This is a genomic window from Streptomyces sp. NPDC093097 (genome assembly GCF_044754325.1).
Lineage (GTDB): Bacteria > Actinomycetota > Actinomycetes > Streptomycetales > Streptomycetaceae > Streptomyces.
In genome coordinates, this window is record NZ_JBIVOW010000014.1 from 56761 (window position 1) to 112887 (window position 56127).

Here is a 56127-nt window from a genome sequence, read left to right on the forward strand (position 1 = left end):
CCAGCCGCGGGCGAGTTCGGCGGCGAGCCCGTCGGTCTCGGTCATCTCGGCCGTCTCGTAGACGGACGCCTTGACCGCCTCGACGGCGAGCGGGCCGCAGGCGTTGATCCGCTCGGCGATCTCCAGGGCCTTCTCCAGCGCGGTGCCGTCGGGGACGACATGGCCGATCAGGCCGATCCTGGCGGCCTCGGGCGCCGGGTAGGGGCGGCCGGTGAGCAGCATCTCCAGGGCGTGGGTGCGGGGGATCTGGCGGGGCAGGCGGACGGTGGAGCCGCCGATGGGGAACAGGCCGCGCCGCACCTCGTAGAGCCCGAAGGTGGCGCCCTCGCCGGCGACCCGGATGTCGGTGCCCTGGAGGATCTCCGTACCGCCGGCGACGCAGTGGCCCTCGACGGCGGCGATGACCGGTTTGCGCGGGCGGTGGTGGCGCAGCATCGCCTTCCAGTGCAGATCGGGGTCGGCGCGCAGCCGTGCGCGGTATCCGTCGCCGGCCAGCCCGTCCCCGGCCAGCGCCTTGAGGTCCATACCGGCGCAGAAGGTGCCGCCGGCGCCGGTCAGCACGATCGAGCGGATGCCGTCGTCGGCGTCGGCGGCGAGCCAGCCGTCGTACAGGCCGACCAGCATCGGCAGGGAGAGCGCGTTCCTGGCCGCCGGCCGATCGAGGGTGAGCACCAGTGTCGCGCCGGTGCGCTCCACGGTGAGGTGTTCGGTCGCCGCGTCCTCCGGCCGAGCCGGTGCGGTCGTGGGGTGTTCGGTCCCGCCCATTCGGTCCTCCCGTCTCCCGACGCAGAACAGGGTGCAGGAGCCGCACGGCGAGTTCAAGGCTTTTCTGACGGTCAGTCAGTTTTCTTGGTGCGGAGCCTTCCCTGCGCTCCGCGTCGGCGCTCTAATGACCGCCGAGCCGACGCCCGCCCGGTCTGGAGGAGCCATGGAGTACAACCTCGCCGACCTCTTCGAGTCGATCGTCGACGCCGTCCCCGACCGCGAGGCGCTGGTGTCCTACGACCATCCGGGCACCGGCGCCGAGCGGCGGCTGACCTACGCGGAACTGGACCGCGCCGCCAACCGGCTGGCCCACCACCTCGCCGACCACGGCATCGGCCCCGGCGACCACGTCGGACTGCACCTCTACAACGGCGTCGCCTACCTCCAGTCCGTCTACGCCTGCCTGAAACTGCGCGCCGTACCGGTGAACGTCAACTACCGATACGTCGAGGAGGAGTTGGTCTACCTCTTCCGTGACGCCGACCTGGTGGCGCTGGTCTTCGACGCGGAGTTCACCGACCGGGTCGCCGGGGCGCTGCCGCGGACGCCGGCGCTGCGCCACCTGGTGCGGGTCGGCACAGCGCCCGACGGGGCCGCCGCACCGCGGATCGCGCCGGTGCCGCTGGCGGAGGCCGAGGCGGCCGGCTCCCCCGCGCGGGACTTCGCACCGCGCTCCGCCGACGACCGGATCATCGTCTACACCGGCGGCACCACCGGCATGCCCAAGGGGGTGGTGTGGCGCCACGAGGACCTCTTCTTCTCCGGGATGGGCGGCGGCGCCCCGACCGGCGAACCGGTGGCCCGCCCGGAGGAGTTGGCGCAGCGGGTCGCGGCCGGCGGCGAGGGCCTGGTCTTCTTCCCGACGCCCCCGCTGATGCACGGCACCTCGATGCTCACCGCGTTCATCGCCTTCCACTTCGGCCAGAAGGTCGTCGTGCACCGCAAGTTCACGCCGGAGGAGACGCTGCGCACCCTTGAGCGGGAGCGGGTCACCTGCGTCTCCCTGGTGGGCGACGCGATGCTGCGGCCACTGGTGGACGCGCTCACCGGCCCGCTCAAGGGGACCGACTGCTCATCCCTGTTCAGCGTCAGCAGCTCCGGGGCGGTCCTCTCCGACACCGTCCGCGCCCAGTTCCGCGCCCTGGTGCCGAACGCGCTGCTGCTGAACAACTTCGGCTCCTCGGAGTCCGGCTTCAACGGCACCGCCACCGACGACTCAGGCCCCGACCAGGGCTTCCGGCTGAACGTCAACTCCCGTACCGCGGTGCTCGATCCGGCCACCCGCCGCCCGGTCGCGGCCGGCGAGGTGGGCCGCCTCGCGCTGCGCGGACATGTGCCGCTCGGCTACCACAACGACCCGGCGAAGACCGCCGAGACGTTCTTCGAGGCGGACGGGGACCGCTGGGTGCTGCTCGGCGACATGGCCACCGTCGGCCCGGACGGCGTCGTCACGGTGCTGGGCCGGGGCTCGCAGTGCATCAACTCCGGCGGCGAGAAGATCTATCCGGAGGAGGTGGAGCAGGCCCTGAAGGCGCATCCGGCCGTCTACGACGTGCTGGTCGCCGGCGTCCCGGACGACCGCTGGGGCAGCCGGGTCGCCGCCGTCGTCCAACTCCGCCCGGACGCCGATCCGTTGGACCTGACCGGAATCCAGTCCCACTGCCGGACCCGGCTGGCCGGCTACAAGATCCCCCGCCAGGTCGTCTTCACCGACCGCATCCAGCGGTCGCCCAGCGGCAAGGCGGACTACCGCTGGGCCAAGGCGGTGGCCTCGGGCGAAGCGGAGGCATGAGCGGACGGACGGACCGATCCGGCCACCCGCGGCCCCGCCGGCCCCGGCCGTCCGCCGGTTATCCCCCGCAGACCGACCGCAGCGACCGGGCCAGCCCCGCCGCGTGCAGCAGGTCCAGATGCCGCTCCCGGCCCACCCGCAGCGCGGAGACCACCAGTCGCGGCCCGCAGCCCGGCGCCGTGCGGGCCTGCGGGGACACGGCGATGGCCCGGACCAGCTCCGTGTTGAGGCGGTTGATCTCCTGGCGGACCCGGGCGAGGTCCGGGCGGGTGGTGGGGGCGTGCGCGGGGTCCGCGTCCCAGCGGCGGTGCAGCCCGCGCTGGACGAGCTTGTTCGCCTCGATCTGGTCCCGGAAGATCCGCCTGGTCGCCTCCGGGTCGGCGCCCCACTGGCGGGCCTGCTCGGCCACCGCGTCCAGCACCTCGCGCTCCCGCGCCGGGTCGTCGATCGGGCTGCCGGTCCCCCACTTCGCCGCCGCCACCAGATCGGCGGTGGCCAGCCGCTCGGCCGAGAGCGCGGCCAAGGGGCGCAGCCGCCCGGCCGACGCGGAGACGGGAACGACCGGCGCTGAGACGGGAACGACCGGTGCGGACGCGGCGCCGGCCGGTACCGCGGCCGGCCGTACGGGCGCGGCGGCCGGCGCCGCTGCGGCGCTCCCGGCCCCGGCGAACAGCACCGCGGCGGCGGTCCCGGCGAGCAGCGTGCGGCGCATCGAGGTGGTCACCTGCACATCGAGCCTTTCTCGGAGCCGTGCCCCGCGGCACGAAGAGCGTCAATCCCCGCCGATACCCGTTGCGTTGACGGTGCGTCAGCGGTGTGCCCGCACCCTATCCGCAGCCCGCCAGGAAGGACGTCACGGCCGCCAGATACTCCCCCGGGCGCTCCTCGTGCACGAGGTGGCCGGCACCCTCGACGGCGACCAGGCGGGCGCCGGGGATGGCACCGGCCAGCTCGGCGAGATGATGCTGGGGGATATGGCTGGTGGGGCCGCCGGCGATCACGAGCGTGGGGGCGGTGATCGCGGGCAGGGCCGCGCGCCAGTGCGGGGCCGGGGCGTTCCGTTCGGCGACGACGGCGACCTTGGCCTGCCAGTCGAAGGCCGCGGGGCCGGGCGGCGGGGCCGGGACCTGCTGCGGCGGATCGGCGGGAACGGGCGGGGCGGGTTCCTCGACGATCAGGCGGGAGACCAGGTCCGGGCGGTGGGCGGCCAGCAGCAGGGCGGCGGTGCCGCCCAGGGAGTGGCCGATGAGCGTGACCGGGCCGAGGCCGAGCGCCTGGACAAAGCCGATCGCGTCGTCACGCCAGGACTCCAGGCCGTACTCCCCCGGCCAGTCGCTGTGGCCGTGACCGCGCTGGTCGAGCGCGAAGACCCGGTGCGTGGTGGCCAGCCGGCCGACCACGCCGCGCCAGTCCTCACCGTCCTCGCCGAGGCAGTGCAGCAGGACCGCGGGGGGCGCGTCCGCCTCGCCCCACACGCGGTACGCCAGCCGGACATCACCGATCCGCACCTTCCGTACGTCACCCATGCGCTCGACGCTACCCGCGGGCCGTCCGCGGCACGCCCCTTGACGTGTTCGCCGCGCGCTGATTACTTGGTTCCGCACGTAGCTACCGAATGATCGGTAGGGAGAAGGGGCGGTGAGATCCATGCCGGATGCGGCGACGGACAGCGGGGCGATCGACGGGGCCTGCGGGGCCGACTGGTGCGACGACGCGGAGCGGCTCTCGACGGACGCCCTGCACGCACTCCAACTCTCCCGGCTGCGCCGCACCTTGCAGCGCACCTACGACCACGTCCCCTTCTACCGCGCGGCCTTCGACCGGGCGGGCGTACACCCCGAGGACTGCCGCTCGCTCGCCGACCTGGCCCGTTTCCCGTTCACGGTCAAGGACGACCTGCGGGCGCACTACCCGTTCGGCATGTTCGCCGTGCCGAAGGAGCGGGTGCGGCGGCTGCACGCCTCCAGCGGCACCACCGGCCTGCCCACGGTCGTGGGCTACACCGAGCGGGACCTGTCGAACTGGGCCGATGTGGTGGCCCGTTCGATCCGCGCGGCGGGCGGGCGCCCGGGCCACACCGTCCATATCTCCTACGGATACGGGCTGTTCACCGGCGGGCTCGGTGCGCACTACGGCGCGGAGCGGCTCGGCTGCACGGTCGTCCCGGCCTCCGGCGGGATGACCGGCCGCCAGGTGCGGCTCATCCAGGACTTCAAGCCCGAGATCATCATGGTGACGCCGTCCTACATGCTCACCCTGCTCGACGAGTTCGAGCGCCAGGGCGTCGATCCCCGCTCCACCTCGCTGAAGGTGGGCATCTTCGGCGCGGAGCCCTGGACGCAGGAGATGCGCCGGGAGATCGAGGAGCGGTTCGCCATCGACGCGGTGGACATCTACGGGCTGTCGGAGGTGATGGGCCCCGGTGTGGCGCAGGAGTGCGTGGAGACCAAGGACGGACTGCACATCTGGGAGGACCACTTCTATCCGGAGGTGGTCGACCCGATCACCGGCGAGGTGCTGCCGGACGGTGAGCAGGGCGAGTTGGTCCTCACCTCCCTGACCAAGGAGGCCATGCCGGTCATCCGCTACCGCACCCGGGACCTGACCCGACTGCTGCCCGGCACCGCCCGCCCGGCCTTCCGCCGGATGGCGAAGATCACCGGACGCAGCGACGACCTGATCATCCTGCGCGGGGTCAACCTCTTCCCGGCGCAGATCGAGGAGATCGTGCTGCGCACCCCGGGCGTCGCCCCCCACTTCCAGCTGCGGCTGACCCGCGAGGGCCGGCTGGACAGGCTGACCGTCCGCGCCGAGGCCCGGCCGGACGCCACGGCCGAGGACCGCGCGGCCGCCGCCGACCGGATCGCCCGCGGCGTCAAGGACGGCATCGGCGTCACCGTCGCCGTCGAGATCGTCGATCCGGAGACGCTGGAGCGCTCGGTGGGGAAGTTCAAGCGCATCGTGGACGCCCGCCGGGACGGGTGACGTCAGGGCATCGTCGGGTCCCCCTTGATCACCGCGAAGGGGGCGCCCGCCGGGTCCGCCAGCATCGCCAGCCGGCCGATGCCCGGGGCGTCCATCGGCGCGATCAGGGGCGAGGCGCCGTGCTGCACGGCGGAGCGGTAGGCCGCGTCGACGTCGGTGACGCCGAAGTACGGGTGCCACTCCGACGTCGAGCCGGCGTCCAGATGCATCTGCTGGAGCTGGAGGATGCCGCCGTGCGCGGTGTCCTCGTCCTGCCCGGCGCCGGGGGCCGAGGCGATGCTGTAGACCAGGCCGCCGCCCATCGGCATGTCCCGGTAGCTCCACGAGAAGACCGCGCGGTAGAACTCCCGGGCGGCGGCCGCGTCGGTGGTGTAGAGCTCCGTCCAGCACAGGGCGTTGGGCTCCATCACCACGTCCAGGCCCGGGACGTCGCCCGGCTGCCAGACCGCGAAGTCGGCGCCCGTCGGGTCGGTGAACAGGGCGAGCCGGCCGTGGGTGAAGACGTCCATCGGCGTGGCCCGGACCCGGCCGCCGGCCTGCTCCACCGCCTTGGTCGTGGCGTCCGCGTCCGCGGTGTGGAAGTACGGCGTCCAGGCCGATCTCGCGCCTTCCTCCGTCAGCGGACCGACCGCGCCGACCGTCTTGCCGTCCAGCTGGAAGAAGCCGTAGCCGCCGCTGTCCGGACCGGCCGACTGGAAGGTCCAGCCGAACACCTCGGAGTAGAACGCGGCGGCGGCGTCGACGTCGGGCGCGCCGATGTCGAGCCAGTTCGGCGCGCCCGGGACGAAGTGGGTCGTGAGCATGCGGGACTCCGATCTCGCGGTGGTCAGTGCCGATTTCCAGCATGGCAGCGGGCACTGACAGTCGCCCTCGGCGCGCCGCTCAGCGGGTGCCGAACTGCTCGCGCAGCGCCCGCTTGAGGACCTTGCCGCTGGCGTTGCGCGGCAGCGCGTCCACGAACACCACCCGCTTGGGCACCTTGAACGGCGCCAACCGGGCCCGCGCCGCGGCGATCAGCTCCGCCTCCCCCACGACGCCGTTCCCCTCCGCACCGTCCGCACTGCCCGCACCGTCGGTGCGCCGGACCACGACCGCGGTCACCGCCTCGATCCACCGCTCGTCCGGCAGCCCGATGACGGCCACCTCGGCGACCTGCGGGTGGTCGTACAGCGCGTCCTCCACCTGGCGCGAGGCGACCAGCACACCGCCGGAGTTGATGACGTCCTTGACCCGGTCGACGACCGTGAAGTAACCGTCCGCGTCCCGGACGGCCAGGTCCCCGGAGTGGAACCAGCCGCCCCGGAACGCCGCCGCGGTCTCCTCCGGCTTGTCCCAGTAACCGGCGCACAGCTGCGGCGAGCGGTAGACGACCTCGCCGCGGGTGCCGTCCGGCACCTCCCGGCCCTCCTCGTCCACCACCCGCGCCTCGACGAACAGCACCGGCCGCCCGCAGGAGTCCAACCGCCCCTCGTGCTCCTCCGGCCCGAGGACGGTGGCCAGCGGACCGATCTCGCTCTGGCCGAAGCAGTTGTAGAACCCCAGGTGCGGCAGCCGAGCCCGCAGCCGCGCGAGGACGGGCACCGGCATGATCGAGGCGCCGTAGTACGCCTTGCGCAGCCCGTCGAGGTCCCGGGTGGCGAAGCCGGGGTGGTTGGCGAGCGCGATCCAGACCGTGGGCGGCGCGAACAGGCTGTCCGCCCGGCCCGCCTCCACCAGCGCGAAGATCCGCTCCGGGTCGGGCCCGTCCAGGATGGTGTTCTCCGCGCCCACCGCCAGACCGGGCAGCAGGAAGACGTGCAGCTGCGCGGAGTGGTAGAGCGGCAGCGAGTGGACGGGGCGGTCGCTCTCCTTGAGGTCGAGGGCGACGATCGCGCTGGTGTACTCGTGCACCAGAGCCCGGTGGGTCATCATCGCGCCCTTGGGGAGGGCGGTGGTCCCCGAGGTGTACAGGAGCTGGACGAGGGTGTCGCCGGTCGCCTCCGGCAGCTCCTCGGCAGTGGCCGGATCGCCGTACTCCGCCAGCCGTTCCAACAGGCCGTCCGGCGCACCGTGCAACGGGAGGGCGCGCACCGACCCCGGCAGCCGGGACGCCAGCGCGACGTCGGTGAGCACCAGGGAACTGCCGGACTGCGCGAGGAGATAGCCCAACTCCTCGCCGGTGAGGGCGTGGTTGACCGGGACGTGCACCAGCCCGGCCCGGGCGCAGGCCAGGAAGCCGATCAGGTAGGCGTCGGAGTTGTGCCCGTAGGACGCGACCCGGTCGCCCGGCCGCAGCCCCTCGGCGCGCAGCAGCCGCGCGGCGGCGGTCACCGCGTCGTCCAGTTCCCGGTAGCTCCAGCTCCGCCCGGCGTACCGGACCGCCGTCCGCTCCGGCACCCGGCGCGCGCTGCGCCGCAGGACCCCGTCGACCGTGTTGCTCCGCGCGCCCGCGCCCACCGCATCCGTCATGCGGTGATCCTGGGGCGCGCCCGGGGGCGGGTCAAGACAGCGGACGCGGTCGGGTCGTACGCCGGCCCGTCAGAAGCCTCCAGCGGGCTCGGGCCGCCGCTCACACGCCCCGGTCCCGCCCCTCCCAGTACGGGGCGCGGAGCCGCCGCTTGTAGAGCTTGCCGTTGGGGTCGCGGGGCATCGCGGTGGTGAAGTCGACGGAGCGGGGGCGTTTGTAGCCGGCCAGGTGGCGGGTGCAGTGGTCGAGGAGTTCGGCGGCCAGTTCGGGGCCGGGCCGGTGCCCCTCGGCGGGCTCGACGACCGCCTTGACCTCCTCGCCCCAGTCGTCGTGCGGGATGCCGAAGGCGGCCGCGTCGGCGACGGCCGGGTGGGCCAGGAGCGCCGACTCGATCTCGGCGGGGTAGATGTTGACCCCGCCGGAGATGATCAGGTCGATCTTGCGGTCGCGGAGGAAGAGGTAGCCGTCCTCGTCGAGGTAGCCGAGGTCGCCGACGGTGAAGAAGTCGCCGATGCGGTTTAGGCGGGTCTTGTGCTCGTCCTTGTGGTAGGCGAAGCCGCCGGTGGTCATCTTCAGGTAGACGGTGCCGAGTCGGCCGGCCGGCAGCCGGTTGCCGTCGTCGTCGAAGATCGCGAGCTCGCTGATCGGCCAGGCGCGCCCGACCGTGCCGGGCTTCTTGAGCCAGTCCTCTGCGGTGGCGAAGGCGCCGCCGCCCTCGCTGGCCGCGTAGTACTCCTCGACGCAGCCTCCCCACCAGTCGATCATGGCGCGTTTGACGTGGTCCGGGCAGGGCGCGGCGCCATGGATGGCGTGCCGCAGGGACGAGACGTCGTAACCGCTCCTGGTCTCCTCCGGGAGCGCGAGCAGGCGGTGGAACTGGGTGGGCACCATGTGCGTGTGGGTGCACCGGTGGCGCTCGATCAGCCGCAGCATCTCCTGGGGCGTCCACTTGTCCATCAGGACGACGCGGTGGCCCAGGTGCAGCGAGGCGGCGGCGAACTGCAGGACCGCGGTGTGGTAGAGCGGCGAGCACACCAGGTGGACGTTGTCGTCGAACGGCCGGATGCCGAAGATGGCCAGGAAGCCCCCGAGGTGGGTCTCCTCGGGCGGCCTGCCGGGCAGCGGGCGGCGGATGCCGCGCGGGCGGCCGGTGGTGCCGGAGGTGTAGTTCATCACCCACCCCAGGGTCCGGTCCTCCGGCGCGGACTCGGGCTGCCCGTCGAGGAGTTGGCCGTACGGGCGGAATCCGGCCACCGCGCCGACCGCGTAGCGCCGTTCCGCGGTCAGCCCCGCCTCGTCGGCCGCCTGCCGCGCCGCGTCGCCGAACCGCTCGTGGGCGATCAGCACCTTGGCCCCGGAGTCGGCGACGATCCAGGCGATCTCCGGGCCGACGAGGTGGTGGTTGACCGGGACGAGGTAGTAACCGGCCTGGGACGCGGCGAGGTAGGCGGTGAAGAGCTCCACGCCGTTGGGGAGAACCGCGGCGAAGGCGTCGCCACGCTCCAGACCGGCCGCGCGCAGCCCGTGGACCAGCCGGTTGGCTGCGGCATGCAGCCGGCCGGCGGTCCACTCCGCGCCGTCCGGGGCGATCAGGACCGTCCGGCCGGGCTCGGCGGCGGCCTGCGCCCAGAAGCCGTTGGGGGTGTCGGACATGGTCGGGCCTCCTGTGGCGGTGGCGGACCGGCGGGTCAGGCGCGGCCCGCGATGCGGTTGATGCGGTCGAGGGCCCGCTCGAAGCCGCGGGTGAGGTCGTCGAAGACGGCCTGGACGCTGCGTTCGCTGGTCATCGCGCCGACGATCTGGCCGACCGGGGTGCCGAGCAGCGGTTCGACCTCGTGCCGCTGGATACGGGAGTTGGCCTCGGCGACCAGCAGGCCCTGGAGCGGCATGGGGAGGGTGCCGGGGCCGCCGGGGTCGTCCCAGGCGTCCGTCCAGGCGGTGCGCAGCTGGCGGGCGGGCTTGCCGGTCAGGGCGCGGGAGCGGACGGTGTCGCCGGGGCCGGCGGCGAGCAGTTTCGCGGTCAGCCGCCGGGAGTGCAGATCGGCCTCCTCGGTGGTGAGCCAGATCGAGCCGAGCCAGACGCCCTGGGCGCCCAGCGCGAGCCCGGCCGCGATCTGCTCGCCGGTGCCGATCCCGCCGGCGGCGAGCACCGGCAACGGGTCGACGGCGGCGACGACTTCGGGCGTGAGCACCATGGTGGCGATCTCCCCGGTGTGCCCGCCGGCCTCGTACCCCTGCGCCACCACGACGTCGATCCCGGCGGCCTTGTGGTGCCGGGCGTGGCGCGGACTGCCGGCCAGCGCGGCGACCCGTACGCCGTGCGCGTGGGCGCGCTCGACGACGTCCGCGGGCGGTGATCCCAGCGCGTTGGCGAGCAGCGCGATCGGGTAGTCGAAGGCCACGTCGAGCTGGGTGCGGGCCACCTGCTCCATCCATCCGGTGATCCGCCACCCGGAGGGCTCCCCCGGCGGCAGCGGCGGCACGTCGTACCGGGCCAGCACCTCCTCGGCGTAGCGGCGGTGCTCGGGCGGGATCATCGCCTCGACGTCCGCCTCGGTGACGCCCTCCACCTTCGTGGCGGGCATCACCACGTCGAGGCCGTAGGGCAGTCCGTCGGTGTGCTCCTGCATCCAGTCGAGATCGCGGGCCAGTTCGCCGGGCGCGGTGTACCGCACCGCGCCGAGCACCCCGAACCCGCCGGCCCGGGTGATCGCCGCGGCCACCGCGGGGAACGGCGTGAACCCGAAGACGGCGTGCTCGACGCCCAGCGCGGTGCTCAACTCCGTCTGCATGGGCGCAGGATGCCGCAGCCCGCCGCACGAGGGAAGAGATTTTCTGATGCTGCGTCAGAAACTGGGAGCGGAGCCCGGAACCCTGGGGCGGAGTCCCCGGGCGGGAAGCCCCGGGGCGGAGTCCCCGGGCAGGAAGCCCCGGCGCGGGAACCCCGGCTCCCGGTCAGCAGCGCCTCACCCCTCCTCCAGCACCGCCATCGCCGCGTTGTGCCCCGGAATGCCGCTCACGCCGCCGCCGCGGGGCGCGCCCGCGCCGCACAGCAGGATGGCGGGATGGTCGGTGGCCACGCCCCAGCGGGCCGCGGCGGTGGTCAGGGGCTCCTCGTCGTCGGCATAGGGGAAGGCCAGTTCGCGGTGGAAGATGTTGCCGCCGGGCAGGCCGAGTTCGCGGTCGAGGTCGAGGGGGGTGCGGGCCTCGATGCAGGGGCGGCCGTCGGCGTCGTGGGCCAGGCAGTCGGCGAGCGGTTCGGCCAGGTGGGCGTCCATCTGGGCGAGGGTGGCGGCCAGCAGCCGGTCGCGGGTGGCGTCGTGGTCGGTGGCGAACAGCCGGGCGGGGACGTGCAGTCCGAAGAGGGTGAGGGTGTGGTAGCCCTCGCGGACCAGGTCGGCGCCGAGGATGGAGGGGTCGGTCAGGGAGTGGCAGTAGATCTCCGAGGGCGGGGCGCTGGGCAGGCGGCCGGCCGCGGCCTCCTGATGGGCGGTCTCCAACTGGGCGTAGCCCTCGGCGACATGGAAGGTGCCGGAGAACGCCTCGCGGGGGTCGGCGCGGGTGTCGCGGAGCCGCGGCAGGCGGGTGAGCAGCATGTTGACCTTGAGCTGGGCACCATCGGCGGCCGGCGGCGCGGCCTCGCCGAGCAGCGCGGCCAGTTCGCGCGGCGCGGCGTTGACCAGGACGCGGCGGGCGCCGATCGGGCCGCCCTCGGCGGTGGTGACCTCCGCGGTGCGGCCGTCGGTGGCCAGCGCGGTGACCGGGCAGCCCGTGACGATCTCCGCGCCGGCCCGGCGGGCGGCGTCGGCGAGCGCGTCGGTGAGCGCGCCCATGCCGCCCAGCGGGACGTCCCAGTCGCCGGTGCCGCCGCCGATCACGTGGTAGAGGAAGCAGCGGTTCTGACGGAGCGTGGGGTCGTGGGCTCCCGCGAAGGTGCCGATCAGCCCGTCGGTGAGGACCACACCGCGCACCAGGTCGTCGTGGAAGGTGGCCTCGACCAGCTCGCCCAGGGGCCGCTCGAAGAGGGCGTGCCAGGTGGCGTCGTCGTCGATCCGGGCGCGCAGCGCGGAGCGGGTGGGCAGCGGTTCGGTGAGGGTGGGGAAGACCCGTTCGGCGAGCCGGCCGGTGGTGCCGTAGAAGTCCTGCCAGGCGGCGAACTCGCGGTCGGAACCGGTCAGTTCGGCGAACGAGGCGCGGATGCGGGCCTCCCCGCCGCCGACCAGCAGGCCGGTGGGGCGCCCCCCGCGCAGGGCCGGGGTGTAGGAGGAGACCGTGCGCTTGCGGACCGCGAAGCGCAGCCCGAGGTCCCGCACGATCTTCGACGGCAGCAGGCTGACGAGGTAGGAGTAGCGGGAGAGCCGGGCGTCTATCCCGCGGAACGCCCGGGTGGAGACGGCAGCGCCGCCGGTGTGGTCCAGACGCTCCAGGACCAGCACGCTCCGCCCGGCGCGGGCGAGGTAGGCGGCGGCCACCAGTCCGTTGTGTCCGCCGCCGACGATCACGACGTCGTAGGAAGTCCGTTCGGGCATGCCCCTTGGTAGCACGCCGGGTCGGCTGCCGCCAGGGAGCGGCCCGGGGGCAGCGGGATGAATCGTCGGTTCCGGTCGGTGCGCCATCTTGACCGACTCTCCGGGGGCTCCTAGCGTCCCGCCCTGCGCCGCCCTGGAACCGCCCCATCGGCCGCACGTCTCGGCCGCCCCACTCACCACGTGAGGTGACTTGTGTCCCATCCGTCGGTATCCCGCATCGGCCGCACCCTCACCACACTCACCGCCGTCGCCACCTGCTCGGCGGGACTGCTCTCGACCACCGCCACCGCCGACCCCGCCCGCGGCGCCCAGCCCCCGTCCACGTACCCCAACCTCGCCCCGACGCCCCCGATGGGCTGGAACAACTGGTCCTACTACCAGTGCGACGGACTCAACGAAAAGGTGGTCCTGGACAACGCCCGGGCACTGGTCCGCAGCGGGCTGGCCCACAAGGGCTACCGCACCGTCACCGTCGACGACTGCTGGATGACCAAGGAGCGCAGCGCCGACGGTGAACTGGTCATCGACCGCACCAAGTTCCCGCACGGCATGGCCTACATCGGGGAGCAACTCCACCAGATGGGGCTGAAGTTCGGCATCTACGAGGACGTCGGCAAGCTGACCTGCGGGAAGAACCCCGGCAGCTACGGGCACTTCGCACAGGACGCCAAGCTCTACGCGGCCTGGAAGGTGGACTACCTCAAGGCCGACGGCTGCAACGTGCCGGTCCCCCAGGGGCAGAGCAAGGAGCAGGTGTTCCACGACCTGTACACACAGCAGAGCCAGGCGCTGCGGGCCACCGGGCGGCGGATCGTCTTCTCCATCTCCGCGCCCGCCTACTTCCAGTTCTCCGGTGACGAGGTCTGGCACCGGGTCATCACCTGGTCCGGGCAGCTGGGGAACCTGTGGCGGGGCGGCGCCGACATCGCACTCCAGCAGAGCAGCGCCCCCGAGAAGTGGAAGTCGATCTCGGGCAACTTCCGCTACAACGCCAACCTCGCCGACCTCCAGCGCCCCGGACGCTGGAACGACCCCGACTTCCTCCTGGTCGGCGACTCCGGCCTGCCCCGGGACGAGATGCAGAGCCAGATGTCGCTGTGGGCGATGATGGCCGCGCCGCTGATCTCCAGCACCGACCTCGGCAAGCTCTCCCCGGAGGCGCTGAAGATCCTCGGCAACCGCGAGGTGATCGCGGTCGACCAGGACCCGCTGGGCGTCCAGGGCCGCATCGTGCAGCAGGACGGGGACGCGGCGGTGCTCGCCAAACCGCTGCACAACGGCGACCGGGCCCTCGCCCTGTTCAACGGGGGCAACACCGCCCGCACGCTGTCCGTCACGGCGGGCGCGGCCGACCTGCCCAAGGCGAAGTCCTACCGGCTGCACGACCTGGTGACCGGCCGCAGCACGCGCACCACCCGCACCATCGTCGCCCGGGACGTACCGCCGCACGCCACGGTGCTCTACCGGGTCAAGGCCGAACGCTAGGGCGTGTCTTCACACTGACGCCTGCCGTGCGGCACCTGGAACGCCGCAACCGGGCGGCCCGGCACACCCGGGCCGCCCGGCCGCCCGCTACCGCCGGTGTCCCACGCGCTCCCGGCGCAGTGCCGTGACCCGGCCGTAGAGGGCGACCGCCTCGTCCACGCGGCCCATCTGCTCCAGGCACTGGGCCTGTTCGCCGCGGCTGGCCAGCGCGTCGAGATGGGCCGCGCCCAGGGTCCGTTCGCGGGCGTCGGCGACCTGGCGGTAGACGTCCAGCGCCTCCGTCCAGCGGCCGAGCCGGCCCAGTGCCACGGCGATCTCGCGCCGGCTGGCGAGGGTGTCGGGGTGGTCCTCGCCCAGCACCCGGGCACGGGTCGCGGCCACCACGCGGGCCTCGGCGAGCGCCTCCGACCAGCGCGCCAGCCGGCCGTAGTTGACGCCCAGGCCGTGCCGGGCGCGCAGGGTCTCCGGATCGTCCGGGCCCTGCGCGCGGGTGCGGGCGGCGACCAGATCGCGGTAGTGGGCCAGTGCCTCCGCGCTGCGGCCCAGCCGGCCCAGGGCGACGCCGGTCTCGTAGCGGGCGGCGAGGGTGTCGGGGTGGTTCGGGCCGAGCGCGACGGCGCGCCCCGCGGCCACCCCCTGATACGCCGCCAACGCCTCCGGCCAACGTCCCAACCGCCCTGCCACGCAGGCGAGTTGCCAGCAGGTGGCGAGGGTGTCGGGGTGCTGGGCACCGAGCACCCGGGTGCGCGCCTCGACGACCTCGCGGGCGGTGGTCCGGCCCTCCTCCAGGCGGCCCAGCCGGCACAGGCCGACCGCGACGTGATGGCGGCAGCCGAGCGTGTCGGGGTGGTCGGGGCCGAGCAGCCGCTCCCGGCCGGCCAGCACCGCGCCGAGGTGCTCCTGGGCCTCGAAGTGCCGGCCGGCCCGGGCCAGCGCATGGGCGTGCTCCAACCGGCCGGTGAGCGCGGCGAGGAGGGCGGGATGGTCGCCGGACGGCGTCGGGCGGTCCGGGCCGAGGGCCGGCGAGGCCTCGCCGCGCAGCGGGTCGCGGGCGTCGGTCCAGGCGTCGGTGAGCACCGCGGCGGCGTCCGCCGCGGTGCGGCGCGGCGGCCGGGTGCCGACGGCCGGGACGCCCGCGGTGATCCCGCGGGTCCAGGAGGGCAGCCGCTGGGCGGGGATCGTCAGCACGTCCGGGCCCCGGCCGGGGCCGCGGTGGGGGCGCCGGTGGCCGGCGTCGGCGAGGCGCTTGGCCAGTTCGTCGGCGTCCGGGGGCCGGTCGTCCGGCTCCTTGGCGAGCAGGTCGAGGATGATCCGCTCGTACGCCTCGGGGAGGTCGGGCCGGGCCGCGCGCGGCGGGTCCGGCGCGGTGTCGCGGTGGCCGACCAGCACCGCCCAGGCGTCGCCCTGGGCGAACGGCGGGGCGCCGGTGGCGATCTCGTAGAGCACGCAGCCCAGGGAGTACAGGTCGCTGCGGTGGTCGACGGTGCCGCCGCCGATCTGCTCGGGCGACATGTAGTGCGGGCTGCCCATGGCGACGCCGGTGCCGGTCAGCCGGGCGGTGAAGCCGATGTCGTGGCCGAGGCGGGCGATGCCGAAGTCGCAGATCTTGACCGTGCCGTCGGTGAGCCGGACGATATTGGCCGGTTTCAGATCGCGGTGCACCACGGCCTGTTCATGGGTGTAGGCGAGCGCCGCGGCGATCTGCTCGGCGACCTCGATCACGTCCACGACGGGCAGCGGCTGGCGCCGGTTGTCGTCCAGCAGCTGGCTGAGGTTACGGCCGTTGAGCAGCTCCATGACGATGAAGAGGATGCCGTCGTCCTCACCGAAGTCGTGGACGACGGTGATCCCGCGGTGCTGGAGCGCCGCGGCCACCCGCGCCTCACGGCGGAAGCGCTCCCTGAGCACCCGGAGGAAGCCCGGTTCCTGCCGTTGCCCCATGGGCTTGAGGCACTTGACGGCGACCTGGCGGCCCAGCGCCTCGTCCCGGGCCCGCCACACCTCCCCCATGCCGCCGCGTCCGATGGTGTCGAGCAGTCGGTAACGTCCCTGAATCAGCCTGTGTTCCGCCATCCCTCTCGCCGCCCCCGCTCCCGCGTTCAGCCGCGCGGATCCCCCGGTGTCTCCTGCCCGTCCAGTATGGCGGCGGAGTCGCGGAGCTTGTAGGGCCCTGGCCGGGCACCGGGGCCGAGCCGCGCCACCGCCCGCAGGACGCGCCGCGGCGGCAACTGCCGACGCGGCGCGGGAGGTTCCGCCCGCAGCAGCCGGGCGGCGGTGCGCACCCTGCGGGTGACACCGGCGGGCCGACGATCCGCATCATCGGGTCGGCACGCAGCCGCCAGGTCACCGAACGGGTCCCGAAGAGCCCCCGATCGCCCGCCGCCACCGCGCCACCCGCCGGCCGGTCAACGCCGTACCCGCGGCATGCCGAGGCCGATCCAGGAGATGATCTCGCGCTGGATCTCGTTGTTGCCGCCGCCGAAGGTGAAGATGACGGCGGAGCGGTAGCCGCGCTCCAGTTCGCCGTGGAGCACCGCGCCCGCCGAGCCCTCCTTCAGCGGCCCGGCGGCGCCGGCCACCTCCATCAGCCAGGCGTAGGCGTCCCGCCGCGCCTCGGAGCCGTAGACCTTCACCGCCGAGGCGTCCTGCGGGGTGAGGGTGCCCCGCTGGAGGGCGTCCACCATGCGCCAGTTCAGCAGCTTCATCGCCTCCAGCCGGACGTGGGTGCGGGCCAGCCGGCCGCGCACCCAGCCCAGGTCGATGACCCGGCGGCCGTCGGCGAGTTCGGTGCCGGCGGCCCAGCGCTGGACGTCGTGGAAGGCGCGGACGGCCATGGTGCCGTGTGCGGCGAGGGTGACCCGCTCGTGGTTGAGCTGGTTGGTGATGATCCGCCAGCCCTTGTTCTCCTGGCCGACGCGGCGGGAGGCGGGGACGGTGATGTTCTCGTAGTAGCTGGCGGTGGTGTCGTGCGAGGCAAGGGTGTTGATCAGGGTGCAGGAGTAGCCGGGGTCGCTGGTGGGGACCAGGAGCAGGGTGATGCCCTTGTGGGGCGGGACCCCTTCCTCCACGGGGGCGGTGCGGACGGCCAGCCAGACCCAGTCCGCGGTGTCGCCGTTGGTGGTCCAGATCTTCTGGCCGTTGACGACGTAGTGCCCGGTCTCCTCGTCGCCCTCGCGCACCGCGCGGGTCCTCAGGGAGGCCAGGTCGGTGCCGGCGTCCGGTTCGCTGTAGCCGATCGCGAAGTCGATCTCACCGGAGAGGATCCGGGGCAGGAAGTACGCCTTCTGCTCGTCGGTGCCGAACTGCATGAGGGTGGGGCCGACGGTGTTCAGCGCCATGAGCGGCAGCGGCACCCCGGCCTGGGCGGCCTCGTCGAAGAAGAGGAACTGTTCCATGGGGGTCATCCCGCGCCCGCCGTACTCCGTGGGCCAGCCGACGCCCAGCCAGCCGTCGGCGCCGAGCCGGCGCACCGTCTCCCGGTAGAAGCGCTTCCGGGCGGCCGGATCGGCGAACCTGGCGTAGGCGTTGTCCGGCACCAACGTGCCGAAGTACGCGCGCAGTTCGGCGCGCAGCCGCTGCTGTTCCGGGGTGTATTCCAGGTGCACGGCCCCTCCACCAGTCATCCGGTCCGGTCCTCCGGTCGCCGGGTGCTGACGGCCCGTCGGATTCCGGGGTCGGGGGCACAGTAGAACTCGTTCCAGTATTTCGGAAGGGCGGCGACCGGCCGGCGGCCGGCACGCGAAGGACCCGGCGCGGCACCTCACGGGTTCCGTGCCGGGCCCGTCGCGGACCCTCCGGCGGGCGGCTCAGCGGCGCTTGGCGGTGCCGCCCGTCCGGACGCGGTTGCGCTGCCCGCCCGTCCGAACGTTGCTGCGCTGCCCGCCCTTCCGGACGCTGCTGCGTCCCCCGCTCTTCCGGACGTTGCTGCGCTCCCCGCCCGTCCGGACGCCGTCGCGCTCCCCGTCCTTGCAGTACCTGACGAAGCCCGTGTTGACCACGTGCTTGGCCGAGATCCAGGTGCGCCGGTTCCCCCGGATCAGGTACCAGACGTCGTTGCCGCGGATGTTCTGGGCGCGGACCTTGCAGACCAGGTAGACCCGGGCGCCGCCGCGGAGGTAGCCCTGCGACGCGGAGTCCGTGCTGGGGTACTCGCGCACGTTCATCCCGCGGGCGGCACTGACGGTGCCGTACACCGAGGACGGGCCGGTCCGCGGCTGGAGGCGGGACCGGGTGTCGGCCTGGGCCGGAGCCGCTACGAGCAGCGCCGCCCCCAGGGCGACGGCCGTGGTCAGCGCACCCGCACCGGCCGCAAGCTTCCTGCCTCGGGCCACGAGGACGTCGGTCGTGGACATAAGGGTCTCCTGTTCTTGACGCGCAATGCCTTGACGCGCCATGCCACCCATTGGCGCGTTGCGGACATTACGCACAAAAGCCCCAAGAAATGTGGTGAAACGACGACCGGGACGCCGATCGTGTGACGCCGAACGGGCCGCCGGGCGAGGGAAAACACCCCTCCCGCGGCGCGCCGCCGCGCGCGCTCAGCCCTCGATGCCCGCCTGGTGGATGCCGAAGACGGCGCCCTGCGGGTCCCGCACCATCGCGATCCGCGGCCCGTCCGGGACGTCCGTCGGCGCCATCAGCAGCATGCCCCCGGACTCGGCGGCCCGCGCCGCCGTCCCGTCCACGGACTCCACCGCGAAGTACGGCAGCCAGTGCGGCCGGACGTCCTCCCGGTCGCGCGCCTGCGCGGTGCTCATCCCGCCGAAGTCGGCGCCGCCGATCCCCCACTGCGCATACGTGCCGTGGGACCTGACCGTCCATCCGAAGATCCGGGTGTAGAAGGACACCGCGGCCTCGGCGTCGTCGGTGGCCAGCTCCACCCAGCCGAGCGAGCCGGGCGCGTTCAGCAGCTCGGCACCGGCGAACGAGCCGGCCTGCCAGAGGGCGAGGACCGCGCCCGCCGGATCGGCCAGCACCGCGAACCGCCCCAGGTCGTGGACGTCCCGCGGGGCCACCAGGACCTTGCCGCCGGCCTCGGTGACCGACGCGGCCAGCGCCGTCGCGTCGCGGGTGGCGAAGGTGACGGTCCAGGCGGTCTGCTGGCCCGGGGCATAGAGGGCGGTCGCCGCGGCGACCTTGGCGCCGCCCGCGGAGAAGAGCGTGTAGCCGCCGGCCTCGACCCGCGGTTCGACCTCGGCGTGCCAGCCGAAGACCTGGCGGTAGTACACGGCGGCCGCGGCCACGTCCGAGGTGCCCAGCTCCACCCAGCAGGGGGCGCCGGACGTGGGCTCGGTGATCTTCACGCGCTGCTCCGTCCCTCGGCGACGCGGACCGGTCGGCGGTGCGCAGCCGCGGCCCCTCTTCGTGCTGCCGATCGTCCGACGGGCGGTCCGGGGCCGCAACCCGGCGCCGGTGGGCGGGTCAGGGCCGGTGCGGGTGCAGATGACGGCGGCGGAACAGGCGGTGGGTGGGGCGCGGGGCGTCCGGGGCGAGGGCCGCGTCCAGGTCGCGGGCGGCGGTCTCGGCGGCCGCGGTCGAGCGGGGGAAGAGCGCCGTCTCGTACGCGCGGACCGCGTGGTCGGGGTCGATCTGCCAGGTGTGCGCCTCGGCCAGTTGCCGGGCCAGCTCGCAGCCGTCCTGGAGGGCCAGATCGGCACCCCGTCCCGAGAGCGGCGTCATCAGGTGTGCGGCGTCGCCCAGCAGCGTCAGCCCCGGGGTGTGCGGCCAGGTGTGCGGCACCGGCAGCGCGTACAGCGGGCGGTTGACGAACCTTCCGTCGCTGTCCCGGAGCAGGGCCAGCAGCCGGTCGTGCCACCCGTCGAAGGCGGCGAGCAGGACGGCCCGGACCGCCTCGGTGTCCGTCGCGCTCACCCCGGCCGTCCGCGCCCAGTCCTCGGCGCCGCGGAAGGCCGCGTGGACCCGGACCCGGCCGCCGGCGTCGCGCCGGGCGATCAGGCCCTTGCCCCCGGACAGCGCCAGCATGGTGCCGTGGCCGACCAGCCGGGCGACGTCCGGGTGGCGCGCGTCGACGTCGTCGAGTCCGGTCTCCACGAAGGTCACCCCGGAGTAGTGCGGGGTCGCGTCGGACAGCCGCGGCCGCACCCGGGACCAGCTCCCGTCGGCGCCGACGACCAGGTCGAAGGTGGCGGTGTCGCCGTCGTCGAAGACCGCCTGGTGGCGGCCGCCGCCGCGCGGGTGCAGCGTCCGCAGGTACCGGCCCCAGCGGATGGTGCCGGGCGCCAGGGAGTCGACCAGGAGGCCGCGCAGGGCACGCCGGTCGATCTCGGGGCGCTCCTCGGTCGTGCCGGGCTCCGGGGCGTCGCAGTGGAGCACCGTGCCGGAGCAGTCGAGCAGCCGGGCCTCCAGGCCGGCGGGCCGGGCGGCGGCGCGGAACTCGTTCTCCAACCCGGCCGCGCGCAGCGCCGCCCGGCCGCCCGCCGCCCGGAGCTCCAGGAGGCCGGCGGGCGTCGACCCGACCGGGCCGAGGTCCCGTTCGTAGACGGTCACGGGCACGCCGTGGCGCTGGAGTATCCGGGCACAGAGCAACCCGCCCGGGCCCGCCCCGATGATCGCGATGCGGAAGGTGGTGGCGGGCATGGCGCGGCGCTCCTCGGGCGCTCCTCGGTCCGCGGCCCGTCCCCGGCACCGGGACCGTCCTCGCTACCAGAGGAGCACAGTCGCCCCGAAAGCGCGATCGGTGCCGGACGCCGGGCCGGACGGCGGACGGCGGGATGCGCACGCGGCAGGGGCAACGGGCTCTCCGGGAAGGGCTGTTGCCCGGCGATCACGTCGATCTCCGGGACGGGAAGGGGCGGGCGCCGGGGCCCGGCCGGTGGGCCGGCGCGGCGCAGCCCGCGGCGTCCGGCGCCGTATCTCGCCGCGTTGTCGGACGCGTCCTCGTACGGGGCCGGGGCGAGGGGACGCGGGCGGTGCCGGCGGCGGGCGCGGGCGCCTCGCGGGAGGGGCGGCGGGCGGGTCGCGGACGGCGGCCGCGCCGAGCGGCGGCGGGCGGCGGCGCGGCGCACGATGGAACCACCAGGAGGAAGGGCCGCCAGCATGACCACCAGAAGGACGGGTGACGGGCCGGGGCCCGTGCCCAGTACGCCGAGGCCGGTGCCGCACGATCCGGAGACGCCCGACCGGGAGAAGGCGACCGAACCCGAACCGGTGCCGGACTCCGAGGCGCCCGGCACCCGGCCCGCCGAGCACCCGGCGCCGCCCGAACCGCCCGACTGAATCTGCCCGACCGCCGCCCGGCGACCTCGGCCGGCCGACGCCCCTGCGCGCCCGGCCCACCGGGCGTCCGGTTGCAGCGGCCGTACGTCCGGCGCAAGGTGGATCCACTCCGGTTCGGGCGCGCCTTCGGCGCGCGGTCAGCCGCCCGGCACACCCGCCGGGCCGACGTCGGGAGAAGACGGGATGCTGCTGCCGGACAAGTCCGTGCTCGCCTCGCTGCTGCGGCGCTACCGCGTCTGGGAGCGGGTGGTACTCGCGGATCCGCACGATCCGGCGGCCAGGAGCCAGCTGGAGGACCTGGCGTACACGCTGTGCGTCCTGATGGGCCGGCGGACCGTCCACGAGGCGATCGTCGAGGCGGAGCGCTACCTCGCGGCCGACCAGACCGTGCCCGGGACCGCGGACCGGCGCCACACGTAGGCGCGGCGCCACGGCCGGGCACGGCGCCGCCGCTTCGAGCCGCCGGCGAGGCCGACGCGCGGACGGAGCGATCCGCGCCGGGTCCGCGCAGGCGGCCCTGGTCCCGGCTCGGCGGCGGACAGCGGAAGCCGTTCCCGGAGCGGTCGGCGGGAACCGTTCTCGAAGCGTCGGCACGAGTCGTTCCCGCGAGTCGTTCGGAGGCCGAACTGCGGCCCGCGCTGCGTGAACTGAGGAGCTGAGCATGCACCATCCGCAGAGCCCCACGACGGCGGAGGCGCCCGCAGCCGACGGGGCGGCCGACCCGTCCGCGCCGCTCGGCCCGGACGAGCTGAGCGCCCTCGACGCCCACTGGCGGGCCGCCAACTACCTCGCCGCCGGACAGATCTACCTGATGGCCAACCCGCTGCTGACCGAGCCGCTGCGCCCGGAGCACATCAAGCCCCGGCTGCTGGGTCACTGGGGCACCTCGCCCGGCCTGAACCTGGTGCACACCCACCTCAACCGAGTGATCAAGGCCCGGGACCTGGACGCGCTGTGCGTGTGGGGGCCGGGGCACGGCGGGCCGGCGGTGCTGGCCAACTCCTGGCTGGAGGGCACGTACACCGAGACCTACCCGGACGTGACCCGGGACGCGGACGGGATGGCGCGGCTGTTCCGGCAGTTCTCGTTCCCCGGCGGGGTGCCCAGTCACATCGCGCCGGAGACACCGGGCTCGATCCACGAGGGCGGCGAGCTGGGCTACGCCCTGACCCATGCCTACGGGGCGGCCTTCGACAACCCGGAACTGCTGGTGGCCTGCGTGATCGGCGACGGGGAGGCGGAGACCGGGCCGCTGGCCGCGTCCTGGCACGCCACCGCGTTCCTCGACCCGGTGCACGACGGGGCGGTGCTGCCGATCCTCCACCTCAACGGCTACAAGATCGCCAATCCGACGGTGCTCTCCCGCATCCCGGAGGACGAACTGGACGCGCTGCTGCGCGGCTACGGCCACGACCCGCTGCACGTCACCGGCGACGACCCGGCCGCGGTCCACCAGGCGCTGGCCGCCGCCATGGACCGCGCGCTGGACCGGATCGCGGCGATCCAGCGGCGGGCCCGCGCGGACGGCGGCACCGGCCGCCCGCGCTGGCCGGCGATCGTGCTCCGCACACCCAAGGGGTGGACCGGTCCGCGCGAGGTGGACGGAGTACCCGTCGAGGGCACCTGGCGCGCGCACCAGGTCCCGCTGCCCGGGGTGCGCGAACACGCCGACCACCGGCGCCAGTTGGCGGACTGGCTGCGCTCGTACCGCCCGGAGGAACTGTTCGACGAGGCGGGGCGACCGCGTCCGGAAGTGCTCGCCTGTGTGCCCGAGGGCCGGCGCCGGCTGGGCGCCTCCCCGCACGCCAACGGCGGTCTGCTGCTGCGCGAACTGCCCCTGCCGCCACTGGAGCGGCACGCGGTGGCGGTCGACAAGCCCGGCACCGTCCTGCACGAGCCGACCCGGGTGCTCGGCGGGCTGCTGGCCGACGTCATGGCGGCCACCGCCGAACGCCGCGACTTCCGCCTCGTCGGCCCGGACGAGACCGCCTCCAACCGACTGGACGCCGTCTACGCCGTCACCGGCAAGGCATGGCAGCCGACGGTGCTCCCCACCGACGAACACCTGGCGCGCGACGGCCGGGTGATGGAGGTGCTCTCCGAACACCTCTGCCAGGGCTGGCTGGAGGGCTATCTGCTCACCGGGCGGCACGGGCTGTTCTCCTGCTACGAGGCGTTCGCGCACCTCGTCGACTCGATGGTCAACCAGCACATCAAGTGGCTGCGCACCGCCCGCCGGCTGCCCTGGCGGCGCCCGGTCGCCTCCCTCAACTACCTGCTCACCTCGCACGTCTGGCGACAGGACCACAACGGCTTCTCCCACCAGGACCCCGGCTTCGTCGACCACGTCCTCAACAAGAGCCCGGAGGTCGTCCGGGTCTATCTGCCGCCGGACGCCAACACCCTGCTGTCGGTGGCCGACCACGCGCTGCGCAGCCGCGACTACGTCAATGTGATCGTGGCCGGCAAGCAGCCCTGCTTCGACTGGCTCACCCTCGACCAGGCGCGGCTGCACTGCGCCCGCGGCCTCGGCATCTGGGAGTGGGCCGGCACCGAGAACGGCACCGGTCCCCAAGCTCTCGGCTCCGCTCGAACAGGGGAGACCCCATACCAAGCTCTCGGCTCCGCTCGAACAGGGGAGACCCCATCCCGAGCTCTCGGCTCCCCGACAGGGCAGGCGCCGTCTCCGGACGTGGTGCTGGCCTGCGCCGGCGACGTGCCCACGCAGGAGACGCTGGCCGCGGCCGACCTGCTGCGGCGCCATCTGCCGGAGCTGGCGGTGCGGGTGGTCAACGTCGTCGACATCGCCCGGCTGCTGCCGCCCGGCGAGCATCCGCACGGAATGCCGGACGCCGAGTACGACGCCCTGTTCACCCGCGACCGGCCGGTCATCTTCGCCTACCACGGCTACCCCTGGCTGATCCACCGGCTCTGCTACCGCCGCGCCGGGCACCCCCATCTGCACGTCCGCGGCTACAAGGAGGAGGGCACCACCACCACGCCGTTCGACATGGTCGTGCGCAACGACCTGGACCGGTTCCGGCTGGTGATGGACGTGGTGGACCGGGTGCCCGGGCTGGCCGTCCGCGCGACGGCGCTGCGGCAGGCGATGGCGGACGCCCGGACCCGGCACCACGACTGGATCCGGGAGCACGGCACGGACCTGCCGGAGGTAGTGGAGTGGACCTGGCCGGGGTGACCCCCGCGCCCGCGCGAGCGTGCCGAGCACGGCAGCGCTCCCCCCACCGGCCGTCCCCTGACGGTCAAGTACGCCTGCCTGTCGGTGTCGTGACGTACCGTCACCTCATGGCTCGCTCCCCCACCTCCTCGGCCACCGAGCGGTCCAGTGCGGCGCGCACCAGCGCCGAGGCCAGGGCGGCGGTCTCCTCCGGGCGCACCAGACGGGCCAGGGCGCCCGGGTCGTCCGGCAGGCCCAGCCGTTGCGCGCCCTGGAGGGCCTTGGCGTCGAGGTAGGGGGCGAACTCCGGCCATACGCCCTGGATTTCGCGGACGAAGATGCCCGAACCGGCCGGGCCGACGCCGGGCAGCTCCTGGAGCGCACCGCGCAGCGCCGCAAGGTCGCCGTCGGCCGCCTCCCGCATCCGGCGGAGATCGCCGCCGTAGCGGTCCAGCAGGAGCCGCGCACCGTCGCCGAGGCGGGTGGCGGTGCTCTCGTCGTAGCGCCGGTAGCCGCCCTCGCCGAGCGCGTCCACGCGGCGCTGCCAGGGCGCGTCGGCCATCCGCCGGGGCGTGCGCAGCCCGGCGCCGAACAGGGCGCGGGCCGCCGCCACCGCCACGGAGGCGCGGATCCGCGCGCTGAGCAGGTCGGCGACGACCAGGAGCTGGTAGAGCGGCTGCGGGGTGTCGCGCAGGCGGATCCCGGCCTCGGCGGCGTAGGTCTGCCCGTGGCGGTCCAGCAGGGTGCGGACGAGGGCCTGGTGGGAGGTGGTGCGGCGGGCGGGGTGCGAGGCGTTCATGCCGGCGGGGTACCCGGCCGGCGCGGACGGGATGCTCGGGCGTCCGGGTGGTGGCGGCGGAACGGGCGGGACCCGGCCCGGGCGGACCGGCTCGGGAGGTGGGCGCGGGGCGGTCCTCCTAGCATGGAACGGCACCGAACCGCACCACGAAGGCGGCTCCCCTCATGCGTCCCACCGCGAAGTTCTCCCTCAGCTTCGGCCTGGTCACGATCCCGGTGGCCGCGTACAACGCCACGGACACCGCCGCCTCGGTCAGCTTCGTGCGGATCCACACCGCGGACGGCGGGCGGGTCCGCAACCAGCCGGTCTGCTCACTGGAGGGCACCGAGGTGGCCGCCGATGAGATCGGCCGCGGCTACCGGACCGAGGACGGCACCCTCGTCCCGCTCACCGACGACGACCTGGACGCGCTGCCGCTGCCGACCGCCAAGGTCATGACCATCCTCGCCTTCGTCGCCGGCGGCGACATCGATCCGCTCCAGATGGGCAAGGGTTACTACCTGGGCGTCGACGGCCCCGCGGCGGCCAAGCCCTACGCCCTGCTGCGGGACGCGATGGAGCGGCACCAGCGGGTCGGACTGGGCAAGATCGCAATGCATGGGCGGGAGACGCTGGCGATGATCCGGCCGGTGGGGGACCTGCTGGTGATGCAGGTGCTGCTGTGGCCCCACCAGATCCGGCCGATGGCGGGCGTGCTCCCGGAGCGGGAGGTGAAGGTCGCCGCCAAGGAGGTGCGCGCCGCGGAGACGCTGATGGACTCCTTCGGCGGGCTCTCCGAGGAGGACGTGCACGACCACTACCGGGAGGCGCTGGAGGAGATCGTGGCGGCCAAGCTCGCGGATCGCGAGCCGGAGTTCGCGGCCGGTGCGGAGCCGCCCGCGGGCCAGGTGATGGACCTCATGACCGCCCTCCAGGACAGCGTGCGGGCCGCGAAGCGGGCCCGCGGCGAGGCCGACGAGGCGGGAGAGGCGGGAGAGGCCGCCGGGGCGGGCGGCGGACCGCGGTCGTCCGGTCGTACCGCGACGAAGACCGCGGCCCGGAAGGCCGGCGCCACCCGCACGGCCACGACCACCGCGAAGAAGAAGACGGCGGCGGCGAGCACGGCGCGGAGCGGAGCCGCGAAGGGCGGGAGCGCGAAAGGCGGGACCGCCGCCGGGAAGAAGGCGGCCGCGGCCACGGGATCCGGCGCGAAGAAGACCGCGGGCACCGCCCGGAAGACCGCGGCCCGTGGGCGGAAGGCGGGCTGAGCGCCGCCCGCGCCACGGCCGGTGCCGGGTGGGCAGGGCCGGAGCCGGGCGGGAGCCGGGCGGGAGTCAGGCGGGCCGGTCGGTGACAAGCGTCGATCAACAGCCGGAGCCGGTCAGTGGCACGCCGGAGCCGCTCAGCGGCACCCCGCTCCGCCCACCGGCAGCACACCGTCCAGCAGGAACGCGTCCACCTTCTCCTGGACGCACGGATTGCCGGCGGTGTAGGCGGCGTGCCCCTCGCCGTGATACGTCAGCACCACGCTCTTGTTGGCCAGCACGCGGGCCATGCGCGCGGCGCCCTCGTACGGCGTCGCCGGGTCGCCGGTGGTGGCGACGAGCAGGGCGGGCGGGGCGTCGGGGGCCGCCACGTTGCGGTAGGCGTCGTCGCCCGGGACGGGCCAGCCGTAGCAGTCCAGCAGCGTCGGGGCGATGTCGGGGCCGAACAGCGGGGACGCCTGGGTGAGTTCGCGCTGGGCGCGGGGGAAGTCGGCGGGGCCGTAGCGCTCGGAGCTGTCCCGGCAACTGATCGCCCGCAGGGCCAACTGGTCCTGGGAGGGCATGGGTTCGGTCGCGCTGTACCCGGAGCCCCCGCCGCCCGGACCGCGCCACCCGGTGCCGTCGCCCCGCCCCGGCCAGCTCCCGGGAACGCCGCCGGGTCGACGCCCGCCCCCGCTCCCGTTGCCGCTTCCGCTGCCGGTTCCCTGGCCGCTGAGCTGGAGGATCCCGGAGGCGTCGCCGGCGTGGAGCTGGGCCAGCGCGTCCCGCAGGACGGGCCAGGTAGACCGGCTGTAGAGGGCCTCGCGCAGCGCGTAGGCGTAGGTCGTCCCGTCCACGATGGCGCCGTGCGACCGGAGCGGGTGATCGGTCAACTGGCCGTACCAGTCGGTGAGTTTCCGACGGGCGGTGGCGGCGTCGGTGCCGAGGGGGCAGCCGCTCATGCCGACGCAGTCGGCGGCGAAGTCGTCGAGCACCCGCTGGAAGCTGCGGGCCTGGGCGACGGCGGTCTGCCAGGTGTTGGTGGTCGGGTCCTCGACGCCGTCCAGGACCAGCCGGCCGGCGTTGCGCGGGAAGGTGTGGGCGTAGACCGAGCCGAGCCGGGTGCCGTAGGAGAAGCCGAGGTAGGTGAGCTTGCGGTCGCCGACGGCGGACCGCAGCACGTCCATGTCCCGGGCGACGTCGACGGTGCCGACGTAGGGCAGCAGCACGCCGGAATACCGGCCGCAGGCCTCGTTGATGCGCCGCTCGTTGCCGGCCAGGCTCTCCGCGCCCGTGCCGCCGACCGGGGTGAAGCTGGTCCCGCAGGAGATCGGGTCGGTGTGGCCGGTGCCGCGCGGGTCGAAGCTCACCAGGTCGTAGCGCTGCCCGAGGTGGGCGAAGGCATCACTGTTGTCCATGAGGTACTTGACGCCTGAATCACCTGGGCCGCCGGGGTTGATGACCAGGGAGCCGAGCCGCTTGCCGGGCCCGGTCGCGGGCAGCCGGACCATCTGGACGCGCAGGGTGCCGCGCTCGGGATGGGCGTAGTCGCGCGGCACCTCCAGCCGGGCGCACTGGAACCGCTGGGCCGTGGCGGACGACGCCGACGACGAGCCGCCGGACGACGGGTCGGTGATGCTGGGGAAGCCGGCGGGACAGGTCCGCCAGGCCGGCCGCTGCGCGGTGAGGCGCGCGAGGTCGGGGCCGCCGCCGGACGATCCCGGGGCGGCGACCGTCACCGTGCCGCTGCCGGACGGCCCCGGGGCGGCGACCGTCACCGGAGCCGGAACCCCCACCAGGGCGCCGGCCAGTGCACCCGCCGCCAGCACCGCGAGGGCTCCGCGAAGACCCGGCATACCCCGAGGGTAGGGCCCCGCCCCCGGGCGGGCATCCGGACCTCGCGACGCCCCGACAGCACGGCCCGGCCCGGTGCGGCCCGTCACCGTGCGATGCGGCGCGGCGCCCGGGACGGCCATCAGCCGCACCCGCCACAGGCGCACCGCACCCATCACGACCGCACCGCACCGCACCGCACCGAGCCACACCCACCAGAACGTCGACCCACGCGCCCGCCACACCGCGACCGCTTGAACATTCCCCGCTTGAACATTCCGTTCAAAACATTCCCTTGACAACGATCGACACCCCACGCGATTCTGACGTCATGTCATCGACGCCAGAGCAGCCCGCCCCGTCCGCCCCGCCCGCCGACCCCTTCACGCCCCCGGACCCCGGCCAGGCCCGCGCGCACCGGTCCGCCGCCTCGCTGTTCCGCATCGCCGAGCGCCACGCCGGCACCGACGAGCAGCGCCGGCGTCAGGTCCACCCCGTCGTCATCGGGCCCCACGAGGCCGTCCGGCTCGTATCGTTCCTGCTCAGCGGTTCCGCCCAACTCCACGACGGGGAGCCGGAGGTGGACCGCGCCGACATCACCGCCGCGCTGAGCCTGGTCCCGATGGCGCGCGGGGAGATGGACGAGCTGGAGGCCGGGCTGCTCCAGATGGCGCGCGGCCGCGGGATGACCTGGCAGGAGATCTCCTTCGGCCTCGGTCTGGGCACCCCGCAGGCCGCCCGGCAGCGCTATGAGCGCCTGGTCGGCCGCACCGCCACCGACCCCGAGGCGGACTGAGGCGACCCGTCGCGCGCCCGGTCCCGGCCCGCCGCGCGCCCGGCCCCGGCGCGCCGTCGCCACCGGACGGGAATCCCGGTTGCCGCCGCCCGGGGGCCGGCGGAACACTGGCGCGTTGCTGGGCCGCGCGCCTGCTCCACCGGGCCGCGGCAGGTTCACCGTCCCGGGAGGGCCCACCGATGCCAGATCTGCTGCCGGCGCTGCCCGCGGGCTACCGGGCGCGGCCGGCAACCGCCGGCGACATCGGTGCCCTGCACCGGCTCGTCGCGGACTGCGAACGCGCGCTGCACGGCCGGACGCAGGCCGATCCCGGCGGCCTCGCCGCCGACCTCAACAGGCCGGGTCTGATACCGGAGTTGGACACCCTGGTGGTCCACGACCGGGCGGGGCGGCTGGCCGCCCGGGCCTGGGTGGACCGGCGCTCCGAGGTGGACGTCCATCCCGAGCACCGGGACCGCGGCCTGGGGGCCGCGCTGCTGGACTGGGCCGAGGCGCGGGCCCGCCAGGTGGGCGGCGAGGGGATCGTGCAGACCGTGCCGGACGCCGATCACCACGCCGTCGCGCTGCTGCGGTCCCGCGGCTACCGGACGCTGGTGACCGCCTGGGAGCTGGAGTACGCGATGCCGAAGGAGCCGGCGGTGCCCGAGCCGCCCGCGGGCGTCACGGTCCGGGCGTTCCGCTCCGAGGACGCGCGCGGGACGCACGTCCTCGTCGAGGACGCGTTCGCCGAGTGGCAGCCGCGGCGCCTGGACTACGAGGAGTGGGCCCGGCACACCGTCGACCGGCCCACCTTCGCGCCCGACCGGTCGGCGGTGGCCCTCGTCGGCGGCCGACTGGTGGGCGCGGTGCTGTCGTTGGACCTGCCGGACGCGGCCGGCGGTTACGTCGAACGGGTCGCCGTCCACCGCGACCACCGCAACCGCGGCATCGCCCGGCTGCTGCTGCGGCACGCGTTCCGCGCCTTCCACCGGCACGGCCGGCGGAGCTGCACGCTGTGGACCCACTCGGACACCGGCGCGCTCGACCTGTACCTGCGGGTGGGCATGGTGGTCGCCCGGAGCTCCACCGTCTTCCGGAAGGAACTGCTCGACGGCTGACCCGGCGCACGGGAGGGGCTATCGGCCGGCGGCTGCCGACCGGGCCTACGGCTGCGCCCCGATCGGCCGGGCCCAACTCGGGCGCCACAGTTCGCCGTCGGGCCGCTGCGAGCGCAGGGCGGCGAGGTGGGTGCGGAGCGCGGCGAGCCCGGGATGGGGGTTGTCGCGGTGCCAGAGCAGGGAGTGCGGGTACACCGGGGTCGGCCCGCGCAGCGGGATCCGCCGCAGGTCGTGGCCGACGGGCCAGACCAGCGGGGTCCGCTCCCCGAAGAAGCTCACCAGCGTCGTGGAGTCCGCGATGGCGTCGAGGAGCGCCTCGACGCCGAAGTTGGGTCCGATGGTGTCGACGGTGAAGCCGAACGCGGCCGCGAGGTCGTCGTAGTAGGCGCGCCACTCCGAGCCGGGCGCGTTGCCGGGCATCCAGATCCGGTGGCCGGCGAGTTGGGCCGGGGCGACCGCCTGGGCGGTGGCGAACTCATGGGCCGATCCGACGCACAGTTGCAGCGGCTCGTCGAACACCGGGGTGGAGCGGACGTCGTCGGGGAGCTGCCAGCCCGGCATGCTGACGGCGCGGAAGGCGGCGTCGATCGCCCCGCTCTGGACGGCGGCGGCGGCCTCGTCGACGCCGGAGAGCGTGACGACGTCGAGGGCGATCTCGGGGTGGGCGCGGTGGAAGTCGCGCAGCAGTCCGGCCGGGCTGACCCGGCGGCCGATCACGTCGACGCGGAGGGCGCGGCTGCCGGGCCGGACGGAGGCGGCGGCCCGCTCCTCGGCCTGGAGCAGGGCGCGGGCGTGCGGCAGGAACGCCTGGCCGTCGATGGTGAGGCCGGCGCCGCGCGCCGTGCGGGTGAACAGTCGCACCCCGAGCTCCCGCTCCAGGGCGCCGATGCGCTTGGAGACGGCCTGCTGGGTCAGCGAGAGGTCCACCGCGGCCTTCTGGAACTGCCCGGTGTCCGCGACCGCGACGAAGGTCCGCACGGCATTGAGATCCATGCCGCGCACCCTATCGCCACAACACGTGGTTGTGGATGAGGGGCGTGTCCGTTGTTTGATCTGCCGGACGGATGCTCGCTTTGATGGCGGTCGTCAACGGGGACCCTCGGACCACCAGCGGGAAGTCCCCCATTTGCACTGGTCAGTTGCGTGTGTGAACCGACCGGTGGAGTGCCTGGCAGCTGCCCGGCGGGTCAGGGACGGGACGTACGGCCCTCCCCTGCGGGGCATCCGCGGCATGGTGATCGCACAACGTGTGGTTGTCATATTCACGCACCTCCCGCCAGGCCCCGACCCACCCCGCCCCCGTTGACGCAGTCGGCCATCCGTAAGGCCACCACCGCGGTTCCGGCCGGGTGGGGCCGCCCACTCGCCCCGGAGGTGACGCAGCCGTGCCGGACTCCTTCGTGCATCTGCACAACCACACCGAATACTCGATGCTGGACGGCGCGCAGAAGCTGGCGCCGATGTTCGGCGAGGTCGCCCGGCAGGGGATGCCGGCGATCGCCATGAGCGACCACGGCAACATGTTCGGCGCCTACGAGTTCCAGCAGGTCGCGAAGGGCTTCGACGGGGTCAAGCCGATCATCGGCATCGAGGCGTATGTGGCGCCGTCCTCCCGGTTCGCCCGGAAGCAGGAGTTCTGGGGACCGGGCGGCCGGCGGGCGGTGAGCGACGACGGCGAGGGCTCCAAGGACGTCTCCGGCGGCGGCCGCTTCACCCACATGACCATGTGGGCCCGGGACGTCCAGGGCCTGCGGAACCTCTTCTGGCTCTCCACCCAGGCCAGTTACGAGGGCCAGTTCCCGTCCGGCAAGCCGCGGATGGACCGCGAACTGATCGCGCAGCGGCCGGCCGGCATCATCGCCACCACCGGCTGCCCCTCGGGCGAGATCCAGACCCGGCTGCGGCTGAACCAGTACCCGGAGGCGAAGGCGGCCGCCGCGGCCTACCAGGAGATCTTCGGCCGGGAGAACTACTTCCTGGAGCTGATGGACCACGGCCTGGACATCGAGCGCACCGTCCGCGACGGCCTGCTGCGCCTGGCCGGGGAGCTGTCGATCCCGCTGCTGGCCACCAACGACGCGCACTACGTCACCGAGGACCAGGCCGACGCCCACGACAACCTGCTGTGCATCGGCGTCGGCAAGAACAAGAACGACCCCGGCCGCTTCCGCTTCAACGGCTCCGGCTACTACCTCAAATCCGCCGCCCAGATGCGCCGCCTCTTCACGGAACTCCCCCAGGCCTGCGACAACACCCTGCTGGTCGCCGAGCGCATCGAGCCCTACGACGCGGTCTTCGACTACGTCGACGAGATGCCCCGGTACCCGGACGTCCCCGAGGGCGAGACCCAGGAGTCATGGCTGCGCAAGGAGGTCCTCAAAGGGCTGGCGATGCGCTACGGCGAACCGGTCCCCGCGCACGTACAGGACCGGTTCGAGACCGAGATGGCGGTCATCGGCCCGATGGGCTTCAGCTCCTACTTCCTGGTCGTCGCGGACATCTGCCGGTACGCCCGGGACAACAGGATCCCGATCGGCCCGGGCCGCGGCTCGGCCACCGGCTCACTCGTCGCCTACGCCACCCGCATCACCGAACTGTGCCCCCTGGAGCACGGCCTGCTCTTCGAGCGCTTCCTCAACCCCGAGCGGATCAACCCCCCGGACGTCGACCTCGACTTCGACGACCGGCAGCGCGACCGGATGGTCCGCTACGTCACCGAGAAGTACGGCGACGCGTTCACCGCCCTGGTCAACACCTTCGGCAAGATCAAGGCCAAGAACGCGATCAAGGACTCCTCGCGCATCCTGGGCTACCCCTTCTCCCACGGCGAGCGGATCACCAAGGCGCTCCCCCCGGACCAGAACGGCAAGTCGGCCCCGCTGGACGCCCTGTTCGACCCGTCCCACCCCCGATACGCCGAGGCCGGCGAGATCCGGCGGCTGTACGAGGCGGAGCCGGACGTGCGGCAGGTGATCGACACCGCCCGCGGGGTGGAGGGCCTGACCCGCGGCACCGGCGTGCACGCCGCCGCGGTGATCCTCTCCAAGACCCGGCTGACCGACCGCATCCCGCTGCACATGCGGGCCGCCGACGGCGCGCGGATCACCGGCTTCGACTACCCGTCGTGCGAGTCCATGGGCCTGATCAAGATGGACTTCCTGGGGCTGCGGAACCTGGGCGTCATCGACCAGGCCCTGGAGAACATCCGCGAGAACCGGGGCGTCAGGCTCGCCACCGTGGACCCCCTGGACGGCGACCCCACGACCGTCGTGATCCCCCTGGACGACACCACCACCTACCGGCTGCTGGCCGAGGGCAACACCTTCGGCGTCTTCCAGCTCGACGGCGGCGGCATGCGGGCCCTGCTCAAGCTGATGGCGCCCACCCGCTTCGAGGACATCGCGGCGGCCAACGCCCTCTACCGGCCGGGCCCGATGGCCGCCAACGCCCACACCAACTACGCCCTGCGGCAGAACGGCAAACAGGACCCCACCCCGATCCACCCGGAGCTCAAGGACGCCCTGGAGCCGATCCTGGGCTCCACCCACCACCTGCTCATCTACCAGGAGCAGATCATGGCCATCGCCCGGCAGTTGGCCGGCTACACCCTGGGCGGCGCGGACATGCTGCGCCGCGCGATGGGCAAGAAGAAGCCGGAGGTGCTGGCCGCGGAATGGGAGAAGTTCCACGGCGGCGCACAGCGCAACGGCTACTCCGACCAGGCGATCCAGGCACTGTGGGACGTGATGCTGCCGTTCTCCGGCTACGCCTTCAACAAGTCCCACACCGCCGGCTACGGCCTGGTCTCCTACTGGACCGCCTACCTCAAGGCCAACTACCCCGCCGAGTACATGGCGGCCCTGCTCACCTCCGTCGGCGACGACAAGGACAAGGCCGCCGTCTACCTCGCCGACGCCCGCAAGAACGGCGTCCGGGTCCTCCAGCCCGATGTGAACGCCTCCGTCGCGGAGTTCACCGCCGTCGGCGACGACGTGCGGTTCGGGCTGCGGTCCGTCCGCAACGTCGGTGACGGCGTCATCGACGCCATCCGCAACGCCCGCCGCCGGAAGGGCACGTTCACCTCCTTCGCCGACTTCCTGGACAAGGTCGACCTGCCCGCGCTGAACAAACGGGCCGTGGAATCCCTGGTCAAGGCGGGCGCCTTCGATTCGCTGGGGCATTCCCGCAGGGGCCTGACCGCCGTCCACGAGGGCGCCATCGACGCGATCATCCCCGTGAAGAAGGCGGCGAGCTTCGGCCAGGACGACCTGTTCGCCGGCCTGGGCGGCGCGGCGGACGACGGCCCCGCCTTCGGCCTGGACTTCCCCGTCGACGAGGCGGAGTGGCCGCGCCGCCAACTGCTGGCCACCGAACGGGAGATGCTGGGCCTCTACGTCTCGGCCCACCCGCTGGACGGCGCCGAGCACGTCCTCGCCGCCGCCCGGGACTGCTCGATCGCCGAACTCCTCGGCTCCGGCCGGACCACCGGGGACGTCCAGCTGTCCGGGCTGATCACCGGCATCCAGCGCAAGGTGACCAAACAGGGCAACGCCTGGGCCATCGTCGCCCTCGCCGACCGGGACGCCACCGTCGAGGTGCTGTTCTTCCCCGCCGCCTACCAACTCGTCCAGCACGCGCTGTCCGAGGACGCCGTCATCTCCGTCAAGGGCAAGATCGAGGACCGCGACGGCACCCTGAACGTCTTCGGCCGCGAACTGGCCGTCCTGGACCTCTCCTCGGCCGAGCACGGCGGACGGCCACCGGTCCGTCTGACGTTCCCCGCCCACCGCCTCACCGAGCGGGGGCTGGCCGAACTGAAGCGGATCCTCGCCGACCACCCCGGGGACAGCCCCGTACACCTCAGCATCCGCGACATCCGGAGGACCACCGTCTACGCCCTGCACGCGAAGGTGAACGCCACCACCCTCGCCTCCGACGTGAAAGGCGCCTTCGGCCCCGAGGCATGGGCGGGGCTGCAGTGACTCCCGAGACCGACCGGCCGACGTCCGCAACGCCGCACCCGCCCGCGTCCGCTCCCCCGCCCTGCCCGCGCTGCCTGGCCCCGGTGCTCCTGGTGGCGCGCTACCCCCACTCCTGGCACAACCGGTCCGGCACCCGGGTCGACGGCCTCCGGGAGAGCGTGCTGTGCCGCTCCTGCGACGCCGAAGACCCGGCCGCGGACGGCCTGTTGGCCCACCTCGCCGGCGTCGGCACCGCGGCGGACGCGGACGCCGGCACCGCGGCGGACACCGACACCGACCGCCCCGCCCCACCCGCCCCCGGTAGGTTCACCGCGCACCTGGAGACCTGGCTGGCGGCCGTACGGCAGCGCACACCGGACCGCGCCGGCCTGGACACGGAGGAGGCCCGATGGCGCGCCGGGGAGCTGTAGTACGCCTCGCTCCGCCGCAGGTCGCCAAGCCGTCCCGGCACAGCCCAGCACCAGGTCCGTTTTCCGCCGGAATCCGGTACCGGCGGAGAGCAGAGTGGGGCCTTGAGACCAGGCACCACTGCTAAGGGCCCACCATGACCACGCACAAGCCGATTCCTTCCGCTCCAGTGCCCCGAACGGGCATCGAAGGGGGCGCGGCACGGACGACCGCCGACACCGCCCCCCACACCGCCGTCGAGGACATCCACCGGCGCGTGACCGGAGCCGACTGGGCAGTCATCGCCGAGGAGTTGGACGCGCTCGGCTGCGCCCTCACCCCGCGGCTGCTCACACCGGAGCAGTGCCGCGAGCTCTCCGGCCGGTACGAGCGGACCGAAGCCTTCCGTACGACGGTCGACATGGCCCGCCACCGCTTCGGCTCCGGGACCTACCGCTACTTCACGCACGACCTGCCTCCACTGGTCGCCGCCCTGCGCGCGGCCCTGTATCCGCCGCTGCTGACCGTGGCCCGGGACTGGAGCGCGCGCCTGGGCCGCCCGGCGCCCTGGCCCGACGACCTCGACGCCTGGCTGGCGCGGTGCCACGAGGCCGGACAGGACCGTTCGGCGCAGATCCTGCTGCGCTACGAGACGGGCGACTGGAACGCGCTGCACCGCGACGTCTTCGGGGAGCTGGTCTTCCCCCTCCAGGTCGTCATCGGCCTGGACGCCTACGGGACGGACTACACCGGTGGGGAGTTCCTGCTCGTCGAGCAGCGTGCCCGGGCCCAGTCCCGGGGCACCGCGGTGCCCCTGCCGCAGGGCCACGGCCTGGTCTTCACCACCCGGGACCGGCCGGTCCGCTCCCGGCGGGGCTGGTCGGCGGGGGCCGTGCGGCACGGGGTGAGCACCCTGCGCTCCGGCCGCCGCCACGCCCTGGGCCTGGTCTTCCACGACGCGTCATGACGCCGGCACACGGGGGCGGGCACCGCCGGGCGCAGCCCTACGGGCGGCCGGCCCGCCCCGGAGCCGATGACGCCGCGCGCTCCCCTCTTCTCGATGCGGCCGCGCGCGACGCCTACGGGGAGCCACCGGCCCCCGCCCCGCACACCCCGGCCGAACTGGCCGCCCTCCTGGCCCTGTTGGCCGCCCCGCGGGCCCGGATCCGCAGCGTGGTGGTCGGGCACGGGCGGGACGCCGCTTCGGTGGCGACCGCCGCGGCCTTCGCCGGAGCCTGGGAGCTGCGCGGCGGCGTCGTCCTGGCGACGGTCGACTGGCCCGAGACGGCGGCCTCCTGGCTGCGCGCGGCCCGCCGGATGACCGCGCAGCGGCCGGACGCATGGGTCGTCGCCGCGGCCCCGTACGGCTTCGTTCAGTTGGTCCGCAGGCTGCGCCACAGCACCGACTGGGAACCGTCGCGGAGCTACGCCGTCGCCGCGCTCCGCGACCCCCGGCTCCCGGCCCTGGCCGGCCCCGGCACCCTGCACGGCCTGCGCGGCGCGCTGCCCGACGGCGGCACCTGGGAGGTACGCGGCGACTGGGTCATCAGCTTCCCGGCCCGCCCCGAGGGATGAACGGGCACGCACCACCGAGCGGCATTCAACGGGGCGGCGGCACCATCCCGTCGGGCCGCCGGCGCGGATCGGCAAGGTCCCGTCGTCCCGCCCACCACCTCCGCTTCGCCCGTCCGCGCGCGGCGCGGGCGGTCGCGGACGCGTCGGCGCGGCGCGGGAGCAGCAGCGGGGTGGCCAGGAGGAGGACACCGGCGACGGCGATCGCGGTACGGGGGCCGGTGACGGCGGCCAGCAGGCCCCACAGTGCGGTGACGGCCGCGATGGAGGCGCTGGTGCTGATCGACCACGCGGTCAGGGTGCGGGCGACCCGGTCCGGGTCGGTGTTGTCGAGCCGGTAGGTGGCCAGCAGCGGGGCGAACAGGCCGCAGCAGGTCACCAGGCCGAGCTGGACGACGATGACGAGCACGATCCCGGGGACCCCGGGCCGGACGAAGGCCAGCCCGAGGGGCCAGCACGCGCGCAGCACCCCGCTGGCGAACAGCACCCGGTGCGGCCCGAACCGCGCCGCCAGCGGCCGCGCCAGGCGTGCGCCGACGAGGCCGCCGACGCAGGGCGCGGCGAACGCGAGGGTGTACTGCCAGGGTGCGAACCCCAGGCGGTCCAGCAGGAGCACGGCGAGCAGCGGTTGGGAGGCCATGACCAGGCCGTTGAAGGCGAGCGAGTTGAAGAACAGCGGGCGCAGCCCGGGGTGGGTCAGGAGGTGCCGCCAGCCTTCGAGCAGGTCGGCGGCGCGCAGTCGCGGCCCCCGGGTGCGCTCGGGGCGCGGCTCGCCCCCGCCGATGGCGCGGAGGCCCAGCGCCGAGAGCAGATAGCTGACCGCGTCGGCCAGCACCGTGACCACCGGGCCGAACATCCCGATGGCGGCCCCGCCGAGCGGCGGCCCGACCACCGTCGCCGACCATGTCGTGGACTCGAACCTGCTGTTCGCCACGAGCAGGTCCGCCGCCGGTACGAGCGCCTTCAGATACGCCCCGCTGGCGGCCTTGAAGACGATGTCGGCCGCGGCGACGACGACGGAGACCACGAGGAGTTGGGCGAAGCCGAGCCGGCCGAGCGCGTATGCGGCGGGGATGCTGAGCATCACCGCGAACCGGGTCAGGTCCATCGCGATCATGACCGGCCGCTTGCGGCGGTACTCCACCCACGGACCGAGCGGCACGGCGAGTACGGCCCCCACGGCCCGCCCCGACGCCGCCAGCGCCGCCACCTGGGCCGGCCCGCAGTGCAGCACCAGGACCGCGATCAGCGGAAACGCGCCGAACCCGAGCCCGGTGCCGTACGCGCTGACCGCGTACGCCCCCCACAGCCACCCGAACCGGCGCCCCAGCGCCCGCCTGCCCGCCATACCCCACGCACCCCGCAACCCGTCCGAACCACCGCACGCCGACCCCGGCATCAAAGCGAGCCGCGACCGGCCAGATCAAACAACCGACCGGCCAGGGGATCACAACCGCGTGTTGTGCCGTGAGCCCGGTGGCCCCTCGCGCGGCGGCGGCCGGCCCGGGTCGCGGGAGGGGCGGCGGGGGCGGTGCGGCTCCCGGTCGGGGGTCCGCGCCGCACACCGGTGCTCCGTTCGAGTGGCCGGTCGGTACGTCGGCCGGGCGGGCCGGTGAGGACGCCGAGGGGGCGCATGCGGCGCACGGAGCCGCTCCCCCGCCGGGTCGGGGCGCCGCCGGGGTGGAAAAACCTCGTGGATCGCGGTGCAGCGGGCGCCGGTCGGCCCGATACTTGAGCCCCGACACGGTCCGGCGCGAAGGTCACCCGGTTGGCTGATTGCCCTTCAGGAAAGGGAGCAGGAGGTCGGCGTCGGCCCCGTCACGCACCGCCCCTGGGCGCCGTACCGGGCCCAGGGGTGCGAACCGCAGAGAGCGAGAACCGAAGAAACCTCATCCGACCTGGGAGGACTTGGGTCATGGCCGTGCTTGCTGAGCGCCCTGGGAGGTACCCGTGAGGATGCTGATCAACGTCCCCGAGACCGTGGTGGCCGATGCCCTGCGGGGGATGGCCGCGGCACATCCGGAGCTGGTGGTGGACGTGGAGAACCGGGTGGTCGTGCGGCGCGACGCGCCGGTGGCCGGGAAGGTGGCGCTGATATCCGGTGGCGGGAGCGGGCACGAGCCGCTGCACGGGGGGTTCGTGGGGCCGGGGATGCTGGATGCGGCCTGCCCCGGGGAGGTGTTCACCTCGCCGGTACCGGACCAGATGGTGCGGGCCGCGGCGGCGGTGGACAGCGGGCGCGGGGTGCTGTTCGTGGTGAAGAACTACACGGGCGACGTGCTGAACTTCCAGATGGCGGCGGAGCTAGCGGAGGACGAGGGGGTGCAGGTCGCCAGCGTGCTGGTCGACGACGATGTCGCGGTGACCGACTCCACCTTCACCGCCGGGCGGCGCGGGACCGGGGCGACGCTGTTCGTGGAGAAGATCGCGGGCGCGGCGGCGGAGGAGGGCATGCCGCTGGAGCGGGTCGAGGCGGTGGCCCGGCAGGTCGTGGCGTCGTCGCGGAGCTTCGGGGTGGCGTTGAGTCCCTGCTCCACGCCGGCGAAGGGCGGCCCGACCTTCGAACTCCCCGAGGGCGAGCTGGAGTTGGGCGTGGGCATCCACGGCGAGCCGGGGCGGGAGCGGCGCGGGATGATGACCGCGCACGAGATCGCGGACGTGGCGGTGAACGCCGTCCTCGCGGACCTGGAGCCGCAGCTTCCGGTGCTGGTGCTGGTGAACGGGATGGGCGCGACACCGCTGCTGGAGCTGTACGGCTACGGCGCCGAGGTGCGGCGGGTGCTCGACGAGCGCGGGGTGCAGGTGGCCCGTACGTTGGTGGGGAACTATGTGACGTCGCTGGACATGGCCGGATGTTCGGTGACGTTGTGCCAGGTGGACGGGGAGCTGCTGCGGTTGTGGGACGCGCCGGTCGAGACGGCCGGGCTGCGGTGGGGACGGTAGACCGGAGTGGGGTGCCGAACGCGGAGAGGGGTGATGGCAGTGGACACAGCGCTTGACGGTGCGTTCTTCGTGCGGTGGATATCCGCGGCGGCCGGACTGGTCGAGCGGGAGGCCGGCCGGCTCACGGAGCTGGATTCGGCCATCGGCGATGCCGATCACGGAGCCAATATGCAGCGGGGGTTCAGGGCCGCGGTGAAGGCGGTTCAGACCGAGGCGCCCGCGTCGCCGGGAGGCGTACTGGTCACCGTCGGGCGGCAGTTGATCTCGTCGGTGGGGGGTGCGTCGGGACCGCTCTACGGGACCCTGCTGCGGCGGGCCGGGAAGAACCTGGGCGTGGCGCCGCAGGTGTCGGTGGCCGAGTTGCAGGCGGGGCTGGCGGCCGGAGTGGAGTCGGTGCGGACGCTCGGCGGGGCCGCGCCCGGGGACAAGACCATGGTGGACGCGCTGGTGCCGGGCGTGGAGGCGCTGGGGACCTCGTTCGACGCGGCGGCCGCGGCGGCCGAGGAGGGCGCACGGGCGACCGTGCCGATGCTGGCGAAGAAGGGCCGGGCCAGCTATCTCGGGGAGCGCAGCATCGGGCACCAGGATCCGGGGGCGACGTCCTCGGCGCTGCTGTTCGCGGCCCTGGCGGAGGTGGCGCGATGAGCGACGCGGGCCCCCTGGTGGGCGTGGTGACGGTGTCGCACAGCAAGGCGGTCGCGGAGTCGGTCGCACAGCTGGCGTCGGCGCTGGCCGGGGACGAGGGCCGGGTGCCGCTGGCGGCGGCCGGCGGGACGCCGGACGGCGGGCTGGGGACGAGCTCCGAGCTGATCGCGGCGGCGGCCCGGGAGGTGGACCGGGGAGCCGGGGTGGCGCTGCTGGTCGACCTCGGCAGCGCGGTGCTGACGGTGAAGGCGATGCTCGCCGAGGGCGATGAACTCCCCGGCGGCGCACGGCTGGTGGACGCCCCGTTCCTCGAAGGGGCGGTGGCCGCGGTGGTCACCGCGTCGACCGGCGCCGACCTGGCGGCCGTCGCGGCGGCGGCCGGGGAGGCGTACGGCTACCGCAAGGAGTGAGCGCCCGGCCGGGCCCCGTCGTCACCGTCCCGTCGTTCGCCTTAAGGGCGGGAGGGTGACGGCAGGGCCCGGGCGGCGTCAGGGTTTGCGGGCGACGGCGGCGTAGCAGGCGGCCTCGGCGTCGGTGACGTGGGTGGCGTCCTCGGGGCGCTCGGGGCACCACTGGTGGGACAGCGTGATGCCCGGGTCGAGCAGCTCCCAGCCGTCGAAGAAGCGCGAGAACTCGGCGCGGGTGCGGAACTGCAGCTCGGTGCCCGCGTCGCGGTAGACCCCGATGATCCGGTTCATGGCGTCGGGGCTGTAGTCCGCGGTGGCGTGGGTCATCGCCAGCGTGCTGCCGCTGGGGAGGGCGGCCTTGAGGGTCTCGACGACGGTGCGCGCGCGCTCGCGGCCGTCGTCGGTGACGAAGTGCATCAGGGCGTTGAGGCTCAGCGCGACCGGGCGGGTCAGATCGAGGGTGGCCAGGAGCTGCGGGGCGGAGAGGATGCCGCCGGGGTCGGTGACGTCGGCCGGGACGTAGGCGGTGCGGCCCTCGGGGGTGCCGCGCAGCAGGGCCGCGGCGTGCGCGAGCACGATGGGGTCGTTGTCGGTGTAGACGACGCGGGCGTCGGGGGCGATGCCCTGGGCGATCTCGTGGACGTTGGGCGGGGTGGGGATGCCGGTGCCGATGTCCAGGAACTGGCGCAGGCCCGCGGTGGCGAGGTACCGGGTCGCCCGGTGCATGAACTCGCGGTTGATGCGGGCGGCCACCAGGGCGGCGGGGAAGACGCCGAGGACCCGGCCGGCCGCCATCCGGTCGGCCAGGAAGTTGGTCTTGCCGCCCAGCAGGTAGTCGTAGATCCGGGCCGAGTGCGCCCGGTCCAACTGCAGGTCCACCACGGGCTCGTGCTCGTTCATCGCGCGCTGCCTCCCCGTCGCCGATGGCGTCACCGGCCGGCCGCTGCTCCCCCGCTCCGCCGCGGGAGCACTGTCGTAGGACACTGCCCGACGCCTTCGGGTTCATGCCGCCGGCGCCGCTCGCGCGCACCGGACCTCGTCGCTCCGCGCCGGACGGCCGATGGTCGCGTGCTGCACGTCCGGGAACGGCTTTTGACCATTCTTGGCCGAGAGTAGTCAGATGCGTACGGAGCGCAGGAATATCTGTCGTCTGGTGCCACAAATCAGCGGGTTTTCCTGTTGATTGGAGGGTGAGGGCAAACCGCCCTCCCGGCGCGGCCGCCACCCTCGGCGGCGCCGCGGCGGCGCACGGCGAACGGAACGAGGACGGCGAGTGACCACAGACCGGGACCGACTTCGGCCGGCCAGGGGGCCGGACCGTACTGCCATGATGGAGATAGCCGTCCCCCAGGAATCGGGGCGGCAGTTGACCCTCACCTTCGAGGCGTTCCTGTCCACCCACGCCCGGAAATGGCTCGCCTACGCCTACCTGCACACCGGCAGCCAGGACGCCGCCCGCGAGGTGACCCTGACCGCGTACGAGCACCTCGGCCGGGTCTGGCCGCACGCGCTGCGGCAGGCCTCGGTGGAGGCGTACGCCTGGGCGGTGCTCAAGGAGCGGGTCACCGAGTGGCTCTACGACCGGCGGCAGTCGACCGCGCTCACCGAGACCGCCGCCTTCGCCGTCGTCACCCATGCGCTGCTGCGCGAATGCCAGCAGCAATTCGCCATGCTGGAGAGCCAGTTGGGCCTCTACGCGGCGATCTCCCGGCTGCCCGACCGGCAGTGCGACGTGATCGTGTTACGGCACGTCATCGGGTACGGCGACGCGCAGATCGCCGCGTTGCTCGGGGTGGACGAGGTCACCGTGCGCTCGTACGCGAGCCGGGGCAAGCGGAAGCTGGCCGCCGCGCTCGGCATCGATCAGGGATAGCCGGCCGGGCACGGCCGGGAGTTCAGCAGGAGTCGGACATGGGGGAACGTGAGATGACGAAGACGGGCGAGCGACGGGAGACCGTCGAGACGCTGCTCAGCGCCGCCGCCGCGGTGGCCGGGATCGACGGGCTGGCGGACTTCGGCGCACTGGACGACGCCGGGGCCCTGGACGGGCTGGGCTGCCTGGCCCCCGCCGCGGCGGCGGGCTCGCCGGGGGAACTGCCGCCGGCGGTGGTGCCCCCGCCGATCCGCCCGGGACGGGCCGCACCCAGCGGCTACCCCACCGCGCGGGACGAGGCCACCCAGGAACTCCAACTGGCGTGCGCGCTGGTCATCAACGCCGCGGCGGCCGCGGCGAGCCTGGAGCGGCTGGTGGACGACCACCACATCGACCCCGAGGGCGCGCTGGTCTTCGGATGCCTGCTGCACCTCACCGGCCGGACCGCGGCGGCGCAGTTCTGGTGGCACTTCGGCGCGGGGGCCGGCAGCCGGACCGCCGCCTACTGCCTCTACCTCGCGCACCGCCGGGACGGCGAGTTCCGCGACGCCGCCTACTGGCGCGAGCAGGCGGCGCACCCGGCCGACGAGGAGCCCCGGGCGACGGCGGCGTTCGACGAGAAGCAGCTGCTGCCGGACGAGGCCCGGCACAACCTCCTCGTCCAGTGGCACAGCGGACTGGCGCCGACGCTGCCGGCGGCGCTGGAGCACGTGATCAACCGGCTGGTGGTAGAGGGCGACGACGAGGACTTCGGGGCCATCCCCCGGCCCTCGCCGACGCTGGTCGAGGACCTGGGCCGGGCCCTCCACTGACGTGGACCGCCGCTCGCTCAGAGGAAGTTGACGCCCTGGGCGAGCGGCAGGTCCGCCGAGTAGTTGACGGTGTTGGTGGCCCGGCGCATATACGCGCGCCAGGCGTCCGAACCGGACTCCCGGCCGCCACCGGTCTCCTTCTCCCCGCCGAACGCCCCGCCGATCTCCGCCCCCGACGTGCCGATGTTCACGTTGGCGATACCGCAGTCGGAGCCGTCGGCGGCCAGGAACCGTTCGGCCTCCCGCTGGTCGCGGGTGAAGATGCTGGACGACAGGCCCTGCGGCACGTCGTTGTGCAGGGCGATCGCCTCGTCCAGGGTCCGGTAGGTCAGGACGTAGAGGATCGGGGCGAAGGTCTCGGTGCGGACGATCGCGGTCTGGCCGGGCATCCGGACGACGGCGGGCCGGACGTAGGCGGCGTCCGGCGCCTCGGCGGCGAAGCGGCGGTCGCCGCCGGCCAGGACGGTGCCGCCGTCGCGCCGCGCGGCGTCCAGCGCCCGGGTCATCGCGGTGTGCGCGGCGGGGTTGATCAACGGCCCGACCAGGGTGGCCGGTTCGTCGGGATTGCCGAGCGGCAGCTGCTCGTAGGCGCGCACCAGTCGCGGGACGAGGGCGTCGGCGACGTCCTCGTGGACGAGCAGCCGGCGCAGGGTGGTGCAGCGCTGGCCGGCGGTGCCGGCGGCGGCGAAGACCACACCGCGGACGGTGAGGTCGAGGTCGGCGGAGGGGGTCACCACGGCGGCGTTGTTGCCGCCGAGTTCCAGCAGGCAGCGGCCGAAGCGGGCGGCGACCCGGGGCGCGACCCGGCGCCCCATCCGCGTCGAACCGGTCGCGCTGACCAGCGCCACCCGGGGGTCGTCGGTGAGCAGTTCGCCGAGCTCCGCGCCGCCGAGCAGCAGCTGGTGGACGCCGGGCGGGGCACCGGTGTCGGCGGCGGCGCGGGCGAGCAGGGCGGTGCAGGCGAGCGCGGTGAGCGGGGTCAGTTCGGACGGCTTCCAGACGACCGGGTCGCCGCAGACCAGCGCGATGGCGGTGTTCCAGGACCACACGGCGACGGGGAAGTTGAAGGCGGAGATCACCCCGACGACGCCGAGCGGGTGCCAGCTCTCGGAGAGCCGGTGGCCGGGGCGCTCACCGGCGATGGTCCGGCCGTAGAGCTGACGGGAGAGGCCGACCGCGAAATCGCAGACGTCGATCATCTCCCGCACCTCGCCCAGCGCTTCGGAGCGGATCTTGCCGGCTTCCAGCGTGACCAGGTCCGCGAGGTCCTCCTGATGAGCGGTGAGCAGTTCGCCGAGCCGTTTGACCAGCGCGCCGCGGACCGGGGCGGGGACGGTGCGCCAGGCGCGGAAGGCGCGCTCGGCCTCCGCGAGGGCGGCCTCCGCCTGAGCGGGTGTGGTGGCGGGCAGCTCGGCGAGGACGGCGCCGGTGAGCGGGGTGCGGGCGGGGAGCGTGGCGCCGCCGCTGCGGTCCTGCTCCGGGTACGCGTCGAGCCCGGCCGCGCCGCAGCGGCGCAGCGCGGCGGTGGCGCGGGCCCGCAGGGCGTCGGTGCCGGGAAGGCCGAGGGTGGCGGGGTGCGCGGTGGCGGTCATGGTCTCTCCCTTGGGGCGGCGGGTGGCGAGGGGGCCAAAGGGCGGGTCCGACGGGTCAGGTCCGGGTGGGCCGGTGGCCGGCCGGGGTGTCCAGGGCGTGGAGTGCGGCGTCGGCGCGCAGGGTGGTCAGGGCCCGGCGCAGGGAGTCGTCCTGCTGTGCGGCGTAGAGGGCGAACGGGTCGAGCACCGGGCGGTCCAGGGCGGCGGCGAGGCGGTGGGCGTCGAAGGGGGTGCCGGCGCGGCGCGGGTCGCGGGTGCCGTCGCCGGTGAGGTTGGAGTGGAAGATGCCGGCGGCGGAGCGGGGCAGGAAGTCCTCGTAGACCAGGGGGGTGGCGGTGAGCCAGCCGTCGGCGAGCAGACCGGCGAGGTCGGCGGGCGGGCGGTGGCCATCGCGCGGGCGGTCGGCCACCGGGTGGTAGGCGAAGAACGCCAGCCCGTCGACGGCGAGTTGGCGCTCTGTGCGGGGGAACTCCCGCTCCCAGCGGGCGCAAAGGGCCTGGCCCCGGTCGGCGGCCTGGGGCTCGGGCTGCGCCATGAGGGCGTCGTAGCGGGCCCGGCCGGCGGGGGTCAGGGCGATGCCGCGGGCCTCGACCTCGCCGAAGCGGACGCGGAGGGAGCCGCGGGTGAGCCGGCCGTCCGGTTCGCGGAAGGTGCGGGGTTCGGCCAGCGCCCGGAAGGAGGTCTGGCGCAGCAGCACATCGGGGCCGCCCCAGCGCGGGGGCCCCTGGATGCGGTCGATCATGGTGATACCGCGCTCCCCCATCCGCCGGTAGAGGGCGTCGATGTCCAGGACGCGGGGGGTGAGGTGGTTGACGTGGGTGCGGGTGACCCCGCCGATGTCGGCGGCGACCGCGGAGATCCGTTCCAGTTCGGCGTACCAGGCGCGGTCGACGGGCTCGGTGGAGAGGGTGAACGCGCCGACGGCGAGGACGAGGAAGCGCTCGGCGTCCGCCTCGGACAGCCCGGCGTCGCGCTCGGCCCGCTCGGCGAGGCGGAGGAGTTCGGGCGGGAAGAGCCGGCGGCGGGCGAGGAAGGCGGTCAGCCGGGCCTCCAGGTCCGCGTCGAAGAAGCGGCGGTCGCCGGTGGTGAGGAGGGAGGTGAAGACCCGGAAGGGGTTGCGGTCGAGTTCGGTGGCGTCGGTGGGGCGGAAGGCGGTGGAGACGACGGGGACCGCGCCGATGTCGCCGTCCCGCAGGTCGTAGAAGCCGACCGGGTGCATCCCGAGGGCGGCGAAGACCTGGGCGGCCTGGCGGAGTTCGGCGGGGGTGCCGACCCGGATGGCGCCGTGCCGTTCGGCGGTGACCCGGTCGATGCTGCCGAGCCGGCCGGCGTCCGGATCACGGCGGGCGACCTCGTCGTTGATCTGCCCGGCGACCTCCAACAGGGTGGTGTAGGCGGGCACTTCGGTGCCGTACATGTCGGAGAGCCGGCGGGCGAACGCGGCGCGCAGCCGCCAGGTGGGGATGGGGGGCATGGGGTCTCCCGGTGGGGCGCGGTCAGATGATGTGGGCCTCGGGGCGGGTGGCCGGGCGGCCTTCGAAGCGGGTGGCGGCGAGCGGTCCGACGTCGAGGAAGGGCTCACGGCGCAGATACAGATCGCGGACGATCTCGCCGACGGCGGGCGCCTGGAGGAAGCCGTGGCCGGAGAAGCCGGTGGCGTAGAGGAAGCGTCCGGGGTGCGGGGCCTCGCCGATGAGGGCGTTGCGGTCGGGGGTCATCTCGTAGAGGCCGGCCCAGCCGCCGGTGATCGGCACCCCGGCGAGATCCGGCGCCCGGCGGGCCGCGGCGGCGCGGAAGGGGGCCAGCCATTCGCGGCTGAACTCCCGCTCGTACCCGGGCTGTTGGGCGGGATCGGAGAGCCCGAGGAGCAGGCCGTCCGCGCCGTCGTTGTGGAAGTAGAGGGTGGAGGCGTAGTCGAGGGTGAAGGGGATACGGGGCGGGCGGGGGCGCAGCGGGCCGGTGAAGGCGATCTGGCGGCGTAGCGGGGTGACCGGGAGGGTCACCCCGGCCAGGGCGGCGACCTCGGCGGACCAGGCGCCGGCGCAGCAGATCACGGTGCGGGTGCGGACGGTGCCGTGCGGGGTGCGGACCGCCTGGACGCCCCCGTCGGCGGCGTCGACGGCGGTGACCGGGCAGCGGGTGCGGACGGTGGCGCCGAGCCGGCGGGCGGCGCGGAGGTAGCCGGTGACCGCGGCCTTGGGCGTGGCGTAGCCGTCGGTGGGCGAGAAGGCGGCGGCGACGAGGGTGCCGGGATCAAGATAGGGGCAGAGCTCCTGGGCGGCGCGCGGGGTGATCATGCGGCTGGGCACGCCATGGGCGTTCTGGATCTCCACGCCCGCGGCGAAGGTGTCCCGTTCGGCCTCGCTGCCGAGGAGGAAGAGGTAGCCGACGGGGTCCAGCCCGACGTCGGCACCGGGACGGCGGGCGAAGTCCCGCCATGCCTCCAGACTGCGCAGCCCGAGCCGGATGTTGAGCGGATCGGAGAACTGCGCGCGGACGCCGCCCAGCGGCTTGCCGGAGGACCCGGAGGCCGGCAGGTCGCGCTCCAGCAGCAGCACCCGGCCGGCGTCCGCCTCGGCCAGATGGAAGGCGATGCTCGCGCCGATCACCCCGCCGCCGACGACCACGACATCGGCGGACGCGGGGAGCGGGGCGGGCTGCGGGTCGGGGACCGAGGGAGCCGATGCCGTGCGGTGGATCATCTACGCCGCCTTCCCTGTCGCATCATCGCGTGGGGCGTCCGGCCGCGGCGGGTCGCCGGGCCGGTGACTGTCGATCCGGTGCCCTTCGATGGTGACGGGCCGGTGGTCGGCCGTCCATGCAGAGTCGCTGGAGGTGATCTATCAGCAGGTGTGGGGCTCCGCGGGTTTAGGGCCTGGCGTCACCTTCCCGTCTGTCGCCCGGCGCGGGGTGGCACCGGTGGCCGGTGGGTAGGGTCCGGCCGTGGAGTTGCCGGGGGTGCCGCTGCGGACGCTGCTGGAGCTGACCCGGAGCCGCACGATGACCGCGGCGGCCGCGGCACTGGGCTACACGCCGGGCGCGGTCTCCCAGCACATCGCCGCACTGGAGCGGGCCACCGGCACCGAGTTGGTCTGCCGGGCGGGCCGCCGGGTGGAACTGACCGACGCCGGGCAGACCCTGGCGATGCACGCGGAGCGGATCCTGGCGGCGCAGGCCGAGGCGGTGGCCGCCCTGGAGCGGACCCGCGCGGAGGTGAGCGGACGACTGCGGCTGGGGGTCTTCGGGACCGCCGCGGCGATGCTGCTCCCGCCGGCCCTGCACCGGCTGGCCGTACGGCATCCCGCGGTGCGGGTGGTCGGCCGCGAGGTGGACGTGGACCAGGCGTACGCGGAGGTGCGGGCCGGGCGGGTGGACCTGGCGCTCGGGCTGGACTACCCGGACGCACCGCTGGACCGGGACGGCGCGGTGGAGGTGGTGCGGCTGCGCTCGGAGCGCTTCTCGCTGGCGGTGCCGGCCGGGCGGGCGCCCCGGGCGGCCGACGGAGCCCCGCTGTCCCTGGCCGCGGCCGCGGCGTACGACTGGATCCTGCCGCCGGCCGGCTCGTACTACGGGCGGGCGATCCGGACGGCCTGCCGGCGGGCCGGCGGTGAACCGCGGGTGGTCCACGAGGTGACGGACACCGCGACCTCGCTGGCGATGGTGGGGGCCGGACTGGGGGTGGCGCCGCTGACGGGGCTGATGCTGCGGCTGCGGTCGGAGGGGATCGTGGCGGTGCCGCTGCGGGAGACCGTCGAGCGGCACATCGTGGTCGCGGTCGGCGCGGCCGCCAGGGGCCGGCCCTCGGTGACGGCACTGATCACCGCACTGCGGGCGGGCGCGGCGGCGGAAACGGGGACCGGGGCGGGGCCGGAGGCGGTAACGGGGATCGGGGCGGGCCCGGAGACGGAAGCACGCACCGGGGCGGGCCCGGGGGCGGAAGCGGGCGCAGCGGCAGGCCCGGAGGCGGAAACAGGGACCGCGGCGGACCCGGAGACGGTGTCCGGCGGGCCGAACGTCACACGCAGGAGGCAGACCGTCCGGCCGGCGGCGCTTCGCTCGCAGGCGTGAGACCTGACGCGGCCTGCCACCGGCCGCGTCAGTCCGCGGGGTCCGCGGAGTCCGCGGCCGAGGGGTCCGCGCCCGTGGGATCCGCGGCCGAGGGGTCCGCGTCCGGCGGCTCCGCGTCCGCGGCCGGCGGCCACACGGGGCGGCTGGCGAGCGGGACCGCGGCCAGGGCATGACCGACCGTCGGATAGCAGGAGAAGACCCCGAGGGACTGCGTACCGACCAGCAGCTTCAGCATCCGTACGCCCAGGGATGCCAGGAGGAGCCGGCCCTCCATGCGTCGGCAGAGCCATTCCAGGGCGAGCAGGCAGCTCAGCCCCCGGGAGTCGCAGAACCGCAGCGCGGTCAGGTCCAGCACGAGGAAGCGGTGCCCGGCCGAGACGACGGACCGGGCCTCGGCGAGGAACGCCTGCTCGGTGCGGAGGTCCAGTTCCCCGCTGACGCGCAGTACCGCGCACTCGTCCTCCTCGACGAGTGCGGTGACCGCCAATGACCGCATTTCCGAGCTCATGCCGTCCAGCGTAAGCGCCATGGCGTGCCGCACCACCGACGTGTCACCGGCGTACGCGGACCGGCGCGGGTCGCGGCGACGGGCGCGCACCGGGGCGCGAGCGGCCCGATCAGCCGTCCCCACCAGCCCCGTCACCGCCCCCGCCCACCCGCTCCGCCAACCGGTCGAGGAACACCCGCTGGGCCGTGATCAGCAGCCCGCGCGCCCGCTCCGGGGGCCACCACGCCACCCGGTCGATCTCCGGGAAGCTCCGGACCTCCCCGGAGCCGCGCGGCCACTCCATCTCGAAGGTGCCGGGTGCGATCCGGTCCGGGTCGAGGTCGCCCTCGACGGCCCAGACCGCCACCACCTTGCCGCCGGACTGGCGGACGTCCCCCAGCGGCACATGGCGGCCCGCCGGCGGCGCCGCCCCCAGCTCCTCGGCGAACTCCCGCCGGGCGGCGGCCAGCGGCTCCTCCGGCGGCACGTACTCCCCCTTGGGCACCGTCCAGGCACCGGCGTCCCGGCGCGCCCACAACGGGCCGCCCATATGCGCCAACAGCACCTCGATGCCGCCGTCCGCACCCCTGCGGTACAACAGCAGCCCGGCACTCCGCTTCCCGGCCATGCGCCCCGGCCCCCTTCCGCCGTTCCGTCGTTCCGTCGTTCCGCCCTTCCGTCGTTCCGTCCTTCCGTCCTTCCGTCCTTCCGTCCTTCCGTCCTTCCGTCGTTCCGTCGTTCCGCCTCACCGTCGCCCGGCGGGCACCGTCTCGATTACGGTCATCGTGCGCCCGCGACGCCGCCACCGCTCCCGCGGCCGGACCGCGGCCCCCGCCGGACCGCGGCCCCCGCCGGACCGCGGCCCCTGCCGGGCGGCGCACACCGGGCGCTACCGTGAAGAGGTGACCGCGCCCCGCGCCCTGGAGCCCTTCGACGCCGCCGGGAACGCCCCGCTCCCGTCCGCCGTCACCCACGTCTGGTACGCCGCGTACGGCTCCAACACCCACCCCGAGCGGCTCACCCACTACCTCACCGGGGGCCGCCCACCGGGCGGGCTGCGGGACTTCCCCGGGTGCCGCGACCCCCGCGGTCCCCTGCGCAGCGCACCCGTGCTCCTGCGCGGGCGGCTGTACTTCGCCACCGAATCGGCGGTCTGGACCGGCGGCCGTGCCTTCTACGACCCCGACGCGGACGGCGAACTCCCCGCCCACGCCTATCTCCTGACGCTCTCTCAGTTCTCCGACATCGCCTCCCAGGAGATGTACCGCGACCCGGTCCAGGACCTCGACCTGACACCGGTCCTCACCCACGGCCGCGCCCGGTTGGGCCCCGGCCGCTACGAGACGCTGGTCTGCGCCGGCCGCCTCGACGGCCACCCGGTGCTGACCTTCACCGCCCCCTGGCGCAGCACCGACGTCCCCCCGAACCCGCCCTCCGCCGCCTACCTCCGCCACATCGCCGCCGGGATCAGCGCCGCGCACGGCTGGACCCCGCACCGGACCGCGACGCATCTCGCCGCGTGCCCGGGCGTGCACCCACGGTGGTCCGTCCCGCGGATCGCGTCCCTCCTGGCCCCGGACCGACCGGTCCCCGCACCGGCCGCGCCGCCCCCACCCGCCCACTGACCAGCGGCACTGCGACCGACTTGCACAACGCCCGCCGCCGGGGTTATGCCGGACCTAGGTGTGGACGTCGCTTCCATCTCCCCTGGGTAGGGGGTGCACACTGTGCTGTTCACTGACCGCGCGGACGCCGGACGGCGACTGGCCGAGGCGTTGCGCCACGTGGCAAACGAAGACCCCGTCATCCTGGGCCTGCCCCGCGGCGGCGTCCCGGTGGCCTATCAGGTCGCCGAGGCGCTGCACGCCCCGCTCGACGTGATCGTGGTCCGCAAGCTCGGCGTCCCCTACCAACGGGAGCTGGGCTTCGGCGCGATCGGCGAGGGCGGTGTGCGGGTCCTCAGCGACGACATCATCCGCCGCGGCCGGGTCGGTCCCGACGACGTCGACGCGGTGCAGCGCACCGAGGAGGCCGAACTGGCCCGCCAGGCCGAGCGGTTCCGGACCGGCCGGCCACGCCTGCCGCTCGACGGCCGGACCGTGATCGTCATCGACGACGGCATCGCGACCGGATCGACCGCGGCGGCCGCCTGTCAGGTGGTCCGCGCCCAAGGGGCGGCCCGGGTCGTGCTGGCCGTCCCGGTGGCCCCGCCGGACGCCGCGGACCGGCTGCGCTCCCTGGCCGACGAGTTCGTCTGCCTCTCCACCCCCTTCGCGTTCTCCGCGGTGGGCGAGTGGTACGAGGACTTCTCCCAGACCTCGGACGACGAGGTGGTCGCCCTGTTGTCCCAGGCCGCGGCCGGCGCCGCCCACCGGACCGGCGCGACGGCCACCGGTGCCCGCGCGCGGACGGCCCGCGAGGCCGGCGGTCAGGCGGAGGTGCGGATCGAGGCCGGGCCGGTCCGGCTGACCGGGGACCTGACGCTGCCCGTACCGGGCGGGCCGGTGGTGATGTTCGCCCACGGTTCCGGCAGCAGCCGGCACAGCCCGCGGAACCGCGCGGTGGCCACGACCCTGAACCGCGCCGGCCTGGGCACCCTGCTGTTCGACCTGCTGACCCCGGCCGAGGAGTCCGACCGGGCCAAGGTCTTCGACATCGAGACCCTGGCCCGACGGCTGGCCGACGCCACCCGCTGGCTGCGGGCCCGCGAGCGCGGCCGGATCGGCTACTTCGGCGCCAGCACCGGCGCCGCGGCCGCGCTGCGCGCCGCCGCCTACCCCGACGCGGACATCAGCGCCGTGGTCTCCCGCGGCGGCCGCCCCGACCTCGCGGGCCGCTCACTGCTGACCTCCGTCCGCGCCCCCACCCTCCTGATCGTCGGCGGCGCCGACACCCTGGTCCTGGACCTCAACCGCCAGGCCCAGTCGGCACTGAGCTGCGAGAACAAGCTCGAAATCATCCCCGGCGCCACCCATCTCTTCGAGGAACGAGGCGCCCTGGACAAGGTCGCCGCCCTCGCCCGCGACTGGTTCACCCACTACTTCCACCTGCTGCCGGCGTAAGCCCGGATCCGACCGAACCGCAAGCGGACCACCGCATACGGCGGAACGCAACGGCGGCCAACGCCCCCCGCGCCGGCCGCCGTTGGTCCGCCACCAATCCGTCAGAAGCGCCCTAGTACCGCAACGTCCCCGCGATCCCGCCCTCCTCGGCGAGCGCGCCGTCGGGGACGAAGCGCACCTCCGCACCGGTGTCCAGCGAGCGCTCGACGATGTCGTCCACGATGTCGTCGACCGCGCCCCGCTCACCGGACTCGGCCGGAACGAGGTGCTCACCGGTGTCCCGTACGGTCTCCCGGTAGTTCTCCTCCACCGCCAGCAGGGCGACCCGGCCGTCCTGGGCGTGCTGCCGGATCTCGTCCACGCCGGCGGCGAACGTCCGGCGGCCGCGCGCCCGGTCCAGTTCGGCCAGCACCTCGGCGACTTCGGACTGCGAACGCTTCTCCGCGTACGGGCGGATCGCCTGCCAGAGGGCGTCCGGCGGCCCCGCCGCCAGCCCCGTCTGCGGCACCTGCGTCACCGCGCCCTTGGTGCCCGCGCTGCCCCGCACGATCGTGCCGGCGTCGTCGAACAGCGAGAGCGCCACCGGCTCGCCGACCACGTACAGCGGGCGGTTGTCGGTCTTGAGGACGGCCGCCAGTGCGGTGTCCGCCTCCCGCAGGAACTTGCGGGTGTGCTCGCTGCGGAAGGTGCTGGGCACGTCACCCACCTGCAACTGGTCCTCGGGATCGGGGTCGGCCAGGCTGCGGGTCAGCGGGAAGCTGCCGTGGTGCACCTCGGTGAGGCGGTCCATCGCGCCGCTCCACAGGCTGACGCGGTCGGCGGAGAGCGCCAGCACCCAGAAGGGGTGCTCGGCGGCGTACGCGGCGACGAGGTTGCGGGTGAGGAAGGTGTCCGAGAGCACCACACGGGCCGGGACCGTACGGCTGATCGACCACACCTGGTGCTCCCCCGGCGCCGCGAAGAGCACCAGACCCTCCTCGGCGTGGGCCAGATCGACCTCCGCCGCCGCCCGGTCCAACTGCTCGGTGACGTCGATCCGTCGCTCTCTGGAGACCTCCGGATCGTCCTGGAGCCGCTCCTTGGCCTCGGCCATCATGTTGCGCAGCAGGACCGGGTCCTGCGCGTTGTCCGGCCCCCGGCGGTGCGTGGGCAACAGCACCGACACGGCCGGATAGGGCCGCTGCCGGCGGAGCTTGGCGAGTTCGGCGGAGCTGAGCGCAGCATGCATCGGAACCCTTCTTTCGGTGCGGGGATTCACGAAGCGGAATCACGGAGCGGAGGCGTCGAGCGGCCGCGTGGGCGGATGCGCGGCGCGGGGCCGCGGAGCGCATCGAGGTGCCGGTGCCAGGGACTCCGCCCCTCGACGCCCTACCACACTATGAACGATATGCCCGATTCCCGGGTGGGGCAGCAGGTGCGGCCTGCACCGCATCACGGCCGTGCGGCAAGGGGATTTCGCCGGGACCGGCAGCGCCCCGGCCCCGGAAGCGACCTTGCGCCATCCGTGGTGTCATCGAAGAAAAGACGCCCTGCGCACGCCCTGCGCGCCGCGCGGACGCCCTGCGACCAACACGGAGCAGGATCCGAAGAGTCCGAAGAAGTGGAAGAAGCGGAAGCCCGAGAACCCGAAGAGGCACGAGAACACGAACGCTGCGACAGCGGGAGGAATCATGGCCGGCAACCTGCGAGCCCGGGACATCATGACCGGCGGCGTGCAATGCGTCGGCGCGCACCAGTCGTTGGAGAACGCGGCGCAGATGATGCGGGACCTGAAGGTCGGCGCGCTGCCCATCTGCGGTGACAACAACAAGCTGACGGGGATGATCACCGATCGTGACATCGTCATCAAGTGCTGCGCCGAGGGCATCGACCCGGCGACGGTGCAGGCCGGTTCGATGCAGAGCAAGATCCACTGGATCGACGCCGACGCGGACGCCGGCGAGGTCCTGCGCACCATGGAGCAGCACCGGATCAAGCGCCTCCCGGTGATCGACGTCAAGGGCGGCCACCAGTTGGTAGGAATGATCACCGAGGCCAACCTCGCCAAGAACCTCTCCGACACCCAGGTCGCCGAATTCGCCAACCGCGTCTACGCGTCCGCCTGACGCACGCGCACACCCGTACAGCGGCCGAGCGCACCCCTTCCGCAACACATCCCGCACCCGGCCGCTGACGGCACATCCACCACGCACCGCCCGGCGAACTCGAACTCGCCCCGGGCTTCGGCACGTTCGGCGAGGGGCCGGTCGACGGCTCCTCGGTGCCGCGCGCCGCTCAGCGCGCGCCCCGACCCCCGCCCAGAGCCGGCGAAGCGCCCGTCACGAACGACGAACGACGCCCGCGGGGTGCACCGGCATGCCACCGCCCCGGCGAGCTCCGCCGGTTCCAGGACCTGTCGTTCGCCACCTTCCCGTCGTCGTCCGAAGGGCGGCGCCGCGGTGTCCGGTGCGCGCTCGCGGCGGGCCGGGCGGAAGTCCTCGTACGGGAAGGTCACGGTCATCTGGGCCTGAGCGCAGCGGAGCCCGCGCCGGCACGGCGTTCCGGGACGCCGGGCGACGTCCCACGGGTCACCCGAACGGCCGCCCCGGATCGCCCCGCCCCGGCCGGCCTCCTACGGTCTGTCCGATGGGTCACGCCGCGGACCCGGCCCCGACCCGTCGGTGGGGACCCTGGCGTCGAACGACGCGGCGGGCCGGCTGTGCACCGCCGCCACAAGGAGGCCGACATGCGCAGGCTCATCGCCGTGCCGACCGTGTTGCTCGCCCTGGCAGCCGCCGGCTGCGAGGTCGGGGACGGCCGCGGGGACGCACCGGGCACCTCGTCCGCTTCCGACCCGGGCGCGGCCCCGTACGGCGCGCCGGAAGCGCCGACGGCCTCCCCCACCATCCCGGGCCAGCCGGTGAGCTGCGGCGCCCTCGCCGACGCGCTGGGACAGGCACACGACGTCGCGCTGTTCGCCGACCCCGGTGCGGACGGCACGGTGGGCTGCGGCGAGGCCCGCGCGGTGATGAAGGAGTTCTTCCTGCGGGCGCCGCCGCAGGAGGGCGGCCCCGGCGGATCGCTGACGGTCCGGGGCTGGGCCTGCCACTACGACGGCGGCCCGACCGGCACCTGGATCACCGAATGCCGCCGC

General features: G+C 74.2%; 47 protein-coding genes (2 of these 47 cut by a window edge). 23 read left to right on the forward strand and 24 right to left on the reverse strand.

Annotated features, from left to right (window positions below; translation table 11 throughout):
* Positions 1-765: the 5' portion of a crotonase/enoyl-CoA hydratase family protein gene (locus tag ACIQE0_RS23500; RefSeq protein WP_384101607.1), read on the reverse strand. It extends 81 nt beyond the left edge of the window; 765 of the gene's 846 nt are visible here — the first part of the coding sequence; its start codon is at positions 763-765; its stop codon lies off the left edge, out of view.
* Positions 766-928: 163 nt separating this feature from the next.
* On the opposite strand from ACIQE0_RS23500, the gene ACIQE0_RS23505 reads away from it, so the two are divergent.
* Positions 929-2557, forward strand: coding sequence for an acyl-CoA synthetase (locus ACIQE0_RS23505; RefSeq protein WP_366334462.1), 1629 nt, complete (start codon positions 929-931; stop codon positions 2555-2557).
* A 58-nt stretch (positions 2558-2615) separates the two neighbouring features.
* Here ACIQE0_RS23505 and ACIQE0_RS23510 read toward each other — a convergent pair whose 3' ends face one another.
* Together ACIQE0_RS23510 and ACIQE0_RS23515 are read right to left on the reverse strand one after the other, a co-directional pair.
* On the reverse strand, positions 2616-3287 hold the full coding sequence (locus ACIQE0_RS23510) for a chorismate mutase (protein WP_402335443.1): 672 nt from the start codon (positions 3285-3287) through the stop codon (positions 2616-2618).
* Between the two features lie 97 nt (positions 3288-3384).
* The gene (locus ACIQE0_RS23515) at positions 3385-4083 is read right to left on the reverse strand and encodes an alpha/beta fold hydrolase (protein WP_402335446.1); all 699 of its coding nucleotides are present in this window, start codon (positions 4081-4083) and stop codon (positions 3385-3387) included.
* A gap of 121 nt (positions 4084-4204) precedes the next feature.
* On the opposite strand from ACIQE0_RS23515, the gene paaK reads away from it, so the two are divergent.
* On the forward strand, positions 4205-5542 hold the full coding sequence (paaK, locus tag ACIQE0_RS23520; RefSeq protein ID WP_402335757.1) for a phenylacetate--CoA ligase PaaK: 1338 nt from the start codon (positions 4205-4207) through the stop codon (positions 5540-5542).
* A 2-nt stretch (positions 5543-5544) separates the two neighbouring features.
* Here paaK and ACIQE0_RS23525 read toward each other — a convergent pair whose 3' ends face one another.
* The 5 genes from ACIQE0_RS23525 to ACIQE0_RS23545 all read right to left on the reverse strand — a co-directional run bounded on the left by ACIQE0_RS23525 (position 5545) and on the right by ACIQE0_RS23545 (position 12517).
* A complete protein-coding gene (locus ACIQE0_RS23525; protein ID WP_366334456.1) occupies positions 5545-6345 on the reverse strand; it encodes a VOC family protein in 801 nt (266 codons plus the stop codon).
* A gap of 79 nt (positions 6346-6424) precedes the next feature.
* Positions 6425-7990 carry a fatty acyl-CoA synthetase gene (locus ACIQE0_RS23530; protein WP_402335449.1) on the reverse strand — a complete coding sequence of 522 codons (1566 nt, stop codon included), beginning with the start codon at positions 7988-7990 and terminating at the stop codon, positions 6425-6427.
* Between the two features lie 100 nt (positions 7991-8090).
* Positions 8091-9641, reverse strand: coding sequence for an acyl-CoA synthetase (locus ACIQE0_RS23535; protein ID WP_402335452.1), 1551 nt, complete (start codon positions 9639-9641; stop codon positions 8091-8093).
* 35 nt (positions 9642-9676) lie between these two features.
* On the reverse strand, positions 9677-10780 hold the full coding sequence (locus tag ACIQE0_RS23540) for an NAD(P)H-dependent flavin oxidoreductase (RefSeq protein WP_402335455.1): 1104 nt from the start codon (positions 10778-10780) through the stop codon (positions 9677-9679).
* Between the two features lie 174 nt (positions 10781-10954).
* On the reverse strand, positions 10955-12517 hold the full coding sequence (locus ACIQE0_RS23545; RefSeq protein ID WP_402335457.1) for a phytoene desaturase family protein: 1563 nt from the start codon (positions 12515-12517) through the stop codon (positions 10955-10957).
* A 192-nt stretch (positions 12518-12709) separates the two neighbouring features.
* Between ACIQE0_RS23545 and ACIQE0_RS23550 the strand changes: the two genes are divergently transcribed.
* Positions 12710-14002, forward strand: coding sequence for a glycoside hydrolase family 27 protein (locus tag ACIQE0_RS23550; protein ID WP_402335460.1), 1293 nt, complete (start codon positions 12710-12712; stop codon positions 14000-14002).
* An 87-nt stretch (positions 14003-14089) separates the two neighbouring features.
* Here the strand turns inward: ACIQE0_RS23550 and ACIQE0_RS23555 are convergent, their stop codons facing one another.
* The 5 genes from ACIQE0_RS23555 to ACIQE0_RS23575 all read right to left on the reverse strand — a co-directional run bounded on the left by ACIQE0_RS23555 (position 14090) and on the right by ACIQE0_RS23575 (position 20599).
* The gene (locus ACIQE0_RS23555; protein ID WP_402335463.1) at positions 14090-16075 is read right to left on the reverse strand and encodes a tetratricopeptide repeat protein; all 1986 of its coding nucleotides are present in this window, start codon (positions 16073-16075) and stop codon (positions 14090-14092) included.
* Between the two features lie 332 nt (positions 16076-16407).
* Positions 16408-17607 (reverse strand): acyl-CoA dehydrogenase family protein, encoded by a 1200-nt coding sequence (locus tag ACIQE0_RS23560; protein ID WP_366334443.1) that lies wholly within the window; start codon positions 17605-17607, stop codon positions 16408-16410.
* A gap of 201 nt (positions 17608-17808) precedes the next feature.
* Positions 17809-18354: an SH3 domain-containing protein gene (locus ACIQE0_RS23565; RefSeq protein ID WP_366334441.1), complete on the reverse strand. Its 546-nt coding sequence runs from the start codon at positions 18352-18354 to the stop codon at positions 17809-17811.
* 186 nt (positions 18355-18540) lie between these two features.
* Positions 18541-19305 (reverse strand): VOC family protein, encoded by a 765-nt coding sequence (locus ACIQE0_RS23570; protein WP_366334439.1) that lies wholly within the window; start codon positions 19303-19305, stop codon positions 18541-18543.
* A gap of 118 nt (positions 19306-19423) precedes the next feature.
* Positions 19424-20599 (reverse strand): NAD(P)/FAD-dependent oxidoreductase, encoded by a 1176-nt coding sequence (locus ACIQE0_RS23575; protein WP_366334438.1) that lies wholly within the window; start codon positions 20597-20599, stop codon positions 19424-19426.
* Positions 20600-21058: 459 nt separating this feature from the next.
* Between ACIQE0_RS23575 and ACIQE0_RS23580 the strand changes: the two genes are divergently transcribed.
* The 3 genes from ACIQE0_RS23580 (at position 21059) to ACIQE0_RS23590 (ending at position 24437) form a co-directional block, all read left to right on the forward strand.
* A complete protein-coding gene (locus tag ACIQE0_RS23580) occupies positions 21059-21238 on the forward strand; it encodes a hypothetical protein (RefSeq protein ID WP_366334436.1) in 180 nt (59 codons plus the stop codon).
* Positions 21239-21421: 183 nt separating this feature from the next.
* On the forward strand, positions 21422-21658 hold the full coding sequence (locus ACIQE0_RS23585; RefSeq protein ID WP_366334434.1) for a DUF5133 domain-containing protein: 237 nt from the start codon (positions 21422-21424) through the stop codon (positions 21656-21658).
* A gap of 241 nt (positions 21659-21899) precedes the next feature.
* Positions 21900-24437, forward strand: a complete 2538-nt coding sequence (locus ACIQE0_RS23590; protein WP_402335470.1) for a phosphoketolase — start codon at positions 21900-21902, stop codon at positions 24435-24437.
* Between the two features lie 100 nt (positions 24438-24537).
* On the opposite strand, the gene ACIQE0_RS23595 is transcribed toward ACIQE0_RS23590, so the two are convergent.
* Complete coding sequence (locus ACIQE0_RS23595; protein WP_402335473.1) at positions 24538-25215, reverse strand: endonuclease; 678 nt, start codon at positions 25213-25215, stop codon at positions 24538-24540.
* Positions 25216-25379: 164 nt separating this feature from the next.
* Between ACIQE0_RS23595 and ACIQE0_RS23600 the strand changes: the two genes are divergently transcribed.
* Complete coding sequence (locus ACIQE0_RS23600; RefSeq protein ID WP_402335476.1) at positions 25380-26462, forward strand: Ku protein; 1083 nt, start codon at positions 25380-25382, stop codon at positions 26460-26462.
* Between the two features lie 134 nt (positions 26463-26596).
* Here the strand turns inward: ACIQE0_RS23600 and ACIQE0_RS23605 are convergent, their stop codons facing one another.
* Complete coding sequence (locus tag ACIQE0_RS23605; protein WP_402335479.1) at positions 26597-28294, reverse strand: alpha/beta hydrolase; 1698 nt, start codon at positions 28292-28294, stop codon at positions 26597-26599.
* A gap of 308 nt (positions 28295-28602) precedes the next feature.
* On the opposite strand from ACIQE0_RS23605, the gene ACIQE0_RS23610 reads away from it, so the two are divergent.
* Positions 28603-29067, forward strand: a complete 465-nt coding sequence (locus ACIQE0_RS23610; protein ID WP_402335482.1) for a DNA-binding protein — start codon at positions 28603-28605, stop codon at positions 29065-29067.
* 179 nt (positions 29068-29246) lie between these two features.
* Positions 29247-30164: a GNAT family N-acetyltransferase gene (locus ACIQE0_RS23615; RefSeq protein ID WP_402335485.1), complete on the forward strand. Its 918-nt coding sequence runs from the start codon at positions 29247-29249 to the stop codon at positions 30162-30164.
* A 45-nt stretch (positions 30165-30209) separates the two neighbouring features.
* Here the strand turns inward: ACIQE0_RS23615 and ACIQE0_RS23620 are convergent, their stop codons facing one another.
* Positions 30210-31157 carry a LysR family transcriptional regulator gene (locus ACIQE0_RS23620; protein WP_366334421.1) on the reverse strand — a complete coding sequence of 316 codons (948 nt, stop codon included), beginning with the start codon at positions 31155-31157 and terminating at the stop codon, positions 30210-30212.
* Between the two features lie 392 nt (positions 31158-31549).
* Here ACIQE0_RS23620 and dnaE point away from each other — a divergent pair, with 392 nt between their 5' ends.
* From dnaE to ACIQE0_RS23640, 4 genes are all read left to right on the forward strand, one after another.
* Positions 31550-35146: a DNA polymerase III subunit alpha gene (gene dnaE, locus ACIQE0_RS23625; RefSeq protein WP_402335489.1), complete on the forward strand. Its 3597-nt coding sequence runs from the start codon at positions 31550-31552 to the stop codon at positions 35144-35146.
* Positions 35143-35556 (forward strand): DUF6300 family protein, encoded by a 414-nt coding sequence (locus ACIQE0_RS23630; RefSeq protein WP_402335492.1) that lies wholly within the window; start codon positions 35143-35145, stop codon positions 35554-35556. The genes dnaE and ACIQE0_RS23630 overlap by 4 nt, the downstream gene beginning before the upstream one ends.
* Positions 35557-35690: 134 nt before the next feature.
* The gene (locus ACIQE0_RS23635) at positions 35691-36500 is read left to right on the forward strand and encodes a 2OG-Fe(II) oxygenase (RefSeq protein WP_402335494.1); all 810 of its coding nucleotides are present in this window, start codon (positions 35691-35693) and stop codon (positions 36498-36500) included.
* Positions 36497-37108: a hypothetical protein gene (locus ACIQE0_RS23640; protein ID WP_402335497.1), complete on the forward strand. Its 612-nt coding sequence runs from the start codon at positions 36497-36499 to the stop codon at positions 37106-37108. Before ACIQE0_RS23635 ends, ACIQE0_RS23640 begins: the two co-directional genes overlap by 4 nt.
* Positions 37109-37133: 25 nt before the next feature.
* Here ACIQE0_RS23640 and ACIQE0_RS23645 read toward each other — a convergent pair whose 3' ends face one another.
* Positions 37134-38453 carry an MFS transporter gene (locus ACIQE0_RS23645; protein ID WP_402335500.1) on the reverse strand — a complete coding sequence of 440 codons (1320 nt, stop codon included), beginning with the start codon at positions 38451-38453 and terminating at the stop codon, positions 37134-37136.
* Between the two features lie 602 nt (positions 38454-39055).
* Here ACIQE0_RS23645 and dhaK point away from each other — a divergent pair.
* From dhaK to ACIQE0_RS23660, 3 genes are read left to right on the forward strand one after another with little or no spacing between them, the layout of a single operon-like run.
* Complete coding sequence (gene dhaK, locus ACIQE0_RS23650; protein ID WP_366334411.1) at positions 39056-40048, forward strand: dihydroxyacetone kinase subunit DhaK; 993 nt, start codon at positions 39056-39058, stop codon at positions 40046-40048.
* A 33-nt stretch (positions 40049-40081) separates the two neighbouring features.
* Positions 40082-40693 carry a dihydroxyacetone kinase subunit DhaL gene (dhaL, locus tag ACIQE0_RS23655; protein ID WP_366334409.1) on the forward strand — a complete coding sequence of 204 codons (612 nt, stop codon included), beginning with the start codon at positions 40082-40084 and terminating at the stop codon, positions 40691-40693.
* The gene (locus tag ACIQE0_RS23660; RefSeq protein WP_402335504.1) at positions 40690-41103 is read left to right on the forward strand and encodes a PTS-dependent dihydroxyacetone kinase phosphotransferase subunit DhaM; all 414 of its coding nucleotides are present in this window, start codon (positions 40690-40692) and stop codon (positions 41101-41103) included. Before dhaL ends, ACIQE0_RS23660 begins: the two co-directional genes overlap by 4 nt.
* A 78-nt stretch (positions 41104-41181) precedes the next feature.
* Here ACIQE0_RS23660 and ACIQE0_RS23665 read toward each other — a convergent pair whose 3' ends face one another.
* Positions 41182-42000 carry an SAM-dependent methyltransferase gene (locus tag ACIQE0_RS23665; RefSeq protein ID WP_402335507.1) on the reverse strand — a complete coding sequence of 273 codons (819 nt, stop codon included), beginning with the start codon at positions 41998-42000 and terminating at the stop codon, positions 41182-41184.
* 427 nt (positions 42001-42427) lie between these two features.
* Here ACIQE0_RS23665 and ACIQE0_RS23670 point away from each other — a divergent pair, with 427 nt between their 5' ends.
* The gene (locus tag ACIQE0_RS23670; protein ID WP_402335510.1) at positions 42428-42973 is read left to right on the forward strand and encodes an RNA polymerase sigma factor; all 546 of its coding nucleotides are present in this window, start codon (positions 42428-42430) and stop codon (positions 42971-42973) included.
* A gap of 38 nt (positions 42974-43011) precedes the next feature.
* The gene (locus ACIQE0_RS23675; protein WP_366334401.1) at positions 43012-43785 is read left to right on the forward strand and encodes a hypothetical protein; all 774 of its coding nucleotides are present in this window, start codon (positions 43012-43014) and stop codon (positions 43783-43785) included.
* 17 nt (positions 43786-43802) lie between these two features.
* On the opposite strand, the gene ACIQE0_RS23680 is transcribed toward ACIQE0_RS23675, so the two are convergent.
* Genes ACIQE0_RS23680 through ACIQE0_RS23690 form a run of 3 tightly spaced genes read right to left on the reverse strand, consistent with a single transcriptional unit; the run spans position 43803 to position 48079 of the window.
* On the reverse strand, positions 43803-45377 hold the full coding sequence (locus ACIQE0_RS23680) for an aldehyde dehydrogenase family protein (RefSeq protein WP_402335515.1): 1575 nt from the start codon (positions 45375-45377) through the stop codon (positions 43803-43805).
* Positions 45378-45432: 55 nt separating this feature from the next.
* The gene (locus ACIQE0_RS23685) at positions 45433-46851 is read right to left on the reverse strand and encodes a 2-oxoadipate dioxygenase/decarboxylase family protein (protein ID WP_402335518.1); all 1419 of its coding nucleotides are present in this window, start codon (positions 46849-46851) and stop codon (positions 45433-45435) included.
* A gap of 22 nt (positions 46852-46873) precedes the next feature.
* Positions 46874-48079, reverse strand: a complete 1206-nt coding sequence (locus tag ACIQE0_RS23690; protein WP_402335520.1) for an NAD(P)/FAD-dependent oxidoreductase — start codon at positions 48077-48079, stop codon at positions 46874-46876.
* Positions 48080-48320: 241 nt separating this feature from the next.
* Here ACIQE0_RS23690 and ACIQE0_RS23695 point away from each other — a divergent pair, with 241 nt between their 5' ends.
* Positions 48321-49445 (forward strand): LysR family transcriptional regulator, encoded by a 1125-nt coding sequence (locus ACIQE0_RS23695; protein ID WP_402335523.1) that lies wholly within the window; start codon positions 48321-48323, stop codon positions 49443-49445.
* Between the two features lie 28 nt (positions 49446-49473).
* Here the strand turns inward: ACIQE0_RS23695 and ACIQE0_RS23700 are convergent, their stop codons facing one another.
* Positions 49474-49953, reverse strand: a complete 480-nt coding sequence (locus ACIQE0_RS23700; protein ID WP_366334391.1) for an STAS domain-containing protein — start codon at positions 49951-49953, stop codon at positions 49474-49476.
* 109 nt (positions 49954-50062) lie between these two features.
* Positions 50063-50560 carry an NUDIX domain-containing protein gene (locus tag ACIQE0_RS23705; RefSeq protein WP_402335526.1) on the reverse strand — a complete coding sequence of 166 codons (498 nt, stop codon included), beginning with the start codon at positions 50558-50560 and terminating at the stop codon, positions 50063-50065.
* A 274-nt stretch (positions 50561-50834) separates the two neighbouring features.
* On the opposite strand from ACIQE0_RS23705, the gene ACIQE0_RS23710 reads away from it, so the two are divergent.
* A complete protein-coding gene (locus ACIQE0_RS23710; protein WP_402335529.1) occupies positions 50835-51557 on the forward strand; it encodes a histone deacetylase in 723 nt (240 codons plus the stop codon).
* 102 nt (positions 51558-51659) lie between these two features.
* Positions 51660-52994, forward strand: a complete 1335-nt coding sequence (locus ACIQE0_RS23715; protein WP_402335532.1) for a phosphoribosyltransferase family protein — start codon at positions 51660-51662, stop codon at positions 52992-52994.
* A 112-nt stretch (positions 52995-53106) separates the two neighbouring features.
* On the opposite strand, the gene ACIQE0_RS23720 is transcribed toward ACIQE0_RS23715, so the two are convergent.
* Complete coding sequence (locus ACIQE0_RS23720) at positions 53107-54222, reverse strand: chemotaxis protein (RefSeq protein WP_366334384.1); 1116 nt, start codon at positions 54220-54222, stop codon at positions 53107-53109.
* Positions 54223-54664: 442 nt separating this feature from the next.
* Between ACIQE0_RS23720 and ACIQE0_RS23725 the strand changes: the two genes are divergently transcribed.
* On the forward strand, positions 54665-55099 hold the full coding sequence (locus ACIQE0_RS23725; protein ID WP_366334382.1) for a CBS domain-containing protein: 435 nt from the start codon (positions 54665-54667) through the stop codon (positions 55097-55099).
* A gap of 620 nt (positions 55100-55719) precedes the next feature.
* Positions 55720-56127, forward strand: the 5' portion of a protein-coding gene (locus tag ACIQE0_RS23730; RefSeq protein ID WP_402335535.1) for a hypothetical protein. It continues 126 nt past the right edge of the window; only the first 408 of its 534 coding nucleotides appear in the window; the start codon lies at positions 55720-55722; the stop codon falls past the right edge of the window.

What these genes read in the sequence shown, in the direction of transcription:
- ACIQE0_RS23505 (WP_366334462.1), top strand. Translation starts at nt 929, where the DNA reads ATGGAGTACAACCTCGCCGACCTCTTCGAGTCGATCGTCGACGCCGTC.
- ACIQE0_RS23515 (WP_402335446.1), bottom strand. Translation starts at nt 4,083, where the DNA reads ATGGGTGACGTACGGAAGGTGCGGATCGGTGATGTCCGGCTGGCGTAC.
- paaK (WP_402335757.1), top strand. Translation starts at nt 4,205, where the DNA reads ATGCCGGATGCGGCGACGGACAGCGGGGCGATCGACGGGGCCTGCGGG.
- ACIQE0_RS23525 (WP_366334456.1), bottom strand. Translation starts at nt 6,345, where the DNA reads ATGCTCACGACCCACTTCGTCCCGGGCGCGCCGAACTGGCTCGACATC.
- ACIQE0_RS23530 (WP_402335449.1), bottom strand. Translation starts at nt 7,990, where the DNA reads ATGACGGATGCGGTGGGCGCGGGCGCGCGGAGCAACACGGTCGACGGG.
- ACIQE0_RS23535 (WP_402335452.1), bottom strand. Translation starts at nt 9,641, where the DNA reads ATGTCCGACACCCCCAACGGCTTCTGGGCGCAGGCCGCCGCCGAGCCC.
- ACIQE0_RS23540 (WP_402335455.1), bottom strand. Translation starts at nt 10,780, where the DNA reads ATGCAGACGGAGTTGAGCACCGCGCTGGGCGTCGAGCACGCCGTCTTC.
- ACIQE0_RS23545 (WP_402335457.1), bottom strand. Translation starts at nt 12,517, where the DNA reads ATGCCCGAACGGACTTCCTACGACGTCGTGATCGTCGGCGGCGGACAC.
- ACIQE0_RS23555 (WP_402335463.1), bottom strand. Translation starts at nt 16,075, where the DNA reads ATGGCGGAACACAGGCTGATTCAGGGACGTTACCGACTGCTCGACACC.
- ACIQE0_RS23565 (WP_366334441.1), bottom strand. Translation starts at nt 18,354, where the DNA reads ATGTCCACGACCGACGTCCTCGTGGCCCGAGGCAGGAAGCTTGCGGCC.
- ACIQE0_RS23575 (WP_366334438.1), bottom strand. Translation starts at nt 20,599, where the DNA reads ATGCCCGCCACCACCTTCCGCATCGCGATCATCGGGGCGGGCCCGGGC.
- ACIQE0_RS23580 (WP_366334436.1), top strand. Translation starts at nt 21,059, where the DNA reads ATGACCACCAGAAGGACGGGTGACGGGCCGGGGCCCGTGCCCAGTACG.
- ACIQE0_RS23585 (WP_366334434.1), top strand. Translation starts at nt 21,422, where the DNA reads ATGCTGCTGCCGGACAAGTCCGTGCTCGCCTCGCTGCTGCGGCGCTAC.
- ACIQE0_RS23590 (WP_402335470.1), top strand. Translation starts at nt 21,900, where the DNA reads ATGCACCATCCGCAGAGCCCCACGACGGCGGAGGCGCCCGCAGCCGAC.
- ACIQE0_RS23595 (WP_402335473.1), bottom strand. Translation starts at nt 25,215, where the DNA reads ATGAACGCCTCGCACCCCGCCCGCCGCACCACCTCCCACCAGGCCCTC.
- ACIQE0_RS23600 (WP_402335476.1), top strand. Translation starts at nt 25,380, where the DNA reads ATGCGTCCCACCGCGAAGTTCTCCCTCAGCTTCGGCCTGGTCACGATC.
- ACIQE0_RS23605 (WP_402335479.1), bottom strand. Translation starts at nt 28,294, where the DNA reads ATGCCGGGTCTTCGCGGAGCCCTCGCGGTGCTGGCGGCGGGTGCACTG.
- ACIQE0_RS23610 (WP_402335482.1), top strand. Translation starts at nt 28,603, where the DNA reads ATGTCATCGACGCCAGAGCAGCCCGCCCCGTCCGCCCCGCCCGCCGAC.
- ACIQE0_RS23615 (WP_402335485.1), top strand. Translation starts at nt 29,247, where the DNA reads ATGCCAGATCTGCTGCCGGCGCTGCCCGCGGGCTACCGGGCGCGGCCG.
- ACIQE0_RS23620 (WP_366334421.1), bottom strand. Translation starts at nt 31,157, where the DNA reads ATGGATCTCAATGCCGTGCGGACCTTCGTCGCGGTCGCGGACACCGGG.
- ACIQE0_RS23635 (WP_402335494.1), top strand. Translation starts at nt 35,691, where the DNA reads ATGACCACGCACAAGCCGATTCCTTCCGCTCCAGTGCCCCGAACGGGC.
- ACIQE0_RS23640 (WP_402335497.1), top strand. Translation starts at nt 36,497, where the DNA reads ATGACGCCGGCACACGGGGGCGGGCACCGCCGGGCGCAGCCCTACGGG.
- ACIQE0_RS23645 (WP_402335500.1), bottom strand. Translation starts at nt 38,453, where the DNA reads ATGGCGGGCAGGCGGGCGCTGGGGCGCCGGTTCGGGTGGCTGTGGGGG.
- dhaL (WP_366334409.1), top strand. Translation starts at nt 40,082, where the DNA reads ATGGCAGTGGACACAGCGCTTGACGGTGCGTTCTTCGTGCGGTGGATA.
- ACIQE0_RS23660 (WP_402335504.1), top strand. Translation starts at nt 40,690, where the DNA reads ATGAGCGACGCGGGCCCCCTGGTGGGCGTGGTGACGGTGTCGCACAGC.
- ACIQE0_RS23665 (WP_402335507.1), bottom strand. Translation starts at nt 42,000, where the DNA reads ATGAACGAGCACGAGCCCGTGGTGGACCTGCAGTTGGACCGGGCGCAC.
- ACIQE0_RS23670 (WP_402335510.1), top strand. Translation starts at nt 42,428, where the DNA reads ATGATGGAGATAGCCGTCCCCCAGGAATCGGGGCGGCAGTTGACCCTC.
- ACIQE0_RS23675 (WP_366334401.1), top strand. Translation starts at nt 43,012, where the DNA reads ATGGGGGAACGTGAGATGACGAAGACGGGCGAGCGACGGGAGACCGTC.
- ACIQE0_RS23680 (WP_402335515.1), bottom strand. Translation starts at nt 45,377, where the DNA reads ATGACCGCCACCGCGCACCCCGCCACCCTCGGCCTTCCCGGCACCGAC.
- ACIQE0_RS23685 (WP_402335518.1), bottom strand. Translation starts at nt 46,851, where the DNA reads ATGCCCCCCATCCCCACCTGGCGGCTGCGCGCCGCGTTCGCCCGCCGG.
- ACIQE0_RS23690 (WP_402335520.1), bottom strand. Translation starts at nt 48,079, where the DNA reads ATGATCCACCGCACGGCATCGGCTCCCTCGGTCCCCGACCCGCAGCCC.
- ACIQE0_RS23700 (WP_366334391.1), bottom strand. Translation starts at nt 49,953, where the DNA reads ATGAGCTCGGAAATGCGGTCATTGGCGGTCACCGCACTCGTCGAGGAG.
- ACIQE0_RS23705 (WP_402335526.1), bottom strand. Translation starts at nt 50,560, where the DNA reads ATGGCCGGGAAGCGGAGTGCCGGGCTGCTGTTGTACCGCAGGGGTGCG.
- ACIQE0_RS23720 (WP_366334384.1), bottom strand. Translation starts at nt 54,222, where the DNA reads ATGCATGCTGCGCTCAGCTCCGCCGAACTCGCCAAGCTCCGCCGGCAG.
- ACIQE0_RS23725 (WP_366334382.1), top strand. Translation starts at nt 54,665, where the DNA reads ATGGCCGGCAACCTGCGAGCCCGGGACATCATGACCGGCGGCGTGCAA.